Annotated in this window: 40 protein-coding genes, 4 pseudogenes and 1 riboswitch; of the genes and pseudogenes, 36 read left to right on the forward strand and 8 right to left on the reverse strand. The window is 43.2% G+C overall.

What is annotated here, in order from left to right:
* The 3 genes and pseudogenes from MBEAL2_RS33180 to MBEAL2_RS30580 form a co-directional block, all read left to right on the forward strand.
* Positions 1–187: pseudogene (locus MBEAL2_RS33180) on the forward strand (hypothetical protein); the annotation flags it as partial.
* A gap of 1,017 nt (positions 188–1,204) precedes the next feature.
* Positions 1,205–1,288: riboswitch (cyclic di-GMP riboswitch) on the forward strand.
* A 249-nt stretch (positions 1,289–1,537) separates the two neighbouring features.
* The gene (locus tag MBEAL2_RS23100; protein WP_047154601.1) at positions 1,538–2,020 is read left to right on the forward strand and encodes an Lrp/AsnC family transcriptional regulator; all 483 of its coding nucleotides are present in this window, start codon (positions 1,538–1,540) and stop codon (positions 2,018–2,020) included.
* Between the two features lie 58 nt (positions 2,021–2,078).
* Positions 2,079–2,255 carry a YjfB family protein gene (locus tag MBEAL2_RS30580; protein WP_082130116.1) on the forward strand — a complete coding sequence of 59 codons (177 nt, stop codon included), beginning with the start codon at positions 2,079–2,081 and terminating at the stop codon, positions 2,253–2,255.
* Between the two features lie 126 nt (positions 2,256–2,381).
* Here MBEAL2_RS30580 and MBEAL2_RS23105 read toward each other — a convergent pair whose 3' ends face one another.
* Positions 2,382–2,582, reverse strand: coding sequence for a hypothetical protein (locus tag MBEAL2_RS23105; RefSeq protein WP_047154602.1), 201 nt, complete (start codon positions 2,580–2,582; stop codon positions 2,382–2,384).
* A gap of 174 nt (positions 2,583–2,756) precedes the next feature.
* Positions 2,757–2,942: a DUF8096 family protein gene (locus MBEAL2_RS30585; RefSeq protein WP_439644902.1), complete on the reverse strand. Its 186-nt coding sequence runs from the start codon at positions 2,940–2,942 to the stop codon at positions 2,757–2,759.
* A gap of 173 nt (positions 2,943–3,115) precedes the next feature.
* On the opposite strand from MBEAL2_RS30585, the pseudogene MBEAL2_RS23110 reads away from it, so the two are divergent.
* Positions 3,116–3,283 (forward strand): annotated as a pseudogene (locus MBEAL2_RS23110) (DinB family protein); the annotation flags it as partial.
* A gap of 36 nt (positions 3,284–3,319) precedes the next feature.
* Positions 3,320–3,505: a hypothetical protein gene (locus MBEAL2_RS31285; RefSeq protein WP_152667899.1), complete on the forward strand. Its 186-nt coding sequence runs from the start codon at positions 3,320–3,322 to the stop codon at positions 3,503–3,505.
* A gap of 825 nt (positions 3,506–4,330) precedes the next feature.
* On the opposite strand, the gene MBEAL2_RS32010 is transcribed toward MBEAL2_RS31285, so the two are convergent.
* Positions 4,331–4,504 (reverse strand): hypothetical protein, encoded by a 174-nt coding sequence (locus MBEAL2_RS32010; protein WP_161798275.1) that lies wholly within the window; start codon positions 4,502–4,504, stop codon positions 4,331–4,333.
* A 105-nt stretch (positions 4,505–4,609) separates the two neighbouring features.
* Positions 4,610–4,789 carry a hypothetical protein gene (locus MBEAL2_RS23115; RefSeq protein WP_047154604.1) on the reverse strand — a complete coding sequence of 60 codons (180 nt, stop codon included), beginning with the start codon at positions 4,787–4,789 and terminating at the stop codon, positions 4,610–4,612.
* A gap of 275 nt (positions 4,790–5,064) precedes the next feature.
* On the opposite strand from MBEAL2_RS23115, the gene MBEAL2_RS23120 reads away from it, so the two are divergent.
* From MBEAL2_RS23120 to MBEAL2_RS23155, 12 genes and pseudogenes are all read left to right on the forward strand, one after another.
* Positions 5,065–5,508: a HEAT repeat domain-containing protein gene (locus tag MBEAL2_RS23120; protein WP_047154605.1), complete on the forward strand. Its 444-nt coding sequence runs from the start codon at positions 5,065–5,067 to the stop codon at positions 5,506–5,508.
* A 1,031-nt stretch (positions 5,509–6,539) separates the two neighbouring features.
* Positions 6,540–6,599: pseudogene (locus tag MBEAL2_RS34420) on the forward strand (hypothetical protein); the annotation flags it as partial.
* A gap of 306 nt (positions 6,600–6,905) precedes the next feature.
* A complete protein-coding gene (locus MBEAL2_RS33185; RefSeq protein ID WP_439644903.1) occupies positions 6,906–8,219 on the forward strand; it encodes an SNF2 helicase associated domain-containing protein in 1,314 nt (437 codons plus the stop codon).
* Positions 8,220–8,242: 23 nt separating this feature from the next.
* Positions 8,243–8,842, forward strand: a complete 600-nt coding sequence (locus MBEAL2_RS33190) for an SNF2-related protein (RefSeq protein WP_269082510.1) — start codon at positions 8,243–8,245, stop codon at positions 8,840–8,842.
* 5 nt (positions 8,843–8,847) lie between these two features.
* Positions 8,848–9,627, forward strand: a complete 780-nt coding sequence (locus MBEAL2_RS33195) for a DEAD/DEAH box helicase (protein WP_369405525.1) — start codon at positions 8,848–8,850, stop codon at positions 9,625–9,627.
* A 58-nt stretch (positions 9,628–9,685) separates the two neighbouring features.
* Positions 9,686–10,483, forward strand: a complete 798-nt coding sequence (locus MBEAL2_RS33740; protein ID WP_047154606.1) for an SEC-C metal-binding domain-containing protein — start codon at positions 9,686–9,688, stop codon at positions 10,481–10,483.
* A 243-nt stretch (positions 10,484–10,726) separates the two neighbouring features.
* Positions 10,727–11,017: pseudogene (locus tag MBEAL2_RS30595) on the forward strand (DUF3427 domain-containing protein); the annotation flags it as partial.
* A gap of 303 nt (positions 11,018–11,320) precedes the next feature.
* Positions 11,321–11,641 carry a hypothetical protein gene (locus tag MBEAL2_RS23135; protein ID WP_152667900.1) on the forward strand — a complete coding sequence of 107 codons (321 nt, stop codon included), beginning with the start codon at positions 11,321–11,323 and terminating at the stop codon, positions 11,639–11,641.
* Positions 11,619–11,750 carry a hypothetical protein gene (locus MBEAL2_RS33745; RefSeq protein WP_269082512.1) on the forward strand — a complete coding sequence of 44 codons (132 nt, stop codon included), beginning with the start codon at positions 11,619–11,621 and terminating at the stop codon, positions 11,748–11,750. The genes MBEAL2_RS23135 and MBEAL2_RS33745 overlap by 23 nt, the downstream gene beginning before the upstream one ends.
* Before the next feature lie 548 nt (positions 11,751–12,298).
* A complete protein-coding gene (locus MBEAL2_RS23145) occupies positions 12,299–12,913 on the forward strand; it encodes a DL-endopeptidase inhibitor IseA family protein (protein ID WP_052947939.1) in 615 nt (204 codons plus the stop codon).
* A gap of 219 nt (positions 12,914–13,132) precedes the next feature.
* Entirely contained in the window at positions 13,133–13,354 is a 222-nt protein-coding gene (locus MBEAL2_RS23150; protein ID WP_082130118.1) for an aspartyl-phosphate phosphatase Spo0E family protein, read from the forward strand.
* A 188-nt stretch (positions 13,355–13,542) separates the two neighbouring features.
* Positions 13,543–14,394, forward strand: a complete 852-nt coding sequence (locus MBEAL2_RS23155) for an STAS domain-containing protein (protein ID WP_047154610.1) — start codon at positions 13,543–13,545, stop codon at positions 14,392–14,394.
* Positions 14,395–14,411: 17 nt separating this feature from the next.
* Here MBEAL2_RS23155 and MBEAL2_RS23160 read toward each other — a convergent pair whose 3' ends face one another.
* Positions 14,412–15,035, reverse strand: a complete 624-nt coding sequence (locus MBEAL2_RS23160) for a hypothetical protein (protein WP_047154611.1) — start codon at positions 15,033–15,035, stop codon at positions 14,412–14,414.
* 24 nt (positions 15,036–15,059) lie between these two features.
* On the opposite strand from MBEAL2_RS23160, the gene MBEAL2_RS23165 reads away from it, so the two are divergent.
* The gene (locus tag MBEAL2_RS23165) at positions 15,060–15,299 is read left to right on the forward strand and encodes a YflT domain-containing protein (protein ID WP_052947940.1); all 240 of its coding nucleotides are present in this window, start codon (positions 15,060–15,062) and stop codon (positions 15,297–15,299) included.
* A gap of 80 nt (positions 15,300–15,379) precedes the next feature.
* On the opposite strand, the gene MBEAL2_RS23170 is transcribed toward MBEAL2_RS23165, so the two are convergent.
* Positions 15,380–15,712: a helix-turn-helix domain-containing protein gene (locus tag MBEAL2_RS23170; RefSeq protein WP_047154612.1), complete on the reverse strand. Its 333-nt coding sequence runs from the start codon at positions 15,710–15,712 to the stop codon at positions 15,380–15,382.
* Positions 15,713–15,909: 197 nt separating this feature from the next.
* On the opposite strand from MBEAL2_RS23170, the gene MBEAL2_RS23175 reads away from it, so the two are divergent.
* The 13 genes from MBEAL2_RS23175 to MBEAL2_RS23235 all read left to right on the forward strand — a co-directional run bounded on the left by MBEAL2_RS23175 (position 15,910) and on the right by MBEAL2_RS23235 (position 29,126).
* Positions 15,910–18,021, forward strand: a complete 2,112-nt coding sequence (locus tag MBEAL2_RS23175; RefSeq protein WP_047154613.1) for a DEAD/DEAH box helicase family protein — start codon at positions 15,910–15,912, stop codon at positions 18,019–18,021.
* Position 18,022: 1 nt separating this feature from the next.
* Positions 18,023–18,928, forward strand: coding sequence for a GGDEF domain-containing protein (locus MBEAL2_RS29660; RefSeq protein WP_161798276.1), 906 nt, complete (start codon positions 18,023–18,025; stop codon positions 18,926–18,928).
* Between the two features lie 217 nt (positions 18,929–19,145).
* Positions 19,146–19,703 (forward strand): DEAD/DEAH box helicase, encoded by a 558-nt coding sequence (locus MBEAL2_RS23185; RefSeq protein WP_047154614.1) that lies wholly within the window; start codon positions 19,146–19,148, stop codon positions 19,701–19,703.
* Positions 19,704–19,896: 193 nt separating this feature from the next.
* On the forward strand, positions 19,897–20,340 hold the full coding sequence (locus MBEAL2_RS23190; protein WP_047154615.1) for an RrF2 family transcriptional regulator: 444 nt from the start codon (positions 19,897–19,899) through the stop codon (positions 20,338–20,340).
* Positions 20,333–20,527, forward strand: coding sequence for a YezD family protein (locus tag MBEAL2_RS23195; RefSeq protein ID WP_047154616.1), 195 nt, complete (start codon positions 20,333–20,335; stop codon positions 20,525–20,527). The genes MBEAL2_RS23190 and MBEAL2_RS23195 overlap by 8 nt, the downstream gene beginning before the upstream one ends.
* Positions 20,528–20,645: 118 nt before the next feature.
* Complete coding sequence (gene ssuE / locus MBEAL2_RS23200; protein WP_047154617.1) at positions 20,646–21,209, forward strand: NADPH-dependent FMN reductase; 564 nt, start codon at positions 20,646–20,648, stop codon at positions 21,207–21,209.
* On the forward strand, positions 21,209–22,195 hold the full coding sequence (locus tag MBEAL2_RS23205) for a sulfonate ABC transporter substrate-binding protein (protein WP_047154618.1): 987 nt from the start codon (positions 21,209–21,211) through the stop codon (positions 22,193–22,195). Before ssuE ends, MBEAL2_RS23205 begins: the two co-directional genes overlap by 1 nt.
* 35 nt (positions 22,196–22,230) lie before the next feature.
* On the forward strand, positions 22,231–23,394 hold the full coding sequence (gene ssuD, locus MBEAL2_RS23210) for an FMNH2-dependent alkanesulfonate monooxygenase (RefSeq protein ID WP_047154619.1): 1,164 nt from the start codon (positions 22,231–22,233) through the stop codon (positions 23,392–23,394).
* Complete coding sequence (gene ssuC / locus MBEAL2_RS23215) at positions 23,375–24,163, forward strand: aliphatic sulfonate ABC transporter permease SsuC (protein ID WP_047154620.1); 789 nt, start codon at positions 23,375–23,377, stop codon at positions 24,161–24,163. Before ssuD ends, ssuC begins: the two co-directional genes overlap by 20 nt.
* Positions 24,164–24,198: 35 nt before the next feature.
* Entirely contained in the window at positions 24,199–24,969 is a 771-nt protein-coding gene (locus MBEAL2_RS23220; protein ID WP_047154621.1) for an ATP-binding cassette domain-containing protein, read from the forward strand.
* A gap of 343 nt (positions 24,970–25,312) precedes the next feature.
* Positions 25,313–27,271: a primary-amine oxidase gene (locus tag MBEAL2_RS23225; protein ID WP_047154622.1), complete on the forward strand. Its 1,959-nt coding sequence runs from the start codon at positions 25,313–25,315 to the stop codon at positions 27,269–27,271.
* Positions 27,272–27,355: 84 nt separating this feature from the next.
* Positions 27,356–27,844 carry a hypothetical protein gene (locus MBEAL2_RS23230; RefSeq protein ID WP_047154623.1) on the forward strand — a complete coding sequence of 163 codons (489 nt, stop codon included), beginning with the start codon at positions 27,356–27,358 and terminating at the stop codon, positions 27,842–27,844.
* A 16-nt stretch (positions 27,845–27,860) separates the two neighbouring features.
* Entirely contained in the window at positions 27,861–29,126 is a 1,266-nt protein-coding gene (locus MBEAL2_RS23235) for an ammonium transporter (RefSeq protein ID WP_201780845.1), read from the forward strand.
* A gap of 112 nt (positions 29,127–29,238) precedes the next feature.
* Here the strand turns inward: MBEAL2_RS23235 and MBEAL2_RS23240 are convergent, their stop codons facing one another.
* The gene (locus tag MBEAL2_RS23240; protein ID WP_052947942.1) at positions 29,239–31,704 is read right to left on the reverse strand and encodes a bifunctional YncE family protein/alkaline phosphatase family protein; all 2,466 of its coding nucleotides are present in this window, start codon (positions 31,702–31,704) and stop codon (positions 29,239–29,241) included.
* 417 nt (positions 31,705–32,121) lie between these two features.
* On the opposite strand from MBEAL2_RS23240, the gene MBEAL2_RS23245 reads away from it, so the two are divergent.
* From MBEAL2_RS23245 to MBEAL2_RS23255, 3 genes are all read left to right on the forward strand, one after another.
* Entirely contained in the window at positions 32,122–34,515 is a 2,394-nt protein-coding gene (locus tag MBEAL2_RS23245) for a bifunctional YncE family protein/alkaline phosphatase family protein (protein ID WP_052947943.1), read from the forward strand.
* 70 nt (positions 34,516–34,585) lie between these two features.
* Entirely contained in the window at positions 34,586–37,681 is a 3,096-nt protein-coding gene (locus tag MBEAL2_RS23250; protein WP_047154624.1) for an efflux RND transporter permease subunit, read from the forward strand.
* A gap of 176 nt (positions 37,682–37,857) precedes the next feature.
* Positions 37,858–38,499 carry a TVP38/TMEM64 family protein gene (locus MBEAL2_RS23255; RefSeq protein WP_047154625.1) on the forward strand — a complete coding sequence of 214 codons (642 nt, stop codon included), beginning with the start codon at positions 37,858–37,860 and terminating at the stop codon, positions 38,497–38,499.
* A 68-nt stretch (positions 38,500–38,567) separates the two neighbouring features.
* Here MBEAL2_RS23255 and MBEAL2_RS23260 read toward each other — a convergent pair whose 3' ends face one another.
* On the reverse strand, positions 38,568–38,855 hold the full coding sequence (locus MBEAL2_RS23260) for a putative quinol monooxygenase (RefSeq protein WP_052947944.1): 288 nt from the start codon (positions 38,853–38,855) through the stop codon (positions 38,568–38,570).
* A 190-nt stretch (positions 38,856–39,045) separates the two neighbouring features.
* Here MBEAL2_RS23260 and MBEAL2_RS23265 point away from each other — a divergent pair, with 190 nt between their 5' ends.
* Both MBEAL2_RS23265 and MBEAL2_RS23270 read left to right on the forward strand, forming a co-directional pair.
* The gene (locus MBEAL2_RS23265) at positions 39,046–39,798 is read left to right on the forward strand and encodes an SDR family NAD(P)-dependent oxidoreductase (RefSeq protein ID WP_047154627.1); all 753 of its coding nucleotides are present in this window, start codon (positions 39,046–39,048) and stop codon (positions 39,796–39,798) included.
* A 208-nt stretch (positions 39,799–40,006) separates the two neighbouring features.
* Positions 40,007–41,041, forward strand: a complete 1,035-nt coding sequence (locus tag MBEAL2_RS23270; protein ID WP_052947945.1) for a DegV family protein — start codon at positions 40,007–40,009, stop codon at positions 41,039–41,041.
* Positions 41,042–41,504: the final 463 nt, after the last annotated feature.

The raw sequence follows: 41,504 nt of genomic DNA on the forward strand, positions 1-41,504 counted from the left end.
AGACCATACCGAAGAAGTCAAGCTGTATGTATTACTGAAGTGGCTGATGAAATATGATGTGAAGGATGAATGGATGCGTGAGTACGAGAGTGCGGTACAGAATGGGGTTGAACCACGTAGTGGCTTGAAAAAGATGCACACTTATATTCAGCGAGAGGGTAAGCTGCCGAATTATATATTTTGGTAAACTTCACTAGCGTTGCATTAAATTTTCAACATGGCGTGAAGGAAAAGAGCAATAAAAAAGGCCGGCACTAGGTCGGCAATAGAAAAATTGGTTAGTGCATAAATGAAGTTGTACTTCCAATATAACAGGAAGATGATCCGAATAGTTAAAAATCATATCATTACAGCTATTTCTAATGTAAATGAGCAGAAATAGGAAATGAAGGAGGATGGGGAGGCTGACAATGAAAGCTAATAAATAATATTCAATTTTCAAATAAAAAATACCTCCTGTAATATTCAGGAGGACAAGAAAAGGGTTCTTTAAGGGAGTAAAGTGAAGTTCAAAAAGTTTCGTCCCTAACTATTTACCCTTGTAGCATAAATTGAAACATAAAAAATCCCCTTCCAGACAAGTGGCTGGAAGGGGGGTAGGAGTTTTTGGAGTATTATTATGTTTCCCATTAAATTAAATCCTATACATAAAAATTCCCCTCCTGGATGCAGCAAGAGGGGAACTTCTAGGGGGCGAGCTTTAACACATCGCTCAATATTTAATACGAGTTTAACTGTTTAAAGGTTGCAGAATAAAAAAACGCCCTCTCCTGATTTTTACCTGGGAGAGGATAAAGTTAAGTCATTAATTTCTTCGAATAATCAAATACACGATTAGCCCCATAATAGGGAAGAACAAGATTGCTAATAGAACAATGATGGCGTACCAACGAGTAAGGCCGTCCCAGCGAGGGAGCGGCCTTTAGGTTTTAGAGACTACGACGACGACGGCGGCAACGAACCACTACAATTCTGTTTCTGCAGCGAAAGACTACACTTTGGCCAGGTCTCAGTGTAACAACTTGTACAGGGCGGCGTGCTATAGTTATCACCTCCTATAATGCGTTATGTAATATCGTATGTATAGGGTTGTGCTTTTGTTTGGACAAGTGTTATAGGAAAAGCGCCTTTTGTTATCTTCTTTTATTTTTTTGAAAAATATCGAATCATGTCACATTTTTGTTTTTTTGTGATATGATAGTCCTGGCTGAAAGGGCGCACTTATCGAAAGGTAAGGACGCAAAACTATAGGGGCTTCTATCTTAGGATATGCCAGCCAGTTACCGGGGGGATATTTATGAGAATAGACGTAATAAGTACACCAGAACCCGTTGAGGAATTCTTCTTTTTGCTTGAGAAGTTTCCAGATGAACCAAAACATTCATAACCAGTTAACGAAGCATTGCCGACTGTAGAAATAATGACGATTATTAAACATGAAAAGCCGTTACTAAAGAGACGGCCTTTTTGTTTGTAGAAAATTATTTACTCCGTAACAAAGTAAATAATTAGGAACAGGAAATAAAAGGAGTAGGCGATGAGGGAGCTAGATAAGTTAGATAAAGAAATTATAAAGATGTTACAAGAAGATGCTCGTTATTCCTATACTTTAATGGCCGAAGAGCTCGGGGTAAGCGAAGGTACGATTAGAGGTAGGATTAATAGAATGTTGGAAGATAAGGTTTTCGAATTCATAATTAATAGCGAACCGGAAAAGGTTGGATTACCTGTTTCGGCTGTTATTTCTATATCCACCAATCTTGGATATCAAGAGAAGGTTGCCCAGGAACTCGTTCCACTAAGCGAGGTCGGCTTTATTGCTGCTTGTTCTGGCCTGCATGACTTAATTATCCAGGCATACTTCACTTCTAATGGGGAACTTATGAAATTTACAAATGAAAAGTTAGGTAACATTGAAGGGATTTCCTCCATTAGTGTTTCTATTGAGTTAAGGGAATACAAAAATAGCTTTAGTTACTTAGCTTATGAAGAGGAAGAAAAACTTGTTTTGAATCTTTGAGTTTCTATCAATGAGGTTCCTTTACCGATAATTTAAGTAAGTGAAAAGAGGTGATAACATGGATATAGCAGCAGTTGCAACAAACCTAAAAGCAATTTCAATTGGTAGTCAAGTAGGTATAGCCGTTACTAAGAAAGTTATGGATTCACAGAAAGCTGATGGAGAGCAAATGATTCAGTTATTAGAACGAAGTGTCTCGCCAAATCTTGGAGGAAACATTGATACTCGTATTTAAAAGTCATCCTTAACGGATGGCTTTTTATCTTGCCGTGGAGGTGGGTGGTGATGTAAATGGCGGGAAAATAAATCTTAAGGGTGTCTTTTTTATTTAAAGCAAACAAAAAAGCCGCTTTTACACGGCCTATTCTGGGTAATTTGGCTTTGCCTCTAATTCGTTTATCTTAATTGATTGTTTGGCTTTCTCTTCACCAAAAAAAATATTGGTTTTCTCTGCCAGATTTGCTTCACGAACAACATCAGGATCACCAGCAAATTCACTATTCATTACATCATTGGCTTTTGGACTCCCTGGCCCTGGGACTATCAACTTTTCGTCTGACATGAAATCCGTCCTTTCGGTTGGTATAACGTTAGTATGCATTAACAAACTGATGTTATTCGAGGGAGTTATTGGGATATCAGATAAAGTATGATGTGAAGTAATACTTGATATAATTACTTAAGCATCCGTCGAGGTGCTTTTCTTTTGTAAAAAAACCCTATATTTTGTATAGGGTTAAATGCTTTTTTTCATACCACACTCTTTACATTCTCTGACTAAATTATGATCCTTGATAGAGTTACTGAAACGGGCACTCCCACAATTATCACAGCGCCCACTGATAACGTCAGGGTGTTCTTTGTAATCATAAATAATGGTTGTGTCATAACTGTTATATTTTTTTGTGTGATCTTCAATCAATATGTATCACCTTCATGTTGGATTTAACTTATATATCATATCAGATAAATAGTAAGGGAGGTAGAGTGCATGGAAAGAGAAAATAATTCGTAGGAACAGGGAATCTCTTTCCTGATATTGAATTAATAAATGTAGTATCTTGAAACAAGGGTTTTATGGTAATGAGAAGTGAACACCCCAATTTTGGGCGATTGGAAACCCAACTTTCCGAATTAGTACAGCATGTTGTTAATCACGGAACGTATCACCGCGGGAACTTCACGACCATGTTACGACAATTAGGACATCAGGGTGCTTCAACGGATTACATTTTTTATTTATATGAAATGGATAAGGAATGAAAACCACTAGGATTAATAAAAAAGTCACTCTCCGGAGTGGCTTTTACATCGGGGCAAATAGCACAAAATTTATTTTCTTCATTAGCCTACGCTGATGCCTCAGACGGTGTAACAGCATCCACCATCAACACGGATTTTGTAGAACTGGAAGTAGAATTGAAGGTTGCCACCCTCCCGGCAGGATACGCAACCAAAGCGTTCACACCGTACAAATTGGCCTAGTGAACAGCTACAGATACTCTGTGTCTCGCGTGCGTGAACCATTCCATTACATTATCGAAGAGGGAAAAGGCGACACATGGGAAGCAGAATACCAGGCATATCTTGAAAGCCAACAGGCGGTATAAATCAGCGCTTATCCAAATGGGTGAGCGTTTTTTAGTTGTATATCATCCGGACGACAGACGAGCAACGGGATAATTCCGGGCGGCTTATTTCCAACATCCAGTGCGAGCACATCTTCTTTGAGCTGTTGGACGAATGAATATATCGATTACAAAGAATTAATTAATGTCACAGCACAAACAGCCCTCTCCAGCGATTCAGTAAATGGGAACGGTCTTTATTTAGGTGGTGGGTCCACTAGTATGCAGTTATTTAAAAATGGTGGAATCAATGTTTCTGTTTCAGGTGAATTTTTACGTTGAAGGAGATAACAGACTTACCTTAATCGCGATTTGATGAATGATTCTAAAATAACTAGTCAAAAATACAAGTTATAGCAAGTAAAAATCTGGATGAAAGTTGGTGGGCTATGCGCCTTTTGGTTAGAAAATGGCATCAGTTTCGCGCTTGGTATTATGAATTGTTGTTGGATGGATGTCTTGACCCAGAAATGAAGGAAAGTATCAGTAGAAAAATTGAACATCATAGAATCAAATGGAGCGCTATGTAGGCGCTCCTTTTATTTTGCCCTGGAAAAGGGGTGAGGAGGATGTAGGATGGAAAAAACACAAGCAGCCTTAGAAGCTAAGATTCAACACTGTGGTTGATTCTAAAACAGACGATGCAATCAAAGCATTACAGGCGGCGGGGTACTCTTATGTATTAATTCTCCAATAGTTCATCAATTTGTTTATTGATTAATTGAACCTTTTTGTATATTTCCGCTCGTTCTTCCCATGACAAATGAGGGTTGATAATCTGACATTTAATCTCCTCCTTTGCCACAACCAAACTTCTAATTTTTATTGTATTGATACTTTCTTTTTTAATCCCCATTGTTTTATCTCCTTATTTAAAAGTTCTTTTTCGCAAATTATAGCAGAAATTACCTGTATTGAATATTAAATTTTCTTTATAGTCAGAAAACGTTTCTGTTTCTGGTTATGCTGGCATATGCTGTAGTGTATAGCGAAGCTCCGGAAGCGGCGCATAGAGCTTCCCCAGGTATACCATAGCCTCCTTCCAGATGATGGATAGGGGGCTTTTATTTTGTCCTAAAACGACATGATATGTAATGACATCACATGCTCCAGAAGTCTTCTGCTTTAACGCTTTTATCAACCGGCCACCTGGGATTCGATTAAGACTAGGCTTTTGCTTTTGACCACTGACCACATTTTTGACCACGCACATAAGTAACGGATATAATTATATATGTAAGTGAATCAATTTAACGGTGGTAAAACGAGTTGCAAATTCAGTTATTTCTTGTGAGATAAATCCATTGAAGTTTGACCCTCGAAACGACGCATGTGGAGTGCTGTTCACTGTTAGTAAGAAAGTAGTCCAACGATAGAAACTTACAAATTATAAAAGCCAGAAGGAGAATGAATCGTTTGAATAATAAAGAAGCAAAAAATGGGTTACCTCCAAATTATGAGGAATTAAAAAAATCTGCCAATCGAACGTCGAATTGGAGAGAACGTTTAGGTGCTGTTGAAGAGTTAGGTCAGTGGAAAAGCAAACAAACAACCGATTTACTAACTCGTATCATGATTAGTGATGCTGTGTATAAAGTTCAAGAGGCTGCTTTCCATAAGCTCAAAGAATTTGGTGAAGATATTGAATTACCGTCAAGGAAAAAAGGCGACTTGATTAAAGGAGTAACAAAGATCTTGTTAAGAATTAAGAAGAGTTTGCCAGAAGGTCATACGTTTGAAGAGTTCAAGGAGAAGTTAAAAAAGATGAGAATTGATGTATATGATACGTACGAAGGCGAAAAGGGAGCGGACTTTGATAAGTGGCTTGAAAACACGTGGGCGTCGTTACCGAAAAAGTAGAAGGTATTGATAGCGATAAATACCTCCAAGAAATCGTGATGGTCCGTGTATAAAACCCTTGTAAATCAAGGGTTTTTATTATGCATCTATTGAAGAAAGGGAGTGAAAAGTCAATTTTAAATTTGTTATTAGGCATAGGCAACTCTGTAATTTGAACTATTATATATACATTTTATAACATAATTCTACATAATTTTCTATTCATAACTGACAAGTAAAGTCGCCTGTAATCGTGGAGTCCGCCGGAGTCCATCGCCGTAATGATTTTTTTTCTATAGAATGCCACATTCATCTTTAACCGAATGACAAACGGCTTGATGTTTCCCTCACTTTACACGGCATCTCATGTTTAAATATTGATACTTTTGATAAGAATGGCTACAGGCATACTCCTAGAGAGTGTTTAATGAAAAATTCATTAACGTGAGGTAATCGAAATGAAAGCATATGTATACTGTGACAAATGTGAGTATAAGACCAAAGAGCATGATAGAATGTTTATAGCGATAGCAGAAGTTATTGGGTATGGTGGAAGATACACATACAAACACAATAACGATAGATGCCCCAGATGTAATGCGTTAAATTCACTTCAGCAATCATAAGCAAAGGTGTTACATCAGTCCAAGAAGAATTAACAGTATTAAAGTAACTTCTGAATTTTGGAGTAATGGTAACATGATACGATAGTGGAGCTGGAGGTGTGTGTGCCTTCAGTTATTTTTTTGCAACTAGCAAGCCCAATACACTAAGTGTTTATTGTGATTAGAAGTTGGCAATGAAGTATAATAATTAATGATAGAATAGGGTAATCCATATCTATCAGATATAGAGGTGAGAACATGAGTGAAACAGATTTTTTTATCACCAGGGAATTAGTGAAAGAGTGGGGCGGATCCAATGCAGTTTATCAGTCCGGGCTTTCGTATTATCAGCATGGGCGGGTTATCAAGCTTGATTTTGATCCGGCCGAAGTTACGTGGCACGCCGTAGTTACCGGAACTTATGACTACGATGTAGAAATTTGCATGATGGGCAGGGATATTGATTTCTCGTGCGATTGCCCTACATATGATACGTACGGGAAATGCAAACACATCGTTGCAGTACTTCTGAGAATACAACAAGAACAACAGAAGAAAGAAGCGGAATCAAAAATGATAAAGACCGGAAAATATGCCGGAAACCATAAAACAACAACCTGGGATGCACAAAAATATCAGCAGACATCTCAGATTATTACCACATTGATGAACCGGATGAATCCGGTATACGAAGCTAAACAAACATCTGAAAAACAGCCGTTAACGGTAGAATATATATGCAAAGTACAGCCTGCAAGGGGAGAAATTACCCGGAAACTTCTCACGATAGAATTGAAAGTGGGAATAAATCGAATGTATGTGGTAAAAAACATCGGTGAATTCTTACAAAGTATTGAAGAAGGAACCCCTTACTATTTTACATCAAAATTCTCCTTTGAACCGTCTGAACATTACCTTCTGGAAGAGGATCGCAAAGCGCTGCACCTGTTGCGGGAAATCCAAAAAAATGAAGAATTTTTTCATAGTCAGCAATCCTATTATTGGGGCACGCAGAATGACCGCTTCCTGCTCATTTCTCCTATGGTAATTGATCGGCTTTTTTTCGAATTACAGGGCAGAAACGTAGTTTTTAGAGACTATGCCCCTGTATTATTTCGGGTAAATCCCGAGGAACACAAACTTCCGTTAACATTCCGCCTGGAAAAAGGGGCGGCAGGAGAGTTTGAACTGGACGTAGCTGACTTAAGAGATGTTATCTTTTTTGAATCGTACGGGTGGCTGTTCCAGGACGGAACCTTCTATAAATTGTCCCCTTCTCAGAAGGACATTATAAGCAAGTTTTTCTCTTCTATGGGTCCTTATGGAGAGAGTTCTCTTCTGGTTGCGCAGCAGCAAATGGAAACATTCATCTCATACGTTATGCCTGGATTAAAGGAAATTGGCCAGGTAGAAGTAGCGGAACAAATATCCGATCAGATTGTTAGTCCGCCCTTAAATGTAAAGATGTTTATCGATGACAGGGATGAGCGAATGTCTGCCAGAATTGAATACCATTATGGAAACATCGTCATCGATCCATTCCGGGAAGAGGTAACACATGATTCAAAACAGGACATCATCCTTATGCGCGACATGGAAAAAGAGCAAGAAATCATGAAACTATTTGAAAGCACCCCTTTCAAATACAACGGAAAAGAATGTTACATTGAGGGTGACAACGAGATTTACAACTTTATGTTTACAGCCGTTCCGAAGCTTGCACAGAAAGCGGAACTCTATATGAGCGAAGCTGCCAGATCGTTGACTTTGCTTAAAGATAGTAAGCCCATCACAAAAATCGATGTGGATTCAGGCGGGAATTTACTGGAGATTCGTTTCGATATGGAAGGAATTGATGAACAAGAGGTCAGACAGATTTTACAATCTGTTGTGGAGAAGAAGAAATATTACCGTTTATCGAATGGCGCATTCGTATCATTAGAGAATGAAACATTCCAAACGATGAATCAGTTGTTTACAGAATTGCATATTAATAAATCGCAGTTAAAAGCAGGAGTCTTGCAGCTTCCCGTATATCGCAGTCTGCAGGTTGATGAAATCATTAGCGAGGGGGCGGGCATTCAGCCAGGCTGGGGAAGAAGTTTCGCCAGCTTATCCAGGAACTAAGGAACCCGGATATAGTAGAGTTTGTGGTACCCGAAACCTTGCATGCCAGGCTGCGGGACTACCAGCATTTTGGCTTTCAATGGCTTAAAACCTTAGCCCATTATCGTCTGGGAGGTATTCTGGCTGATGATATGGGACTCGGAAAAACATTGCAGGCGATCACCTATCTTCTCTCTGAAAAAGCGGATGAAACAAGAAAGGCGAAAACATCGCTTATTGTTGTCCCGGCATCACTTGTGTACAACTGGAAAAGTGAATTTGAAAAGTATGCGCCCGATTTAGATGTCGCAGTTGTTTATGGTACGCCGGAAGAACGCGGCGAATGCCTCCGCGACCGCACTCCGGATGTATTTATTACGTCTTATCCACTTTTGCGGCATGATCTTGAACTTTATGAAAGTATGGAATTTGATTCGCTTATTTTAGATGAAGCACAGGCGATTAAAAATCATTTAACCAAAACCGCCAGCGCCGTGAAAACAATCAAAGCAGGAAAACGATTTGCACTGAGCGGAACGCCGATTGAAAATTCCCTGGATGAACTGTGGTCCATCTTTGAGGCAGTTTTGCCCGGGTTTTTCCAAAATCAGCGGAGCTCAAGAATTTACCTCAGTCTAAAATAGCGAAAATGGTACGTCCATTTATATTGAGGCGATTAAAACAGGATGTGTTAAAAGAACTGCCTGAAAAAATTGAAACCGTCCATCAATCAGAATTGATGAAGAAACAGAAAGAATTGTATGTTGGCTATCTCAAAAAAATTCAAGAGGAAGCGAAGGAATCTCTGCAGACAGAAGGGTTTCAAAAAAACCGCATCAAAATTCTTGCGGGGATAACAAGGCTTAGACAACTCTGCTGCCACCCTGCTCTATTCCTTGAAAACTATGAAGATACGTCAGGTAAAATGGAACAATTGATGGAAATCATTGAAAATGCGCTTGAAAATAAGAGAAGGATATTAGTTTTCTCTCAATTTACAAGCATGCTCCAGATTATTCGTGAAGAGCTGAATCGGAAAAACACCGGGTACTTTTATCTGGATGGACAAACCCCCTCTAAAGACCGGGTGGAAATGGCAGAGCGATTTAATCATGGTGAGAACGACCTCTTTCTCATTTCGTTAAAAGCGGGAGGCACCGGATTAAATTTAACCGGGGCTGACACCGTCATTCTTTATGATTTATGGTGGAATCCTGCTGTTGAAGAACAGGCTGCAGGCCGGGCCCACCGCATGGGGCAAAAAAATAGTGTCCAGGTGATGAGGCTGATTGCGCGCGGAACGATTGAAGAAAAAATATATGAAATGCAAGAGAAGAAAAAAGAACTGATTAAACAAGTCATCCAGCCCGGGGAAACAATGCTGTCCAGCTTATCTGAAGCGGAGATCCGCGAAATATTAGGGATATAATGAGTATATCTTTTCTGATGAGCATCAGCATGGAATCAAAAAAAGGAGAATAAGTCGAATGAGCAGTCGTTCTTTAGAAATTGCATTACAGCAGAAGCTCGATGATAAAATGCAAGAAGGTTATAATTTTGCTTTGGAGGATAACTCCATAGGTGCTTGTGGTGAATGGAGCGAGGTTTGGAAAGACATCGTCAATATTATGAAGACCCATGGTTTTGAGTACATTGAAGATATGGACGCAGCATTTCATGGTACTCAATCGATATACAACTGGTCTGCTGATTTTGAAATAGCACTGGATGACGCTGCCCGCCGGGATATTTCTTTTGCCCAGGCGAGGATTGATTTCTGCAGTGAATATATATCCATGTATCGAGATAAGGATGAATTTAATCTCCTTACCATGAGAGCAGCAATTGGAGAATCCTATTACCAGCTTGGAAAGAATGCTGAAGGAGATCAGGCTTTCAAGAAATGCCTTGAGGAATACCCGACATGGGGATGGGGCTGGATTGGATGGTCTGATCAATACTGGGATTTCGGGCAAGAACAGAACAAAAACAGTGAAAAAGCGATACAAATATTAAAACAGGCGCTTGAAGTAAAAGAACTTGAAGATCGGTTTGATGTTCTAAAACGCTTATGTGATTTGTATGCCGAACTTGAAATGGAAGAAGAAGCTGCCGATATCAGGAACAAAATAGCTGATTTACGGCGTCAAAACTTGGCCCGCCATGTGAAAGGTTCGTTACCACCCATGCGCAAGGCCGTTCCTGTAATAAGCACAAAAATCGGCCGAAATGACCCTTGTACCTGTGGCAGTGGTCAGAAATATAAGAAGTGTTGTGGCAAATAACCGTTAAAGTGGTTAGATGATAGGGCAGATTTAGCCAAAGATAGTCTCCCATTCGATCTCAAAAAAACATTGACAATGCTTGCAAAAAAAGCGAACAGAGCCAAAGTCCTCCTTAAGTTGCGGATGCTTGGCTTTTTTCTTTTTTGCCATGATTAATCTCCCCTGTCACAGACATAACTCATTCAAGGACATTGTAATATACCAGCTTTTATTGCGGCAAACATAATCCGATCGGCTTGAGAATATGATGACTATGCGATTAATGAAAGGCTTTTCCATTGGCAAACCTAAAGTAGGGTGGCGGAAAACAGTGAAACAGCCAGGAGGTATATTCACCATAAAAAATCAAATCATAAAATCGCTCTATTTGTAAGGGAGTATAAGAAGGAGCATGGCTATACGGCTCCTTTCGTATTCTTAGGAACCTCTGAATACATTAACCATTCCGGAAGTAAGCCTATGAGTTTTATATGGAAGCTGAAAGAGGAAATCCCCTCGTATTTAGTCCCTAGAGCGAATAAGAATATTTTGTAATGTGCATTTAGCCTATTATAAATGGTAAAAGGCCGCCTGGTTTTCAGGCGGTCTTTATGAATTATAAACCTTCTCTAGCATTTGGTGGGTGTGGTTACCAGAAATACAAATTTTAGCGGAGAATCTGCCGGTCTAATCTGGCGGCTGTTCTTTCTAGGCCTAAAGCTTCAATCGTTCTGGGTTGTTTGATACCTCTCTAGCTTCCTTTATTAGAAAAAATTAGTAAATTCCTCTCGGTTCTCCCCTTCTTTCTAAAAAGTATGATAAAAGTTGCAAGTTAAGGAAAAAAGTGGAGGTGGAATCTTGTCATCAGCACAACGATTGCGGATGCAGGCAGACGCCGCCGAGCGGTTTGCGGTCCAGGTAGGCGAGGCGATAGGGAACTTCCGGCAGGTGGACAGCCGGACAGGCAGCACGGTTGAGCACCTTAGCGCAGACTGGGAGAGCCAGAAGAAAGCGACCTTTGAATCTCTCGTGCAGGAAGCGGGAACAACAGGGTCATCAGCCGTTTCCATCGGGCAGGAACTGATGGAACAGCTCAGGCAGGAAGCGAGAAGGCTGCGGGAAGAAGCCGCAGAGCTAGAAAGGTGGGAGCGAGAACGTGAGCGGGCGAATCAACATTGAACCGGATCAACTGAAGGAGCTCGCTTCGGAACTGGGCCAGCGGGAAAGGGAGTGCGGGACCCTCACTGGTTTGCTAGAATGGAACTATAGTATGGCTCGATCCGTGTGACCGGGGAGAAGCTGAGCGGCTGGGATCACTTGATCGCAGGAGGTTGGACAGCAAAAGAACTTAATAAATCAGACATAAGAATGTTTAATGATTTACAAAGAAATACAAAAGGGTTCTGTGAATTATTTAGCTCTTACAATGGCGAATCTTTTGGTGAAGGGTTATATAGACTTCATGATATTTCAAAAATCAACTTCTGGAACGACATCATTACTTAAGCGTTTCCTGAGTTTTCCGGACGAATATCTTGCTTTGGTTATGACTGGCTTGGGCGACAGTTTGCCCTCGATAAGGAAAGAGTACATGATGGACAGTCGCATATATTGATGTTTGAACCAGGAACAGGAGAGGTGTTAGAAATTCCATGTACTTTTATAGATTTCCATAATGATGAGATTTCGAACTATCGTGACACTTGTTTAGCCTCTAATCCCTGTACAACCTGGAAAAAAGTAATATGAAAGTCTATTGGTATATATGTAATCAGGGGCAACAATTCCTCTTTACTTTTCGTTTAAAGAGTAGAAAGCTAAAGGAGGATAAAAAACATGAAAAAACACATGTTAATTAGTTGTTTAGTGCTATCTTGCAGTTTTCTTTCCGTTACCCCGGTTATGGCGGAAAAAGTCATTGCCCAGCCTGTGATTGCTAAATCTGCGGTAACAGACGTAAAACAACAACACTCAGCAGATCCCACACAAATAAAAAACATAAATAAAAACAATCTTATTTCCTTAGTGTTAGAGGCGGAAAAACGCTATTTTTACACGAATATTGGTGGCAGCGGCAATGGCACTCAAAAAATGGAAGTTTTTACTTTAGAAGGGCGTGAATATAGGTATCTCTCTTCAGACATTGGGACACATGAAAAGCTTCTTGGCTATTTAATGAAAACCTTCACCAGGAAAGCAAGTGAGAAGTATATAAAGGAACGGTTTATTGAACATAAAGGAAGGATGGCACAGCTGAACGCGGATAAAGGGAATCTTCTCGAATACGGCAAAGCAACAGTAAAACTGATAAAGAAGTCATCTACTACCAGGGAATATAAATTAACCATTCCTTATCCGGAAAATCAAGCGAAGCCTGAGATTGAAACGATTAAAGTAAAGAAAGTAAACGGAGTATGGCGGATTGCTACACCACCGGAACCATTCTTTTAAGATTGGATAATAAGGTTAGAAGAGAAGAAGGCCGTTCCTAATGAGGAATGGCTTTTCGCTTACATTTTATTTTTGTATTTTAAACTCCTCATTTATTTATATCGGTATATAGTAAGTTTATTTAAGTGCATCATTTGCATGCCTTTATGCCTATAAAACTGTCCTTTATACAGATATAATAACGTTACATATAGTGGTAACTATTACAGGATAAAGGGGATGAGCAAATTGAAAAAGGATACTAAAGAGGATCTCCTATTTACGATTGGTGAGATGAAAATAATAATGGTGAATGTAGCAGAGATATATAATTTTGATTTCCAACATCCACAGGTTCTGCGTATCAGTCAAGAAATTGATTCTTTGATTTTTAAATTAATGAAATTAGAAGAAAAACACGCAAAAAACATAACCTTCTGCTGGAGCAGCCTGGTTTTTTAACCAACTTCGTCTATGTGTAATATATCATGACGCTATCGTGGGCTGGCCTGCTTTTATAGGGGTCAGCCCTTTATAATTAAATTAATATCATATGTTAAAATAAGCAAGTGAGTGTTTATTCTGTACATAAAAATAGTTAAATTAATACATGAATATATACTAACTCTATAATAAGGGGACTAATAATTATGAATACAAGCGAAGAACTACAAACGTTTCTTTTAAATAAAGCGAAACAACTCACCGAACAATGGTACAACTCATTAGACAAAAGCGATCCCGCGGGAGTTTATGCTTCTACTGACCCAGATATAATAAAAACTTTAAAGGAACAAAACTTTGAATTTCACCTGCATTTTTGTCAAGTTTTTGTTGAAGAGGAAACGTCGTTTTATCGGAATCTTAATGATTGGATTCTTGAAATTGCGAAGGATGAACAACATTTAAAAACACCAATCCATTTTATCGTAAGAGAGTTTACGAGAGTTCGGCAGCAATACTTGAGTTTCATTAAAGAATTTGTCTCTTTATATGAGAAAAAAATTACGCAGCAACAAATGGAATCATGGAATGAAACGATCATCAATACTTTTGATAGAATTATACTTTGGTTTGTTGAAGAGATTGATAATTATTCAAAAAGTCTATTGAGGGCTCAGCAAGGGAAAATTAATGAATTAAGTTCACCTATTATTACGCTTAATAACAACACAGGATTACTTCCATTAGTCGGAGATATTGATGCTGCAAGAGCAAAATTCATTCTTGAAAACACAATAAACCAATGTGCAAATAAAAAAATTGTCCATCTTTTTATTGATTTATCAGGTGTGGCAAAGATGGATACAATGGTAGCCTATTCAATTTTTCAATTAATAGATGCCTTGAATCTCATCGGCGTAGAATCAACGCTATCGGGGATAAGGCCTGAAATCGCAGCTGCAGCCGTACAACTTGGGCTTTCCTTTGATAAAGCATCTATTACGTCCACTCTTGCTCAAGCAATAACCTTTAACAATGAACGATTGAAGAAAAAATAATACACAGTGCTGCTTTGTCAGCCGGGCGCTTTTTCGAGCTCGCCATAATAGACAGTGACTGTGTCGCTGGCTTTTTTCGCCATTAAAGTCGCTGCCAAACGATGATTTCCATCCGCAACAATCGGGCTGCCCAGAGGCAGTCCGCTTTCCGCTGACTCTTCGGTGTTTGTTTCGTGAATTAAAATCACGGGGTAAGGGAGCGTTCCGTCTCGTAAACTATCACACAAACTTTCCATTTCCCGCCTGTGCGCCTGATCGCTTTGAGGCTCCTCTTCCACGTTGATGCCGGTTTCGTCCATTTCCGCCCATATTTTTTGATAATTGTTGATGAAATCAGCAAATGTGTGGTTGTTTTTTGCGCATACCGGACAGGGATAAGCTGTCTTTTCGCAAGTGCAGGAAAAGCGTTTAAGCCAGGTTGAGCCTGGATTCATGTAAAGCTTCGTTATCTCTTCCACCTGCATCTTTCCCTTTTTCCATCGATGCCCCCTGATTACCCGGTCTTTGAAATTACCTAAACGTTTGCGCCTCGTTTTGCTATCCCAATTCACGACCTTCTCTCGATCGACAGTCAGGTAGTATTTGTATACGTCTCGCCGATCGGCGTTCTCGGTTTTCCCAACAAAATTAACGTAGGGCATACTCAAGTTCCCTCCTGTGCGATTGTGTGTTACAGTCCATTTCTTAAGGAGTTATTACCCTGCCATCATAAACGGTTAAACAAAAGAATCCCGTTTGATACGGTAGCCAATCTGTTTAAAAACCGGGGGGATGAATTACGAAATGAATTTGTTAATCTCGGCTTTTCTCAAACAGAAGCAGAAAGTTATGAGTCCAAACTAGATGAGGGGAAAGTGCTTGTTGTGGTGAAAAGTGACAACAAAGATGTTGGGCTTTTTCTCTAAGTGAATAGTCTAAAAAAGCTAAAAGCCGTTCCTTAAGCAGGACGGCTTTTTTTGCTTGCATAGAGGTTCCTTTTTTATTTTCATCTTTCACCGTAATCAATAATCGGTTTGATTACTTGTGAAATGAGCTTGATCTTTTCAGCCGAACAGCCTTCGAGCATTTCCATAATTTCATTTCGAAGGAAGTCTTCGGAAATGCTGTTTGTTCCATTCAACATATATTCCGGTGTTTTTTCAAGTACGGCACATAATTCGGCTAATCTATCGAGGTTAACGGGTGTCTTACCGCGCTCGATTTTACTTATGTAAGCATTTGAAACATCTAACTGTTCCGCTAATTTCTCCTGGGTTAATCCTTTATCTTCCCGGGCTTTTTTAATTCTTTTCCCTATTACCGAATAATCAAAGCTCATGTATATCACCCAATCAAACTATAACAACGATTAAAATTCCATTACATGCATAATAATTCAAATTGAACCAATTGGTTAATAATGATAAACTAAAGAGTAAATTTTAACTATTAGGTTTACACATCTGGGTCAAAGTAGAGTTACAAGGGCAGGCAAACGCACAATCTGCGTGAAAGCTGTTGAAGGAGAGGTAGTTCATGGCAAACCGGCGAAATATGGGGATTGAGGATACTCCACTTAAGCTTGCGAATGAAATTACAGCGATTGTGAACCGTGCATGGGAAGACGGCTCCTTTTTGGAAAATGTAACACCTGTTACCCGCGATCTCTTGCAGTATTGGTTTTCTGATGTGTTTTGTGATATGCGGCCGTTTAATTTCCATCCCGGACAGAAACAGGCCATTTTGAATATGATTTACATTCACGAGGTATGGCAACAAGCCAAATACCAGTACCCCAAGTATTGCATGAAAATGGCCACAGGAACAGGAAAAACATGGGTTATAGCCGCTTTGCTCATCTGGCAATATTTAAATGCAGAAGAAGATAAGCCAACGGAAAGGTATTCGAAGCATTTTCTGTTAGCAGTTCCAGGCCTTATTATGTATGAGCGTCTGCTTGACTCTTATCTCGGTAAAGAAATGGAAGATAACATAAGAAATTTTGCAACGTCTGATTTCAAAAAGTTCGAAGCCCTATTTGTTCCTCCTGCCTATAAAGCTGTCCTTTTTAATTTCCTGCAAACATCTGTTGTATCGAAAGAGGAGATTGGCCGTAAGGTAACAGGGGATGAAATGGTTGCCATTACTAATGGGAACTATTTAAGTCGAAGAGAACTTGATTTTCTTGCAAAGCTTTCTGAGCTGGTTGTATTTAGTATGGAAGCGGAATGGCAAACAAGCCTCAATAAGACCCACATTGTTGTGAGTTTTGATTTAAAGTCAGCTATCCGTCAAGGGGTGGTTAAAACCATTGTACTTAACTGTCCCAGGGAATTAGCAGTGGAAGACCAGGATTATAAAGCCGTTCATGATGGAAGGAAAGCGATTGCCTTATCTGAAGGTCAAAAGCTGCTGCTGCGGGCTGGCCTGCAAAAACTTCGTATTTTAGAAAGGGAATTTGGGAAGTTTACGAAAGGCCATAAAGGGCTTGAAGGAAAGTATCCCAAAATGCTCGTTATTTGTGAAGATACAACCGTTTCTCCACTTGTAACGGAATTCCTTACTGCACATGAGCGGTTAAGTGAAGAAGATGTAATCCAGATTGATTCCGGCTGGAAGGGAAAGGTCTCAGAGAAGGAATGGAAAGAGATCAAGCAGCGGTTGTTTAATGTAGATCATTGCGAAAAGCCGAAGGTCATTGTATCCGCCTTAATGCTGCGTGAGGGATTTGATGTCAATAATATTTGTGTAATTGTCCCCTTGCGTTCATCTGAAGCTCCTATTTTGCTGGAACAAATTGCCGGTCGAGGGTTGCGATTAATGTGGCGTGAACCAGAGTTTCTGGAGAGTAAAGCAGAAAATCGGATTCGGGTTTTGGAAAAGCAGCAGGAGCCGAATAACTATCTGGATATTCTCAGCATTGTTGAGCACCCGGCGTTCCTACAATCTTATGAAGATGCAATGCAGGAAGGGCTGGTTGGCGAAACAGAAGCAGTTCCGAATCATCGGGAAAGTATAGTAGGTGATATGATTCATACAGGGCTCAAAGACAATTACCAGGACTATGATTTGTTCTGGCCCGTAATTGCACGGGAACAAGAAGAAAAGTTGCAAGTCATCGTTACGAAGCAATTCTTCTCGGAAGTTAGTGAATTGCGAATGCGTAAAAATTTCGCTTTGAATCTAGTTAAAACAATATATAAAAAGCTGCCTTATCCATCTAACAAAGGAGAGTTTGAAAAATTCTTCATGCTGTTCTGTGATCGGGATAGTAAAGTAGACGCGTTTGTAAAGATCAATGAATATTATCATTCCTTTGCTAGCATCACGTACGTTCGTACAGATGGAATGCTTGCTTCTTACTGCCCGGATTTTATGGTGAAAATGGGAGGCGAATTATTTGTTGTAGAAACAAAAGCGCAAAAAGAACTGGAAGAGGCAAACGTGAAGCAAAAACAGTACAGTGCTTTAGAGTGGATTGCGAGAGTGAATCAGCTACGTTCTGAAAATCGTATGGATTGTGAATGGAGTTATGTATTGTTAGGGGAAGCGGCGTTTTATGAGATGCTTGCCAATGGAGCTTTAGCTAAAGATGTGTTCGATTGGGCGAAGCTGGATAAGGCAAAAATCGGGCATAGGCAACGTTAAAATGATTTACTTTAAGCTATCAGGAGGGCTCCCCATTAACTACCTTTCTTATTTGCATACGGAAAAAGGATTTATCGAAAGTATCATTCAGTATAGATTTTTATCCGGAATTTTTTACGGTTTTATGGTGTCCCTTTTTCTTTACAATCTATTGTTGTTCTTTTCACTTAAAGAGAAAGTGTATTTGTATTTTTCCTTAATCGCTTTAGCCCTTGTGGTTGCTTCGCAGGTATTTAGTTTATTAGGTGTGTTTCCTTTTCATCCGTTGTTTTTCGGGGCGATTTCCACAGTAGGGGCTGCATTAGAGGCCATCCTCGTATCTCTTGTGCTTGCGGATAAAATTAATATTCTAAAAAAACAACGGGAAGACGAGCAAAAATTGTTTAATCAAAGGCTGGAATTGCTGGAAAAATTGTCAACGATCGATAGCTTAACACAGCTTTATAATCGTTATAAAGTAGAGAATGTTCTAAAAAGCAAGGTAGAGCTGGGGGAACAACTCGGCGAGCCGCTTTCTCTTATCCTGCTGGATATTGATTATTTTAAACAGGTGAATGATAGGTATGGCCATCAAGAGGGAGATAAAGTGTTAACGGCCTTTGCGGGGCTCCTAAAGGAAACGGTTCGTGATACCGATATAGTGGGACGCTGGGGCGGGGAAGAATTTATGATCGTTTGTCCAAATACTTCTCTAGGTGATGCAACTAGGCTGGCTGACATGTTACGAGAAAAGATTGAACAGTATTCATTTCCTATCGTCCGGCAAAAAACAAGCAGCTTTGGTGTCTCCTGCTATCAGAAGGGAGACGAAAGCAGCCAGCTCATTTCAAGAGCAGATCAAGCGCTGTATAAAGCAAAAGAAAAGGGCAGAAATAGGGTGGAAGTAGAATACGGTGCAACAGCATAATAGTTATGTTCATTCCCACTGAAGGAAGAGTGAGATTCCATAATAATCACTATATAAGTTAAAGCAGCCGTTCTGGATTGAAACCAGAACGGCTGCTTTTTTTAGTCCCATAATTTCAATTTCATCAGCATTATCTGCTGGTATCATCTCATCACAAGAAAGGTTCGATAAGTTAGCTGCTCTTGGGTTAAATACTTCCGAATCTAGTATAATGAGAGTGGCGTGCAAAAGTAGTAATTATCAAAAATATGAAGATAGAGGCTTATTTTTAAGCGAGCATAGACGGTGTTATGATGAAATTATTGACTATTGTAATAAACTGGTTTATAAGGGGAATCTAGAACCCAAAAGAGGAAAAGGGAAGCAGGATACGAAATATCCACTACTTTCTTTATCTATCCCTCATTTTGGCCACTATCAAGTTGATACATATGAATCGAGTAAAAAAGCTGGCAGTAGGTTTAATGAAAGAGAAGCTGACAAAATAGCTGCATGGATAAAAAAATATTTTAAAGATATTGAAATGGCATATACAGAAGAGGAACCAAAGAATCTTATTGGCATCATTACTCCGTTTAAAATGCAAGTTAGAAAGATAAAGAATGCATTGCCACCCGCTGTTAAAGATTATATTGATGTGGGAACTGTTCATGCATTTCAAGGAGGAGAAAGAAAAGTTATTATCATGTCCACAGTATACGGAAAAAATGATGGCTGTTTTTTCATTGATGCTAACAAAAGCTTATTAACATTTGGAGGGGGTTCTAGGATATAATTTTAAAGAAAGAGGAGAGTAAAATATCTCACATCCTAAAAACCTAGTTGACAACGTGGATTAATTGGTATTAAAATCAGTTTATAAAATTTTTTGAAAAGTAATACGGAACCGAATTGTTTTTTACCGCATAGGCTAAAGCGTGGTTGAATGTTGATTATGTCAGTCAGCATTGTCAAGAAAGGAGGAAACGATGAAGATTTCAAGCAGAGGCGAGTATTCATTGCGCGCTCTCATTGTGCTAGGCCAGCATACAGATCAGGTTATCCCGATTAATGAAATTGCGGCACAAACGCTCGTTCCTGTTCAGTACCTTGAACAGATTCTTCTGCAGTTAAAGATGCATGGCTTTGTCAAAAGCAAGCGCGGGGCGCAGGGTGGATACACCTTATGTAAGCAGCCGGCGGAGATTTGCATCGGGGAAGTAGTCCGGAAGCTGGAGGGACCGCTTGCTCCTATGGGCTGCGTGAGCTTAACTTCATATGAATCCTGCTCCATGGAAGGCAACTGCCTGCTGAAGCCACTCTGGGCATTAGTACGGGATACAATCGCACACGTGCTGGATAATACTACACTAAAGGATTTACTTGCGGGAAATATTGGAATTAGGGAATTAGGGGGAGTGGAGCATGTCTAGACACAACGATCACCCGGGAGTCGAGCTCATTCTGCAAGCACTCGAAGAGATCGAATACGGCTCTCTGGTGATTACCATTCATGATTCGAAAATTACCCAGGTGGAAAAAACGGTAAAAAGTCGCTTTCCGCTGGAGAGCAAGACGTTTCCCGCAGAAGCTCATTCAACTTTTTCCCCTAAAAAATAAACACCACAATTCAATACGCCGATCGGACGACCGAAGGCTCCTCGTTTCCTGCATACCGGACTGGTATGCGGACAACAGGGAGCCTTTTTTTCTACCCACAAAAAAGGAGGAATCTATCATGTCTGACATCATTTTGCTTTCCGGCAGCCCTTCACTTGCTTCACGTTCCACTGCTGTCCTCACCTACATCGAGGAACTCATTTCCAGGGAGGAAATTTCAGCTTCTTCCTTATCCCTCCGCGACCTGCCGGCCGAGGAACTTCTGTATGGGTATTATGACAGCCCGGCCATCCAGGAGGCCGCCGAAAGAATAACAAAAGCAAAAGCGGTCGTGATTGCTACACCTGTATACAAAGCCGCCTATACCGGTTTTTTAAAAATCTTTCTCGACCTGCTGCCCCGCGATGCGCTGCAAGATAAAATCGTTCTCCCGATTGCGGTTGGGGGAACACTGGCGCACCTGTTAACCATTGACTACGCCCTTAAGCCCGTTTTAAATGCGCTCGGTGCACGGTATATCTACAGCGGGGTTTACATTCTCGACTCCCAGATCGAGCGCTCAGGCTTGCACCTCCGCATTGAGGACGATATCAAACACCGGATTCATAAAGCTGTTCAACAACTCATTTTTGAATACAAGCAACAACATCACCCTATTTTTCAAAAGGGAGGGGAATCGTGATGAAACATAGGAAAATAAGGTCAAGGCTAATCCTCTTTCTCATGATTACAGCATTGGCCGCTCTCACCATGCTGGCCGGCTGCTCACCGGGGGCGAAAGAAGGGAAGGCTGCCGACAGTCCTGAGCAGCATACGATCCGGATTGGGTACCAGAAGTTCGGCACGCTCAACATCCTGAAGGCCCAGGGAACGCTTGAGAAGCAGGCAAAGCTGCTCGGTATTTCAGTGGAATGGATTCAATTCCCGGCAGGGCCGCAGCTGCTGGAAGCGATGCACGTTGGCAGCATCGACATCGGGCATACAGGAGAAGCCCCGCCTATTTTTGCGCAGGCTGCCGACACGCCGCTTGTCTATGTTGGAAACGAACCGCCGAATCCGGCAGGGGAAGCCATCCTCGTTCCGAAAAACTCTCCGATTCGGACACTGGCTGATTTAAAAGGAAAAAAAGTAGCGCTCAACAAAGGATCAAATGTTCACTACCTTCTGGTTAAGGCTCTGGAAAGCGCCGGTTTAAAGTACACAGACATCCAGCCGGTCTACCTTCCGCCTGCAGATGGCAGATCCGCTTTTGAGAGGGGCAGCGTGGATGCATGGGTCATCTGGGATCCGTTCTATACCGCTGCACAACGGGCCACACAGGCGCGGGTGCTCGTGGATGGAAAGGGATTGGTCGCCAACCGTGAATTTATTCTCGCCTCTCGCTCCTTTGCCAAAGATCAGTCAAAAGCCCTCGCCCTTGTCCTGGATGAACTGAAGAAGACGGACAACTGGGTGAAACAAAACCCGCAGAAGGTTGCGGAATTCTTATCGCCCCAGATTGGCATCGACGTTGATTCATTGAAAGAAGTGCTTGCGCGAAGAACATTTGATGTCCAGTCGATCGATTCAAATGTCCTGAAGGAGCAGCAGAAAATCGCGGATACCTTCTACCAGGTTAAGCTTATCCCAAAGCAGCTTACCGTTAAGGACGCGGTTGTAAATAATTAACTAACTATACTTTTCAAAAAAGGAGAGCGAGTAAAATGGAAGTTTTCTGGTTTATTCCAACACATGGGGACAGTCGTTATCTTGGAACAGCGACAGGGGGGCGTGCTTTCACGTACTCTTATATGCGTCAGATTGCTCAGGCGGCTGATGAACTCGGTTTTGCAGGGGCGCTGCTGCCTACCGGGCGCTCGTGCGAAGACTCATGGATTGCTGCTTCTTCCTTAATCGCGGCCACACAGAGACTGCGTTTCCTGGTTGCTGTTCGTCCGGGTATTATGTCACCCGCCGTCGCAGCACGCATGGCGGCTACGTTTGACCGCCTTTCCAATGGCCGCCTGCTGGTTAATGTGGTGACCGGCGGCGATCCGGTTGAACTGGCCGGTGACGGGCTGCACCTGAGCCATAGCGAGCGATATAAACTAACCGATGAATTCCTCACTGTCTGGCGTGAAATCATGGCAGGGGAAACCGTAGACTTTTCCGGGGATCATCTTGAAATTAATGAAGGGAAGCTCCTGTATCCGCCGATTCAGCAGCCTCACCCGCCGCTCTACTTCGGCGGATCCTCCGCGGCCGGCCAGGAAGTGGCGGCCAAACATATCGACGTTTACCTGACATGGGGGGAAGCGCCGCAGCAGGTCGCCGAGAAAATCAGGCAGGTTCGTGAAGCGGCGGCAAAGCACGGCCGTACGGTCCGCTTCGGCATCCGCCTGCATGTTATCGTACGCGAGACAGAAAAAGAAGCCTGGGAGGCGGCAAACGAACTTATTAAATACGTGGATGACGATATGATCGCGGCTGCCCAGCGCACGTTTGCCCGTTTTGATTCGGAGGGCCAGCGGAGAATGACTGAGCTTCATGGCGGCAGCCGGGGGTCACTCGAAATCAGCCCGAACCTGTGGGCAGGGGTCGGACTGGTGCGCGGCGGAGCGGGGACGGCTCTGGTTGGTGATCCCGCTGCAGTAGCAGCACGCATGAAGGAGTATACAGATCTTGGCATCGAGACCTTTATTATGTCCGGCTATCCTCATCTCGAAGAAGCTTACCGGGTAGCGGAACTTCTCTTCCCGCACCTGCCGCTTGAAGCGAATAAAAAGCAGGAAGAAAGCCAGATTATCAGTCCGTTCGGTGAAATTATCGCCAATTCTTATTATCCGGAGAAAAAAGAGGTGGCAGCCGGTGAAGAAAGCATTTCATAATCTGGTAAGCGACACACTGCTGCCCTGGAGCCTGCCGGTACTTCTGTTGATTGCCTGGCAAGTTGCAGCCCAGAGCGGCTGGCTTTCTTCCGGCATCCTTTCCTCACCGCTTGATGTACTCCGGGCAGCCATCCGCTTAGTAAAATCCGGCGAACTCTTTCAGTATATTGGCACGAGTTCCTGGCGGGCGCTCATTGGGTTTGCGATTGGCGGCAGCATCGGCTTATTCCTTGGCCTGCTTGCCGGGCTGTTTAGTATAGCGGAAAAGCTGTTCGATACCTCGATCCAGATGCTGCGGAACATTCCGCATCTGGCGCTCATCCCGCTTGTCATTCTCTGGTTTGGGATCGAAGAAGGGGCAAAGCTGTTTTTGGTCGCGCTTGGGGTGTTATTTCCAGTCTACCTCAATACCTTTCATGGGATCCGTTCGGTTGACGCAAAGCTAGTTGAGATGGGTCGAATCTACGGTCTGCGTGGATTTGCGTTATTCCGCCATATTATTTTCCCGGCTGCCCTTCCCTCCATTCTGGTTGGCATCCGGTTCGCTCTCGGGATCATGTGGGTGACCCTGATTGTAGCGGAAACGATTTCCGCCAATTCCGGGATCGGATACATGGCTATGAATGCCCGGGAGTTTATGCAGATTGATGTCGTGATCGTCAGTATTTTGCTGTACGCCTTGCTTGGCAAACTATCCGATTACATTGCGAAAGTGGCGGAAAGAAGATTTCTGGCGTGGAATCCAAATTACAGGAAGGGCAGCGCTTAACTCCATTTACGAGAAAGGAAAGGGGATAACCAGCTATGAGGGCAGGAATGCGTGGAGCACATGTGAAGCTTATAAACATCGGAAAATCGTTCGGCAGCCATCCTGTTTTGCAGCAGATTAACTTGGAAATTAAACCGGGCGACTTCATCGCGATTGTAGGGAAGAGCGGCTGCGGCAAGAGTACCCTGCTTCGCCTCATTGCGGGGCTCGACCAGCCTTCAGAAGGAACCTTGCTTATGAACGGAAAGCCTTTATCCGGTATTGACCCTGCTGCGCGTGTGATGTTTCAGGAAGGAAGGCTGCTGCCCTGGAAGCGGGTGCTTGACAATATCGGTCTGGGCCTCTCTAAAGACTGGCGCAAGAAGGCGGAACAGGCACTTGAGCAGGTGGGTCTTTCAGAGCGGGCCCATGAATGGCCTGCCGTTCTGTCCGGTGGGCAGCAGCAGCGGGTTGCACTGGCACGTGCGCTCGTGAATGAACCGCGCCTGCTTTTGCTCGATGAACCATTAGGCGCTCTGGATGCTCTTACCCGGCTTGAGATGCAGCGCCTGATTGAAGGCCTGTGGCTGGAGCATCAGTTTACCGCTCTTTTTGTTACGCATGATGTGGAAGAAGCCGTGGCGCTGGCAAACCGGGTGATTCTCATCGAAGAAGGCAGCGTGGTGATGGACTATTCGATTACTCTGCCGCGTCCCCGCCAGCGCAGCCATGCGGCTGTCGCATCGATCGCCGGGAAAATTCTCGAGCGTATTATGGGAACAGACGAGACGGCTAAATCCGCCGGTGTTGCTGTTCATTCCCGTTGAAAGAAGAGGAAAGTAAGCTAAAGCAGCCTATCTGGTCTCAATCCAGAGAGGCTGCTTTTTTAGGAGGATGTCTCAAAAGAAGCTTTGGGACGCGCTCCTTACGAACAAAGTCATCCCCGCTTTCCTTTTCCCACATTTCTTTACCAAGTCCCCAAAGTGCATCGGAGAACTTCTTTGGTTTTCTGATGACAATGATTTCGTCGATATGTCGTCCTCTAATAAAACAATGTAAGGAAAACTAACAAGTGTGTTGGCACGTATCGAATCGATATGTTAAATATTAATTACGAATAATTTTGAAAAAGTAGAATTTTAAAAAAATATTTAAGAGGAGAAGGATCTTATGCAAATTCAGGAGCAGATGAAACAAGGGGTACATATTCAACATCCTTTGGAGCCATTAACATCTGAAGAAATTACAAAAGCAGTTGCGATTTTACGAGAGAAACAGAATGTAAGCAGCACTGCAAGATTCGCACAGGTCGTATTACAAGAACCTTTAAAAGAAGTAGTCTTAAATTATCAAGCAGGAGATCCTATCGATCGTGAAGCCTTCATTATTATTTTAGATAATGCGACAGAAAAAACGTACGAAGCAGTTGTTTCGATAACAAATGAAGAGGTCGTCTCATGGGAGCATATTCCAGACGTGCAGCCAGGCTTTATGCTGGATGAGTTTGAAGAATGTGAACGAGCGGTGAAAAATAATCCCGAATATCAGGCTGCTCTATTAAAACGTGGTGTGACGAATCCTGATTTGGTGATGATTGACCCCTGGTCTGCCGGTTACTTTAATGTGGAAGAAGATGAAGGAAAAAGGGTAGCACGTGCATTAGCCTGGGTCAGAAAATTCCCAAATGACAATGGGTATGCTTATCCGCTGACAGGCCTTATTGCCGTAGTTGATTTAAATAAGATGGAAGTCATGCGGATAGAAGATTACGCTGTGAAGCCTTTGCCTCCTTTAGATGGAAACTACACACCGGAAACCGCTGATTCTATTGAATTACGGAAAGATTTAAAACCATTAGAGATCATCCAGCCGGAAGGTCCTGGCTTTGAAGTGGATGGACATCATATCCGCTGGCAAAAATGGGATTTCCGTTTCAGCTTCACTCCGAGAGAAGGACTTGTTCTACACACAATAGGATATGAAGATAAGGGAAAGATTCGTCCGATCCTTTATCGTGCTTCATTAGCAGAAATGGTCGTTCCTTATGCGGAAGCAAGTGACATGCACAACCGTCAAAATGCGTTTGATGCCGGGGAATATGGGATGGGTCAATTAGCTAACTCCTTAACCCTTGGCTGTGATTGTCTGGGTGAAATTCGCTATTTTGATGCGGTTATGACAGACAGCAGGGGAAATATAAAAACCATTCCTAATGCCATTTGCCTGCATGAGGAAGATTATGGAGTTGCCTGGAAACATACAGATTGGAGAACAGAAGAAGTAGAAGTACGACGTTCGCGCCGCCTGGTCATCTCATTTTTCGCAACGGTTGCCAACTATGATTATGGATTCTTCTGGTCTTTCTATCAAGATGGAACGATGGAGATGGAAGTCAAATTAACAGGAATGTTAAATACGGGTGCCCTTGATGAAGGCGAAAAACCGAAGTATGGAACGATGATAGCGCCGCAGCTGAATGCACCTTTCCATCAGCATTTCTTTAACTTCCGTCTCGATACACAATTAGATGGAACCAACAATTCCGTGGTGGAAATTAATACAGTACCGGAAACGAGAGGGGAGCATAATCCTTATCATAACGCGTTCCATATCGAAGCAAAAACCTTTAAAACAGAGCAAGAAGCCCAGCGCATTATGGATCTGGCCTCTCAGCGCACATGGAAAATCATCAACCCGAATTCTTTAAACGCTGTGGGACAGCCGGTAGGATATAAGATTATGCCGGGTGAAAACTGCCTTCCTTTCGCCTACGATGATTCTAGTCTCATTAAACGGGCAGGATTTATTAAAAATCATTTGCACGTGACAAAATTTGACCGTGATGAAATGTATGCCTCCGGAAAATATCCGAACCAGCACAAAGGCGGTGATGGATTAACAAAATATGCCCAGGCCAACCGCAATATTGAGAATGAAGATATCGTGGTGTGGTATACAATGGGCCACCACCATATTACTCGCCCGGAAGATTGGCCGGTCATGCCAACTGCTTATATTAACTTCCAATTAAAACCGGTTGGGTTCTTCGATCGCAACCCTGCGCTTGATTTACCGCGTCCTACACCCAAATCGTGCCATACGAAAGCCGGTTCTTCCTGCCAGCATTAATTTAGGGGAAAAAGGAGTTGGAATCTCTTCCGCCAGCTCCTTTTTTCATAACGGAAAGCAAAATTAAATTGTTGGAGGTGGACTATGTTACTGAGCATTAGTGTACTTATCGTGGTACTTTTTACAATCTATTATGGAACCAAGGTTTATCTGAACAAACAACATGTAAGCCCAATGACAGGAAAAAGTATCACGATGGCTATGGGGATGGTAAGCAGTTTGATGGTCGGCTTGTTTTCAGCCATTCCACTTCAAGGTCAGTTAGCTGTTTCCACCGTTTTGGCTATCCTGATAAGTATGCTTATCGCTTATTTTATTGGTCGGCCTTTCGGCTCACTGGCTGTAGTAGAAGCGCTGGCTGCCAGTCTGATGGGAAGTATGATGGGAGCGATGTTAGGAGAGATGCTGCCGGCCAATCATACTGCACTTTTCATTATCTCCATGGATGTCATTTACCTTTTCAGCGTTTCTTCTATTATGAGGCTTATTTATAAGGAAACCGTGGACGTCAATCATACGGAAAGTAAACCAAATATGATGAGTCATGATCACCATCACATGGTGAAAGAGTAGAGGAGGTTATACTATGATTGATACAGGAGATACAACATGGATGCTGGTTGCTACAGCGATTGTGATTTTTATGCATGTACCAGGTCTCGCCCTTTTTTATGGGGGACTTGTCAGTGAACGAAACGTTGTTTCCACAATGATGCATAGTTTTGTCAGTCTTTTGATTGTTAGTGTGGTTTGGGTACTGTGGGGATACAGCCTTAGCTTCGGACCAGATGCTGCAGGGGTGATAGGAAAACTTGATTATTTAGGGTTTAACGGAGTAGGGGAGGAAGCAGCTCTTGGTACGCTCACGGTTCCTCACTATGTCTTTGCCATATTTCAATGTGCTTTTGCGGCCATTACGGTTGCCATTATCTCTGGAGGCATTGCAGGCCGTATTTCCTTTGGGGCATGGGTTCTCTTTTCGGCTTTATGGGTAACATTTGTTTATGCACCAATGGCTCATTGGGTATGGGGCGGCGGATGGCTGTTTAAAATGGGTGAACTGGATTTTGCGGGCGGAACTGTCGTCCATATTCTGTCGGGTGTTAGTGCTCTTACAGCTGCCCTAGTGATTGGTCCCAGGTTTGAACATTTAAAGAGAGATCATGCCCCGCACAATATTGTCCTTTTCCTAATAGGGGCCGCTACCCTTTGGTTTGGCTGGTTTGGTTTTAATGCGGGAAGTGCCCTTGCTGCTAATGGTGTAACAGCACTTGCTTTTGCTAACACACATATGGCTGCATGTGCAGCGGGGATTGGCTGGCTTGCTATCGAATGGATCATACGAAAACGGCCGACTCTTGTTGGTACTGCCACCGGAGCGATTGCCGGATTGGTTGCCATTACCCCTGCAGCAGGATTTGTGACGGTACCTTCCGCTTTAATCATAGGAGTTATTTCTGCCCCTGTTTGTTATTTTGCCATACATTTTATCAAGGCACGTTTTAAATATGATGATACATTAGATGCTTTTGGGGTTCATGGTATAGGCGGTATATGGGGGGCTGTTGCTACGGGCATTTTCGCGACGAAAGATGTAAATCCAGCTGGAAATAATGGCTTGCTTTATGGTAACCCCGGGCAGCTTGTTCATCAATGTGTGGGTGTAGCTACAGCGATTGTCTTAGCAACCGCAGGGACGTTCATTATTTTAAAAGTAATCAGCTTATTTATATCATTACGTGTAAGCAAAGAAGAAGAATTGATGGGCTTAGACCTAAGTTTTCATGAAGAACCCGCCTATAATACAATTACTCAATCAGCAGATGTAACCATAGAAATTCCGAAGTCGAGTTAAGATGCTTCCTGATTTATACAAGCAAAGGTTTCTTAATTAAATGGTTATTATAAAGAGGGGGCTGAGCTACAAGTAGAAATCTGCTTGTAGTTCAGCCCCTTTTTCAGAGTAATTACTTATGCTTCGATTCCGGATAGTACCCTTTAATCTTCTTCCAGTTTTCATGGTTAAGCTTGTTGCGGTCAACAGAGTCCGGCTTTGAGAAATCCAAATCTGCCGGATACTGCGAGGCTAAAGAAGCGGTTGAATTGGCTGCAGCCGGCTGCTGAGGCTTCGTGCCGTTTTCTTCGGTCCAATACTTTGTTTGCTCCATCGAATAAGGAGTAAAGTCAGGACGATCCGTGAAGGAGTTAATCATCGGGATCGAGGCAGCCTCAAACTGGGTCATCGGCTGCAAGCCCAGAATCAGTTCCATTGTCCGGAGCATAGACGGCGTGTCATAGAACGTACTATCAACTTTGCCGATTTGTGTATACGGGCTGATTGCCAGCGCTACACTTCTGTGGGCATCGACATGGTCTACACCGCCCTGGGCATCATCCTCTACCACAAAGACAGCCGTTTCCTTCCAGTACTTCGAGTGGCTTACCGTATCAACGAGTTTGCCCAAAGCGTAGTCATTCTGTGCCACCATCTGTTGCGGACCCCACTTCGATCCGCCGGTATGGTCATTTGGTAAATAGACGACTTCCAATTGCGGAAGGTTTCCGTTCTTCTCAAATTGCCTGAACTCCTTCTCCCATTCATTGTATCGAGCCGTGTCGGAAATGCTCAAATCCCAGCTTGGATAATTCGGATCATAGTTACCCCCGAAGTCAGTCGTACTCGCATTATTAGGCAAATACTGTTTAGTGGCCGGGTCATAGTTATAGGCGAACTCCCCATAATTCCGGAAGGTCAGGCCTGCCTTCATAGCAACATCCCATATATACCCTTCTTTTGATTTTGTGTAAGGAGCATCGTCCAGTATGCTGCCGCCCCCGCCGGCGTCAAAATCATAATCACGGTTTCGTCCGGAATAGTTAGCAAGCCAGTTCTTTTGTACATAATCATTGGCTTTACCCGCGGTTGTCCAGTTATGGCCATCGGCACTAACCTCAGCATCTGCATAGAAGTTGTCCAGGGTCACAAACTGGCTGGCAAGCTTATGATGGTTCGGTGTTACGTCCTTACCATACAGAGCCAGGCTCGGATCGCCGTTTCCTTTACCTAGATCACCGAATACGTGGTCATAGGTTTGGTTCTCCTTAATGACATAAATCACATGCTTAATCGGTGAAGCGTCTTTACCGGCAAAGCGTGGAATCGGGAAGTCTTCTTTCCCTTTCATGTTTTTCCACCAGTTGTTATCTTTTGCTTCTTTAACACGGTTATTATCGTTTGTCTGTTCCGTGTACTTCTTTAGCTGCTGCCCATCGGGCACATCAATGAAAGACATCGTGCCTTTTACCATGTTTCCAAGCCATTCTTTCGTCTGGCTATTCGGACCGGCGCCAAGTCCTTTGGCATTAAGAACCATAAGCTGTTTTTCATCCTGGCCCAGGTAAACACCTGTTGGGTACCAGGCCGTTGGGATAAGCCCCTTGACCTTAGCCTCCGCCGGATTCGAGTTTTTTCCAAGATCAATCACAGCAATGTCATTGTTCAGTGCATTTGCTACGTAAAGCGTTTTTCCATCCGGGCTTACTGTTAAGGCATCCGGTTGGCTGCCTGTCGGTGCACCACGGTAGGGAGCGAGGGAAATGGTTTTGACTGCCTGCAGCTTTTTCGAGTCGATTACGGATATCTCGTCACTGTCCGAATTAGCTACATAAATGGCTCCGTTTGCCGGGTTTTCCACGATGGCATTCGGGTGCAGTCCTACCGGGATGGTCTTTTTAACGGTCAAATCTTTCGTATTCAGGACCGTAACGCTGCTTTCACCCCAGTTGCTGACGTACAATGTGCTTCCATCACGGCTTACAACTGCTGCGTAGGGGCTTTTCCCAACGGGAGAAGTTGCGGCGATCTGCTGGGCAGCGAGGTCGATACGAGAGACGGAATGATTCGTGTTATTCGCCACATAAAGGGATTTGCCGTCCGGCGACACCGAAATTCCTGCGGGATAAAAACTCGTATTGCTTTGATCCTTCATCAGGATCGGTGCTTGTTCGGCAAGTGTGCCGTTCGTAAAGTCGAACACCCGAATCTTGTTATTGCCGCCTGCGGAAGCATACATTTTCTTGCCATCAGGGCTGAAAGCCACTCCGATATACAAGGCTTCAGGAGACTCATAGGAAATGGTTTGCACCACTGTTTTCTTTTCCGTATCTACTACCTGCAGGGACTGTGTGCCCGTTCCGGCGTTTGCTACAACAAGGTATTTCCGATCCGGGGTCAGTGCGCCTCCCATAGGGAAATTCCCCAAATTCACCTGGGTTCCAGCGGGTTTCAGATACCAGCCGCCGGATGTTACTGCTGTGCCGTCACCCTGGGGACCGGCTAATAACGTATAGGCTGCAGACGCACTTGAACCGAGAAGTAAGGATACCAGTGCGGCCCCTGCAATTATTTTTTTGTGCTTACCTTTCAACTTCATATGTATGCCTCTCTCTTTCTTCGATGTATTTTGCCGTTCATAAAAGAAGCATAAGCCTTAAATGTAAAGGCAGGGTTTTGAAAACATAAAGAAAATATAAACGGCAAGCCTATGAAAAGAACAAATTCTTTTTAAATCTAACAATCCGAAAATAAGAACTAGGTTCATTTGTTCAAGCGGCGGGTTCTTTTTATAGTTGTTTTGGACGACCTCCGTTCTATCAAATACTCTGCTAGTTATTTGGTAGTGTGTGATTCGCCCGTATTTATAGCAAATAAGTATTATTTTGCCGCGGTTTACTTTAACTTAACGTTGCGATCATAAAGGTTTAACACCGTGCACTGTAAGATGAATTTGCAAGGAATAATAAATTTTTCTTACATAACAAAAAACATTGCAAAGGGAGGAAAGAAACGAATGAAGAAGATCGGAACCGGAAAAAAAGTCGCTTCTATTATACTGGCAGCATCGCTGCTTGGTTCGGGATCAGCGTTTGCAGCCCATTCTATTTTTCCAGGACCACAGGGAGATGGAACGGGAGTCACAACGAATAATTGGACGCTAACTCCGGCAGGAAAACAAGTAAATCTTGGAAATAAGCCATTTGGCGGCGTAATCAGCCCGGACCATCGCTATCTTGTCGTATCCAATAACGGGTCTCCTAAGTCTTTGCAAGTCGTAGATTTAGAGCAGCAAAAGATCGTTTCCGAAGTGAAACCTCCGGAAGGCTTGTATATCGGGGCAGCCTTTAGTCCGGATGGAAAGACGGTTTATGCTTCAGGGACGAAGAATAAGATTACCGTATTTAAATTCGATAACGGAACTTTGACTGAGCAAAGCCCCATTGTTATGCAAGATGCTGCACATAAGAATACAACCTTCTCTCCTGCAGGAATCTCCGTCTCAGCAGACGGAAAGTCCCTATACGTAGCCAATAACTTGAATCATTCCGTCTCCCGTATTGACTTGACAACAGGTCAGTTGAGCGCCACAACGCCGGTCGGGAAGAACCCTTATATGGCCCTGCTCAGCCGGGACGGGAATACATTGTATGTCAGCAACTGGGGAGAAAGCAGCATTTCTGTCCTGGATCCGAACAGTTTAACCGTAAAGAAAACCATCCCTGTAGGCTTACATCCGAATGCCATCGTGGAAAATCCGGTAAACGGCTCCATTTATGTGGCTAATTCGGATAGCGACGAGATATCGGTCATTGACTCGAAAAAGCTGCAGGCAGTGCAGACACTCTCCCTTTCACCGTATAAGGGAGCGCCGACAGGTACTCAACCCAATGCTCTGACAGTCAGCCCGGATGGGAAAACGCTTTATGTATCCAATGCCGGCAATAACGATATTGCTGTTATCGACCTTGGCGGTGAAAAAAATCACGCTGAACCGAAAATCAAAGGACTCATTCCTACCGCATGGTATCCGTCCGGTGTTTTCCTTAGTGAAGATGGAACAAAAATGATGGTACTTAACGCGAAAGGACTTGGGGCCGGGCCAAATGCTCAGCACCAGTATATCGGAAGTTTAATCAATGGTACGCTGTCCTTCGTTGATGTCCCTGGCGATCATGAGTTGAAAAAGTATACGAAACAGGTGGAGGAAAACAACCAGGGTAACAGGGGGAAAGAAGAGGGCTGGCTTAAGGAAATGGAAGGGGAGAAGAAACTTCCAATCCCACGATTTGCAAGTGAACATTCTCCGATTAAGCATGTGATTTATGTGATTAAAGAAAATCGGACATATGATCAAGTGTTCGGTGATTTACCGAAAGGCAACGGTGACCCAAGCCTGACGGAATTTGGCGAGAAGATAACCCCGAACCTTCATAAGCTTGCCAATCAATTTGTAACGCTTGATAACTTCTACGAAGATGGGGAATGCAGCGCGGATGGGCACGATTGGTCGACTGCCGCGAAGGCAAACGACTATAAGGAAAAAGGATACCGGGCTGGCGATCATATTTATGATTTCCGTGGACAAGACCCTGCGGACTACTCAGAAGAAGGGCACTTATGGAACAACGCTGCGAAGTCCGGCGTGACCTTCCGCAATTACGGAGAATTTATGGTTTACAACAAGAACAAAGCACAATGGGAACCAACTGATCCTACGATGGGCAATAATTATGACCCGAATTATCCGGGTTGGGATATGAATATCCGCGATCTTGTCCGTTACAACGAATGGGAGAAAGAATTTAAGCAATTCGAGCAAAATGGAAATCTACCGCAGCTGCAAATGATGTATCTCCCGCATGACCATACATCGGGAACGACGCCGGGAGTACAAACGCCGCAGGCAATGGTAGCGGAAAATGACTATGCAGTCGGCAAAATCGTTGATACAGTCAGCCATTCGAAATACTGGAAAGACACGGCCATCTTCGTAGTAGAAGATGATGCGCAGGCCGGTCCGGACCACGTGGATGCCCACCGTACAGAAGCGCTGGTCATTAGTCCTTACACGCAAACCGGGAAATTGGACAGCACATTCTATGATACGAACTCCATGCTTCGGACAATGGAATTAATCCTTGGCATGAAGCCGATGAGCCAATTTGATGCGGCGGCTACGCCAATGCTCAATGCTTTTACCAGCCAGCCGGATTTTGCTCCTTATAAGGTGGAGGAGCCAAAATATTCAATCGAAACACTGAACGGCCAGAACGCACCGGCAGCAGAAACTTCTAAACAATTGAATTTCTCAAAGCCGGATGCTGCCGACCAGGATAAGCTAAACCGGGCAATTTGGAAGGCTACAAAGGGTGATCAGCCATATCCGGAGCCAAACCACAAGCAATAGGAAGATTCACCCGCACCAGGCCCCGGCAATTGGGGCCTGATGTGCTTCAAACAGAAGGGAATGAAAGGCTATGAAACTCATTGAGGCGGTCATGAACCGCCCCTTTTTAATGATTGTATCTGTTGTGCTAATTCTGCTTTATGGAGGAATGTCTGCTTACCAAATGGAGCGCGATTACCTGCCGTCCATGAATAATTCGACACTCATGATCACGGTGCGCGCCCAGCATTTACAGGCCAACCAGGTAAAAGCGAACGTTGCGGGGATGATTGAGAAGGCGGTTCGAGGGGTTAACGGGATTGACTATATCGAAAGCAATTCTTTTAACGGCGGTCTTCTATGCAGTCTTTATTTTCCCTTTGACTTCGATGTCGGGCATGCGGAAGGTGAGGTAGCGCAGACCTTAGCCAGCCTTGCCTATCCTGAGGGAGTGGATAAGCCTCTCGTAACGAGAGTAAGTACAAGTTCGTTCCCGATTATGAGAATAAGTCTTACCGGAAATTCAGGTAAACTCGATGAAACAGCGCTCCGCACCTCGATCCAAAATGACATTGCAAACCAGCTGCGAAGCGTTCCGGGTGTTGGTGAAGTTCGTATAACCGGCGGGGGAAACAATGGGTATATGGTGACGGTCCGGATGAATGACTTAAAGAAGTCTGGATTTACACTGGAAGATGTGAATCGGTCGCTTGGACACATGATTCCTGCCTGGCAGCAGGGAAGGATTGTGAACAATGAGGTTTCGATTCCCATTCAGCTAACAGGTAAGGAAATAAACACAGGCAGTATCAAAAAGCTGCTTGTTCAAGGCACGAACGGCAAAACGATGCCACTCTCCACTGTTGCGGATGTTTCCCCGACTGTGGTGGACATGCAGATGGTTTCCCGGACGGGTGGCAAGCCCAGTGTAATACTGGATGTCTTAAAAACTTCTTCTGCCAATATTACAAAGGTTTCAGACCAGGTCCATAGCCGGCTGAATGAACTTAAAGAGGTTCAATCAGGGGACGTTCATTCTACGGTGCTTTTTGACCGGGGGAATGATGTCAAAGCTTCAATTAACAGCTTAATTAAAGAAGGGTTATTTGGCTGTTTATTTTCCATGCTCAGTGTTTTTATCTTTCTTCGTAATGTACGCTCTACTCTGCTCATTGCGATTTCACTCCCGGTTTCACTGCTGGCAAGCATTGCTTTCCTTAAATGGATGGGGATTAGCTTCAATATCCTGACGATTTCAGGCCTGGTCGTGGCGATGGGGAGAGTGGTCGACGATTCTATTGTAGTGATGGATAACATCTATCGCAGAATGCAAGAATCGCGGGAACGATTTACTAAACATAGTATGGCAGCGGCTGTACGGGAGATGATCCCTGCGATCGTTTCCTCGACGGCAACCACCATTGTCGTTTTTCTGCCTGTCTTATTCGTTGGGGGCATTACACAATCTGCTTTTTCGTCATTCGCCTGGACAGTCATCGCAGCGCTGGTTGTCTCCCTATTTGTTTCCATCCTTGTTGTCCCGGCTCTAACCCATCTGTGGTGGAGAAATTCAACAATTCATGCCCCGCAAACGAAACCTGCGGCAGAGAAGCTGCTGCACTGGGCTTTGCGAAGGAGAAAGACAGTCGTATGGAGCACTCTTTTGATTTTCCTTATGACTGCAGCCGGAGCTGTTTATCTTCCTGTGAATTTTCTGCCTGCGAGCGGTCCGCGGGAAATCTCCATCAAGGTTGAACTGCCGGAAGATAGTCCGCTTGCTTCAATGGATGCAGAGATTAAGAGGGTAGAAGCGCTGCTGGCATCTGAGCCGGAGAAAGCCGAGACGTTCTCAGCTACGCTCGGTTCATCATTTATCCCGCAATTTGATGATGTATTCGATGAGGGAGGCGGATGGATTCAAGAAGATCATGTAGCAAACATGGTTGTGACTGTGAAATCGGGTGTTGATATGGATGGATTTATAACCGAATTGCAAGGAGAACTCCGTTCACTGCGCGGTGATGCTATCTATACTGTTACAAATCGAAACATCGGCGGTGATGATTCAAAATTAAAGGTGATGGTAACCGGAGCCGATCGTGCTACGCTTGAAAATACGGCTCAGCTTATTAGAGGTAAATTGCAGCTTGTTCCCGGACTCAGCGTGGAGGGGGCCAATGATGCAGGGCCAAAATATCGATTAGCTGTGAACCAGCAACAGATAGAACGCGCAGGGGTAAAGCCGGAGAAAGTTTTAGAAGCCATTAAGCCGTACCAGGCGGACGGCACACGGCTTTCGCTAACAACAGACATAAGCTCCACGCCAATTATTATTAAAACAGATAGACTGAACCAGGCTTCAGGAATTCCGGGTAAAGATTTGTTATCTTCTCTCGGCGAGGAAACTGTGCAGGCCAATGACGGCAGGAATGTGAGCTTAAAGCAGCTTGTTACGGTGGAGAAGAGCAATGAATTGTCTGTCATTCGTGAGAGAGATGGGCGCTCCTTTGCTGTTGTTTCCACAGATATTGTTTCGAAGGATATTGAAAAAGTTACAGCACAAACGGAAGAAGTCATAAAAGGGCTATCCCTTCCAGCGGGAGTGCACTATTCTTTTGGCGGAATCTCCGGGCAAGTGAAGCAAATGATTACTGAAATGGCGATTGCTCTGGCTGTCTCTATATTCCTTATTGTATTGATTATCAGTGCGGTTTTCCGGGGATGGAAAGCACCGTTATCCGTCCTGGTCTGCATCCCACTTGCCCTGGTTGGCTCCGTTTTGGGGCTGGTGCTATTTGGGAAGCAGTGGGATCTCGCTTCATTAATCGGGGTCATGATGCTAACCGGAATTGTTGTCACCAATGGAATTGTTCTTGTGGATAAGATTGAACGTAACATTGCAGGAGGAATGGCTGTACGGGAGGCGATTTTACAAGGTACACTGTCACGGGTGCGTCCTGTCCTCATGACGGCCTGTACTACGATTTTGACGTTACTTCCGCTGGCGATTTTCAATAGCCGGGATACGGTCATTTCGCAAACACTGGGGATCGTTGTTGTTGGGGGGATGATAAGTTCAACGTTTATCAGTTTGCTGGTCATTCCTATTATGTATGACTGGCTCCACCGTAAGCAGCGTCCGACACACAAGATTATAGAGGAGCCATCTGCACTTCATATTTCTTAAATAGTTATTTTCTAAGAAGCCGTCGTCTCGGGATTTCTTGCCGGGATAACGGCTCTTTTCTTTTTTTACATAGTTAATGGACCTGCAGCGCCATTGCCAAAATATTCACCTATCGATCATTGCCGGGCTTCTGTATATAATAAACAAATAATATCTCTTAATCTAGGAAGTGAATCATGTTTAAAAAAGTGATTAGCATCAGTATCTTTGTTCTTGTTATTGTTTTAGGCTATACACAGAAAGACATATGGGTCCACTGGATGAAAGAGGGCGGGATGCTTGCGGTTTCAGTTAGCTTACTGCTCGTTGCTATCGACGTATTCTTTCCTGTTATCCCGTTTGCCATCTTAGCCGGGACGATCGGTAGCATTTATGGAGTCTGGCAGGGGACAAGCATCACTTTAACAGGTGCAATGTTTGGGACGATGATCCTCTTCTTCCTGGCACGCTATGGATTCCGGGATTGGGCTCTAAGCTACGTAAATAAACACCCGAAAGTAAATGAATACAAATTATCTTTTGAAAAGAATTCGTTTTTAGCCATATTCCTAAGCAGAGCAATCCCTGTAGTTCCTTCGTTTGTTGTTAATGCGGTTTGTGGATTAAGCAACGTCAGATGGACTACATTTTTGTGGGCCTCGCTGCTGGGTAAAATCCCAAATAATCTGGTCGTTAACTTTGCAGGAGCAAATTTTGGGCAAAACAAGTGGTTATCTTTTGTCGTATATGGGATATATACGCTCATTATTTTTGCGGTTAATTACGTGATCGTTTACAAAAGGATGGCAAAATCTCAAACAACGAGTGCAGATGAATAACGCCTTTAGCAAGTGAAAAGCCCCTCTCTAAAAGAAGAAAGGGGCTTTTAAAACGATATGATGTTCTCTTACGCTTCATATTTCTCCACGCGCAGCGGTTCCAGTTGATACCCTTTTGTCCCCTTTATAAAATTAATAAAATGAGGGGTTTGCCCATGCTCCTCAATTGCAGCTTCATCCTTCCACTTCTCTAACATCACGAAAGTGTTGGACTGTTCAACCTCTTCATAGAGCTGGTAGCTAATATTTCCTTCCTCCGCTTGAGACCCCGCAATCACCTCTTTGGCTTGCTCCAAAAATTCTTCACGGTGCTTTGGATCGATTTTGATAAACGCATGGATAATAATCAAGGCCATTCCTCCTTTTTCTGAATGATGGAACTATAATCTATACACTCTTTAATGTAGCACAATTGGTATCGTTCGTCCGGTATAAGATTATTATTCATGAAATTGCACACAATGTTCCATAAATTACAAGACGTGAAATTAGCCTGGTACTGAATTATATTTATAGTGATTCCAATCAAAGAATGGAGGCTGTCTTATGGAAGCTTTACGTAATAAGGTTGCAATTGTAACAGGCGGAAGCAGAGGGATCGGTGCAGCTACCGCTATCCTGTTAGCAAAAGCAGGAGCCGATGTCGTCATCAACTACCACAGTTCTGAAAAAGATGCATTGAACGTACTTGCCGAGGTAGAAGCAGCAGGGCGCAAGGGCAAGGTTATCCAGGCTGATGTCAGAAATACAGAAGATGTTAAAAGATTAGTTGAAGAGGCTGTTAGCGAGTTCGGAAAGATTGATATTCTCATAAACAATGCAAATATTAATTTTGCATTCAAGCCTTTTATGGAAATGACCTGGGAAGAGTTCTCCTACAAATTAAATAATGAGATGAGTTCTGCTTTCCATCTATGCCAGGAAGTTGTTCCTCATATGGAAAAGCAAGGCGAAGGGAAAATTGTCTTAATATCCAGCGGTTTATCCCGCACCCCTTCTCAAGGCTTCGTTGCACACGGTACGGCTAAAGCAGCCATCGCTACCTTTGCAAAATATTTGGCGCAAGAATTAGGGCCTAAAAATATTGCTACGAATGTGATTTCTCCTGGTCTTATCCTGACAGATGCAACAAAAGATCAACCGGCACAGGCTCACGAAATGCTCAGAAGTTTAACCCCGCTGCAGCGTTTAGGGCGGCCTGAAGACGTTGCTGGCGCTATTCTAAGCCTGGTAGCTGACTGGAACAAACATATTAATGGTGCTTATATTCCAGTGAACGGTGGACTGGACATGAGCTGATTGGATTTTTAAGCCTCCGGACTTGTCCGGGAGGCTTTTTTTAGTATATTAAATCTCAATATGAATTCCGATGGTTGTGTAACCCTGTAATTGCTCTGATAGGAAAATAAAAGGCAGAATTCGACGGTTCTACATGATATCATAACAGTGAGAATGGTATGCGATAATAAATGAAAACAAGTGTAACAGTATGCACTGGAGGAATAGTATGGATAAAATAGCGTGGATTACGGATAGCACCTCTGGAATTGAACCGGAAGTAGCCAAAAAATACAACATTCATGTTGTGCCTTTACATATTATCTTTCAAGGTAAATCCTATAAAGACGGGATTGACCTATCTGAGAAAGAGTTTTATGAAAAACTGAAGCGGGAAAAGGAACTTCCTAAAACGTCTCAGCCTGCAATTGGGGAGTTCATCGACTTCTACGAACAATTAAAAAAGGAATACGACAGGGGAATCGTTATTCACGTTGCGGATGAACTGAGCGGAACCTTGCGTACTTCTAGAATGGCTGCGGAAATGGCTGAGTTTCCGGTTGAAATTATTGATTCCCGGCTGGTTGTGTATCCGATGGTGTACCTGTTATTGGATGGGATTCAAATGCATCAGAACGGTACATCCTATGAGGAAATCGTATCGGAGTTGAAGCGCCTTACTGGTAATATGCGAGCGTATTTCATGGTTAATGATTTATCCCAGCTCCAAAGAGGCGGAAGAATGAGTTCAACACAGGCGTTACTGGGAAATCTTCTTCAAATCAAACCTATTCTTCGCTTAAATAATGGAAAAGTGGAGTTGTACGAAAAAGTCCGCACCTATACAAAGGCGAAAAAACGTATTTTTGAAATCTTCGCAGAAGATGTGAAAGATGCAAAGGAAGTCCGGGTATGTATCCCGCAGGGAAGTGCCAGGGAAGAAGCAGTGAAGTGGAAAGAAGAGCTGGAGCAAATGTTCCCGTACCTCGATTTTCATATTTCCCAGCTTGGAGCTGTTGTAGGTACACATGTGGAGAAGGGACGCTTGCTATCGCCTGGTATTGCAAATAAAAATGCCCTCTGCACATTCACACGTATCCTGGCTAACACAGCCTATCCTATTTTCGGTATAATAATACGGTCGGAAATCGCGCAAACAGCCGTTCAGATTGGAATTGATTTGTCTTCGATTACGTCCTACGCCAATGTCCGGCAATCTCTTGAAGTCATTCAAAAACAGAAAGAACTGAGCCCACTAGCTTAGCTGGTGTGTTTTTTTTTGATTGGACAGCAATATTTACCGATGTGTTGATTTTAATTTAACCTAATTTGTTTTTTTTAAACATCCCTTAAAATGGAGTGCAATACCTAAGCGGATTAGTCAATGCGATTAGCCAGCGGTTAAGAAACGTTAAGGAAAGCAAGGTTTCTTAAGAAAAAGGCGGTTGGTAAAATTTGATATTGCAATATTGCCCTCCTTCCTGGTAAGATGTAATTCCGGCGTTAGAAACAAGCGCTGAAAACCAGGGCAACAACAAATTGGAAAAAATAAGTTGTTGCAAATCGCTTGGTGATTTGATAAGATAGTTAAGTCGCCGCTAAACGAGCGGATGACAACAAAACAACAGTTCCTTGAAAACTGAACAGTGAAACTTCGAATGTGTGCGAGTTAAATTTTTATCCGGCAACATGATTGTCGGACCCAAACATTCTTTAATTGATTAGTT

It is taken from the genome of Aneurinibacillus tyrosinisolvens (assembly GCF_001015055.1).
GTDB classification, from domain to species: Bacteria; Bacillota; Bacilli; order Aneurinibacillales; family Aneurinibacillaceae; genus Aneurinibacillus_A; species Aneurinibacillus_A tyrosinisolvens.

Coding starts and splice junctions, on each gene's coding strand:
- MBEAL2_RS23100 (WP_047154601.1), top strand. CDS start 1,538: ATGAGGGAGCTAGATAAGTTAGATAAAGAAATTATAAAGATGTTACAA.
- MBEAL2_RS30580 (WP_082130116.1), top strand. CDS start 2,079: ATGGATATAGCAGCAGTTGCAACAAACCTAAAAGCAATTTCAATTGGT.
- MBEAL2_RS23105 (WP_047154602.1), bottom strand. CDS start 2,582: ATGTCAGACGAAAAGTTGATAGTCCCAGGGCCAGGGAGTCCAAAAGCC.
- MBEAL2_RS32010 (WP_161798275.1), bottom strand. CDS start 4,504: ATGGGGATTAAAAAAGAAAGTATCAATACAATAAAAATTAGAAGTTTG.
- MBEAL2_RS33185 (WP_439644903.1), top strand. CDS start 6,906: ATGTATGTGGTAAAAAACATCGGTGAATTCTTACAAAGTATTGAAGAA.
- MBEAL2_RS33195 (WP_369405525.1), top strand. CDS start 8,848: ATGGTACGTCCATTTATATTGAGGCGATTAAAACAGGATGTGTTAAAA.
- MBEAL2_RS33740 (WP_047154606.1), top strand. CDS start 9,686: ATGAGCAGTCGTTCTTTAGAAATTGCATTACAGCAGAAGCTCGATGAT.
- MBEAL2_RS23145 (WP_052947939.1), top strand. CDS start 12,299: ATGAAAAAACACATGTTAATTAGTTGTTTAGTGCTATCTTGCAGTTTT.
- MBEAL2_RS23150 (WP_082130118.1), top strand. CDS start 13,133: ATGAGCAAATTGAAAAAGGATACTAAAGAGGATCTCCTATTTACGATT.
- MBEAL2_RS23155 (WP_047154610.1), top strand. CDS start 13,543: ATGAATACAAGCGAAGAACTACAAACGTTTCTTTTAAATAAAGCGAAA.
- MBEAL2_RS23160 (WP_047154611.1), bottom strand. CDS start 15,035: ATGCCCTACGTTAATTTTGTTGGGAAAACCGAGAACGCCGATCGGCGA.
- MBEAL2_RS23170 (WP_047154612.1), bottom strand. CDS start 15,712: ATGAGCTTTGATTATTCGGTAATAGGGAAAAGAATTAAAAAAGCCCGG.
- MBEAL2_RS23175 (WP_047154613.1), top strand. CDS start 15,910: ATGGCAAACCGGCGAAATATGGGGATTGAGGATACTCCACTTAAGCTT.
- MBEAL2_RS29660 (WP_161798276.1), top strand. CDS start 18,023: ATGATTTACTTTAAGCTATCAGGAGGGCTCCCCATTAACTACCTTTCT.
- MBEAL2_RS23190 (WP_047154615.1), top strand. CDS start 19,897: ATGAAGATTTCAAGCAGAGGCGAGTATTCATTGCGCGCTCTCATTGTG.
- MBEAL2_RS23195 (WP_047154616.1), top strand. CDS start 20,333: ATGTCTAGACACAACGATCACCCGGGAGTCGAGCTCATTCTGCAAGCA.
- ssuE (WP_047154617.1), top strand. CDS start 20,646: ATGTCTGACATCATTTTGCTTTCCGGCAGCCCTTCACTTGCTTCACGT.
- MBEAL2_RS23205 (WP_047154618.1), top strand. CDS start 21,209: ATGAAACATAGGAAAATAAGGTCAAGGCTAATCCTCTTTCTCATGATT.
- ssuD (WP_047154619.1), top strand. CDS start 22,231: ATGGAAGTTTTCTGGTTTATTCCAACACATGGGGACAGTCGTTATCTT.
- MBEAL2_RS23220 (WP_047154621.1), top strand. CDS start 24,199: ATGAGGGCAGGAATGCGTGGAGCACATGTGAAGCTTATAAACATCGGA.
- MBEAL2_RS23225 (WP_047154622.1), top strand. CDS start 25,313: ATGCAAATTCAGGAGCAGATGAAACAAGGGGTACATATTCAACATCCT.
- MBEAL2_RS23230 (WP_047154623.1), top strand. CDS start 27,356: ATGTTACTGAGCATTAGTGTACTTATCGTGGTACTTTTTACAATCTAT.
- MBEAL2_RS23240 (WP_052947942.1), bottom strand. CDS start 31,704: ATGAAGTTGAAAGGTAAGCACAAAAAAATAATTGCAGGGGCCGCACTG.
- MBEAL2_RS23245 (WP_052947943.1), top strand. CDS start 32,122: ATGAAGAAGATCGGAACCGGAAAAAAAGTCGCTTCTATTATACTGGCA.
- MBEAL2_RS23250 (WP_047154624.1), top strand. CDS start 34,586: ATGAAACTCATTGAGGCGGTCATGAACCGCCCCTTTTTAATGATTGTA.
- MBEAL2_RS23255 (WP_047154625.1), top strand. CDS start 37,858: ATGTTTAAAAAAGTGATTAGCATCAGTATCTTTGTTCTTGTTATTGTT.
- MBEAL2_RS23260 (WP_052947944.1), bottom strand. CDS start 38,855: ATGGCCTTGATTATTATCCATGCGTTTATCAAAATCGATCCAAAGCAC.
- MBEAL2_RS23265 (WP_047154627.1), top strand. CDS start 39,046: ATGGAAGCTTTACGTAATAAGGTTGCAATTGTAACAGGCGGAAGCAGA.
- MBEAL2_RS23270 (WP_052947945.1), top strand. CDS start 40,007: ATGGATAAAATAGCGTGGATTACGGATAGCACCTCTGGAATTGAACCG.